54 protein-coding genes and 2 pseudogenes are annotated in these 56673 nt (G+C 68.9%); 36 read left to right on the top strand and 20 right to left on the bottom strand.

Annotation, left to right across the window (positions count from 1 at the left end; genetic code table 11):
- Positions 1–77 precede the first annotated feature (77 nt).
- Complete coding sequence (locus NNI01S_RS28825; protein WP_063024061.1) at positions 78–917, bottom strand: LysR family transcriptional regulator; 840 nt, start codon at positions 915–917, stop codon at positions 78–80.
- A gap of 105 nt (positions 918–1022) precedes the next feature.
- On the opposite strand from NNI01S_RS28825, the gene NNI01S_RS28830 reads away from it, so the two are divergent.
- From NNI01S_RS28830 to NNI01S_RS28840, 3 genes are all read left to right on the top strand, one after another.
- Positions 1023–1760 (top strand): SDR family oxidoreductase, encoded by a 738-nt coding sequence (locus NNI01S_RS28830; protein ID WP_063023933.1) that lies wholly within the window; start codon positions 1023–1025, stop codon positions 1758–1760.
- Positions 1761–1821: 61 nt separating this feature from the next.
- Positions 1822–2745 (top strand): NADP-dependent oxidoreductase, encoded by a 924-nt coding sequence (locus tag NNI01S_RS28835; protein WP_063023934.1) that lies wholly within the window; start codon positions 1822–1824, stop codon positions 2743–2745.
- Positions 2746–3232: 487 nt separating this feature from the next.
- Positions 3233–3721: a hypothetical protein gene (locus NNI01S_RS28840; RefSeq protein ID WP_063023936.1), complete on the top strand. Its 489-nt coding sequence runs from the start codon at positions 3233–3235 to the stop codon at positions 3719–3721.
- Between the two features lie 36 nt (positions 3722–3757).
- Here the strand turns inward: NNI01S_RS28840 and NNI01S_RS28845 are convergent, their stop codons facing one another.
- Positions 3758–4621: an alpha/beta fold hydrolase gene (locus NNI01S_RS28845; RefSeq protein WP_245676407.1), complete on the bottom strand. Its 864-nt coding sequence runs from the start codon at positions 4619–4621 to the stop codon at positions 3758–3760.
- A 161-nt stretch (positions 4622–4782) separates the two neighbouring features.
- On the opposite strand from NNI01S_RS28845, the gene NNI01S_RS28850 reads away from it, so the two are divergent.
- The 3 genes from NNI01S_RS28850 to NNI01S_RS28860 all read left to right on the top strand — a co-directional run bounded on the left by NNI01S_RS28850 (position 4783) and on the right by NNI01S_RS28860 (position 7631).
- Complete coding sequence (locus NNI01S_RS28850; protein ID WP_063023940.1) at positions 4783–5439, top strand: AAA family ATPase; 657 nt, start codon at positions 4783–4785, stop codon at positions 5437–5439.
- Between the two features lie 320 nt (positions 5440–5759).
- Positions 5760–6176, top strand: a complete 417-nt coding sequence (locus NNI01S_RS28855; protein WP_063023942.1) for a hypothetical protein — start codon at positions 5760–5762, stop codon at positions 6174–6176.
- A 249-nt stretch (positions 6177–6425) separates the two neighbouring features.
- Positions 6426–7631 (top strand): glycoside hydrolase family 76 protein, encoded by a 1206-nt coding sequence (locus NNI01S_RS28860; RefSeq protein ID WP_084489376.1) that lies wholly within the window; start codon positions 6426–6428, stop codon positions 7629–7631.
- A 56-nt stretch (positions 7632–7687) separates the two neighbouring features.
- Here the strand turns inward: NNI01S_RS28860 and NNI01S_RS28865 are convergent, their stop codons facing one another.
- Positions 7688–8905: an erythromycin esterase family protein gene (locus NNI01S_RS28865; RefSeq protein ID WP_063023944.1), complete on the bottom strand. Its 1218-nt coding sequence runs from the start codon at positions 8903–8905 to the stop codon at positions 7688–7690.
- Between the two features lie 113 nt (positions 8906–9018).
- On the opposite strand from NNI01S_RS28865, the gene NNI01S_RS28870 reads away from it, so the two are divergent.
- From NNI01S_RS28870 to NNI01S_RS28930, 12 genes and pseudogenes are all read left to right on the top strand, one after another.
- Positions 9019–9711: a TioE family transcriptional regulator gene (locus NNI01S_RS28870; RefSeq protein ID WP_063023946.1), complete on the top strand. Its 693-nt coding sequence runs from the start codon at positions 9019–9021 to the stop codon at positions 9709–9711.
- A gap of 196 nt (positions 9712–9907) precedes the next feature.
- Positions 9908–10951 (top strand): transglycosylase SLT domain-containing protein, encoded by a 1044-nt coding sequence (locus NNI01S_RS36210; RefSeq protein WP_063023949.1) that lies wholly within the window; start codon positions 9908–9910, stop codon positions 10949–10951.
- Positions 10952–11194: 243 nt separating this feature from the next.
- Positions 11195–12838, top strand: a complete 1644-nt coding sequence (locus NNI01S_RS35620) for a hypothetical protein (RefSeq protein ID WP_063917712.1) — start codon at positions 11195–11197, stop codon at positions 12836–12838.
- A 134-nt stretch (positions 12839–12972) separates the two neighbouring features.
- Positions 12973–14367, top strand: a complete 1395-nt coding sequence (locus tag NNI01S_RS28885) for an ATP-binding protein (RefSeq protein WP_063023951.1) — start codon at positions 12973–12975, stop codon at positions 14365–14367.
- Positions 14368–14392: 25 nt separating this feature from the next.
- Positions 14393–16342 carry a vWA domain-containing protein gene (locus tag NNI01S_RS28890; protein WP_218019275.1) on the top strand — a complete coding sequence of 650 codons (1950 nt, stop codon included), beginning with the start codon at positions 14393–14395 and terminating at the stop codon, positions 16340–16342.
- Positions 16343–16395: 53 nt separating this feature from the next.
- Positions 16396–16737, top strand: a complete 342-nt coding sequence (locus NNI01S_RS28895) for a hypothetical protein (RefSeq protein WP_063917715.1) — start codon at positions 16396–16398, stop codon at positions 16735–16737.
- 435 nt (positions 16738–17172) lie between these two features.
- On the top strand, positions 17173–17565 hold the full coding sequence (locus NNI01S_RS28900) for a hypothetical protein (protein ID WP_063023955.1): 393 nt from the start codon (positions 17173–17175) through the stop codon (positions 17563–17565).
- Positions 17555–18385, top strand: coding sequence for a hypothetical protein (locus tag NNI01S_RS28905; protein WP_063023957.1), 831 nt, complete (start codon positions 17555–17557; stop codon positions 18383–18385). Before NNI01S_RS28900 ends, NNI01S_RS28905 begins: the two co-directional genes overlap by 11 nt.
- Positions 18382–18858 carry a roadblock/LC7 domain-containing protein gene (locus NNI01S_RS28910; RefSeq protein ID WP_245676408.1) on the top strand — a complete coding sequence of 159 codons (477 nt, stop codon included), beginning with the start codon at positions 18382–18384 and terminating at the stop codon, positions 18856–18858. The genes NNI01S_RS28905 and NNI01S_RS28910 overlap by 4 nt, the downstream gene beginning before the upstream one ends.
- Positions 18859–18871: 13 nt before the next feature.
- Entirely contained in the window at positions 18872–19243 is a 372-nt protein-coding gene (locus tag NNI01S_RS28915) for a hypothetical protein (protein WP_063023959.1), read from the top strand.
- 41 nt (positions 19244–19284) lie between these two features.
- Positions 19285–19824, top strand: a pseudogene (locus NNI01S_RS28920) (NADPH-dependent FMN reductase); the annotation flags it as partial.
- Positions 19825–20010: 186 nt separating this feature from the next.
- Positions 20011–20229 carry a hypothetical protein gene (locus tag NNI01S_RS28930; RefSeq protein ID WP_157115064.1) on the top strand — a complete coding sequence of 73 codons (219 nt, stop codon included), beginning with the start codon at positions 20011–20013 and terminating at the stop codon, positions 20227–20229.
- 40 nt (positions 20230–20269) lie between these two features.
- On the opposite strand, the gene NNI01S_RS28935 is transcribed toward NNI01S_RS28930, so the two are convergent.
- On the bottom strand, positions 20270–21196 hold the full coding sequence (locus NNI01S_RS28935; RefSeq protein WP_218019276.1) for a DMT family transporter: 927 nt from the start codon (positions 21194–21196) through the stop codon (positions 20270–20272).
- Positions 21197–21261: 65 nt separating this feature from the next.
- Here NNI01S_RS28935 and NNI01S_RS28940 point away from each other — a divergent pair, with 65 nt between their 5' ends.
- The gene (locus NNI01S_RS28940) at positions 21262–22077 is read left to right on the top strand and encodes an AraC family transcriptional regulator (RefSeq protein ID WP_063023967.1); all 816 of its coding nucleotides are present in this window, start codon (positions 21262–21264) and stop codon (positions 22075–22077) included.
- A 7-nt stretch (positions 22078–22084) separates the two neighbouring features.
- Here NNI01S_RS28940 and NNI01S_RS28945 read toward each other — a convergent pair whose 3' ends face one another.
- Positions 22085–22570: a MarR family winged helix-turn-helix transcriptional regulator gene (locus tag NNI01S_RS28945; protein WP_063023969.1), complete on the bottom strand. Its 486-nt coding sequence runs from the start codon at positions 22568–22570 to the stop codon at positions 22085–22087.
- A gap of 72 nt (positions 22571–22642) precedes the next feature.
- Here NNI01S_RS28945 and NNI01S_RS28950 point away from each other — a divergent pair, with 72 nt between their 5' ends.
- Entirely contained in the window at positions 22643–24100 is a 1458-nt protein-coding gene (locus NNI01S_RS28950; protein WP_439956153.1) for an MFS transporter, read from the top strand.
- Between the two features lie 131 nt (positions 24101–24231).
- Here the strand turns inward: NNI01S_RS28950 and NNI01S_RS28955 are convergent, their stop codons facing one another.
- Positions 24232–25203: a helix-turn-helix transcriptional regulator gene (locus tag NNI01S_RS28955; protein ID WP_063023970.1), complete on the bottom strand. Its 972-nt coding sequence runs from the start codon at positions 25201–25203 to the stop codon at positions 24232–24234.
- 89 nt (positions 25204–25292) lie between these two features.
- Here NNI01S_RS28955 and NNI01S_RS28960 point away from each other — a divergent pair, with 89 nt between their 5' ends.
- The gene (locus NNI01S_RS28960; RefSeq protein ID WP_063023973.1) at positions 25293–25934 is read left to right on the top strand and encodes a TIGR03086 family metal-binding protein; all 642 of its coding nucleotides are present in this window, start codon (positions 25293–25295) and stop codon (positions 25932–25934) included.
- 140 nt (positions 25935–26074) lie between these two features.
- Here the strand turns inward: NNI01S_RS28960 and NNI01S_RS28965 are convergent, their stop codons facing one another.
- The 4 genes from NNI01S_RS28965 to NNI01S_RS28980 are packed head-to-tail and all read right to left on the bottom strand — an operon-like array spanning position 26075 to position 29649.
- Complete coding sequence (locus NNI01S_RS28965) at positions 26075–27049, bottom strand: glycine betaine ABC transporter substrate-binding protein (RefSeq protein ID WP_063023975.1); 975 nt, start codon at positions 27047–27049, stop codon at positions 26075–26077.
- Positions 27046–27810, bottom strand: a complete 765-nt coding sequence (locus tag NNI01S_RS28970; RefSeq protein WP_063023977.1) for an ABC transporter permease — start codon at positions 27808–27810, stop codon at positions 27046–27048. The genes NNI01S_RS28965 and NNI01S_RS28970 overlap by 4 nt, the downstream gene beginning before the upstream one ends.
- Entirely contained in the window at positions 27807–29006 is a 1200-nt protein-coding gene (locus NNI01S_RS28975; protein ID WP_063023979.1) for an ABC transporter ATP-binding protein, read from the bottom strand. The genes NNI01S_RS28970 and NNI01S_RS28975 overlap by 4 nt, the downstream gene beginning before the upstream one ends.
- On the bottom strand, positions 28999–29649 hold the full coding sequence (locus NNI01S_RS28980) for an ABC transporter permease (protein ID WP_063024073.1): 651 nt from the start codon (positions 29647–29649) through the stop codon (positions 28999–29001). The genes NNI01S_RS28975 and NNI01S_RS28980 overlap by 8 nt, the downstream gene beginning before the upstream one ends.
- A 197-nt stretch (positions 29650–29846) precedes the next feature.
- Here NNI01S_RS28980 and NNI01S_RS28985 point away from each other — a divergent pair, with 197 nt between their 5' ends.
- From NNI01S_RS28985 to NNI01S_RS28995, 3 genes are all read left to right on the top strand, one after another.
- The gene (locus NNI01S_RS28985; RefSeq protein ID WP_084489377.1) at positions 29847–30452 is read left to right on the top strand and encodes a CHAP domain-containing protein; all 606 of its coding nucleotides are present in this window, start codon (positions 29847–29849) and stop codon (positions 30450–30452) included.
- Between the two features lie 230 nt (positions 30453–30682).
- Positions 30683–31810, top strand: a complete 1128-nt coding sequence (locus NNI01S_RS28990; protein WP_063024077.1) for a hypothetical protein — start codon at positions 30683–30685, stop codon at positions 31808–31810.
- 180 nt (positions 31811–31990) lie between these two features.
- The gene (locus NNI01S_RS28995) at positions 31991–32704 is read left to right on the top strand and encodes a DUF1906 domain-containing protein (protein WP_063023981.1); all 714 of its coding nucleotides are present in this window, start codon (positions 31991–31993) and stop codon (positions 32702–32704) included.
- Between the two features lie 241 nt (positions 32705–32945).
- Here the strand turns inward: NNI01S_RS28995 and NNI01S_RS29000 are convergent, their stop codons facing one another.
- The gene (locus NNI01S_RS29000; protein ID WP_063023983.1) at positions 32946–33305 is read right to left on the bottom strand and encodes a hypothetical protein; all 360 of its coding nucleotides are present in this window, start codon (positions 33303–33305) and stop codon (positions 32946–32948) included.
- A gap of 129 nt (positions 33306–33434) precedes the next feature.
- Entirely contained in the window at positions 33435–34235 is an 801-nt protein-coding gene (locus NNI01S_RS29005; protein WP_063023985.1) for an Rv1157c family protein, read from the bottom strand.
- A 319-nt stretch (positions 34236–34554) separates the two neighbouring features.
- On the opposite strand from NNI01S_RS29005, the gene NNI01S_RS29010 reads away from it, so the two are divergent.
- A complete protein-coding gene (locus NNI01S_RS29010) occupies positions 34555–35784 on the top strand; it encodes a mannosyltransferase (protein WP_063023987.1) in 1230 nt (409 codons plus the stop codon).
- Positions 35785–35904: 120 nt separating this feature from the next.
- On the opposite strand, the gene NNI01S_RS29015 is transcribed toward NNI01S_RS29010, so the two are convergent.
- Positions 35905–36192: a 4a-hydroxytetrahydrobiopterin dehydratase gene (locus tag NNI01S_RS29015; protein WP_063023989.1), complete on the bottom strand. Its 288-nt coding sequence runs from the start codon at positions 36190–36192 to the stop codon at positions 35905–35907.
- Positions 36193–36245: 53 nt separating this feature from the next.
- The gene (locus NNI01S_RS35500; RefSeq protein ID WP_085994939.1) at positions 36246–36422 is read right to left on the bottom strand and encodes a hypothetical protein; all 177 of its coding nucleotides are present in this window, start codon (positions 36420–36422) and stop codon (positions 36246–36248) included.
- A 230-nt stretch (positions 36423–36652) separates the two neighbouring features.
- Between NNI01S_RS35500 and typA the strand changes: the two genes are divergently transcribed.
- The 6 genes from typA to NNI01S_RS29040 all read left to right on the top strand — a co-directional run bounded on the left by typA (position 36653) and on the right by NNI01S_RS29040 (position 44258).
- Positions 36653–38551, top strand: coding sequence for a translational GTPase TypA (gene typA / locus NNI01S_RS29020; protein ID WP_063023991.1), 1899 nt, complete (start codon positions 36653–36655; stop codon positions 38549–38551).
- A gap of 894 nt (positions 38552–39445) precedes the next feature.
- On the top strand, positions 39446–41173 hold the full coding sequence (locus NNI01S_RS29025) for an ABC transporter family substrate-binding protein (protein ID WP_281180699.1): 1728 nt from the start codon (positions 39446–39448) through the stop codon (positions 41171–41173).
- Entirely contained in the window at positions 41170–42054 is an 885-nt protein-coding gene (gene mshB / locus NNI01S_RS29030; protein WP_063024079.1) for an N-acetyl-1-D-myo-inositol-2-amino-2-deoxy-alpha-D-glucopyranoside deacetylase, read from the top strand. The genes NNI01S_RS29025 and mshB overlap by 4 nt, the downstream gene beginning before the upstream one ends.
- A gap of 102 nt (positions 42055–42156) precedes the next feature.
- A complete protein-coding gene (locus NNI01S_RS29035) occupies positions 42157–43629 on the top strand; it encodes an amino acid permease (protein WP_063023996.1) in 1473 nt (490 codons plus the stop codon).
- A 36-nt stretch (positions 43630–43665) separates the two neighbouring features.
- Positions 43666–43824, top strand: a complete 159-nt coding sequence (locus NNI01S_RS35505) for a hypothetical protein (protein WP_169813033.1) — start codon at positions 43666–43668, stop codon at positions 43822–43824.
- The gene (locus tag NNI01S_RS29040) at positions 43821–44258 is read left to right on the top strand and encodes a hypothetical protein (protein WP_063023998.1); all 438 of its coding nucleotides are present in this window, start codon (positions 43821–43823) and stop codon (positions 44256–44258) included. The genes NNI01S_RS35505 and NNI01S_RS29040 overlap by 4 nt, the downstream gene beginning before the upstream one ends.
- A 9-nt stretch (positions 44259–44267) precedes the next feature.
- On the opposite strand, the pseudogene NNI01S_RS36740 reads toward NNI01S_RS29040, so the two are convergent.
- The 3 genes and pseudogenes from NNI01S_RS36740 to NNI01S_RS29055 all read right to left on the bottom strand — a co-directional run bounded on the left by NNI01S_RS36740 (position 44268) and on the right by NNI01S_RS29055 (position 46794).
- Positions 44268–44630, bottom strand: a pseudogene (locus tag NNI01S_RS36740) (hypothetical protein).
- Between the two features lie 62 nt (positions 44631–44692).
- Positions 44693–46300: a PH domain-containing protein gene (locus tag NNI01S_RS29050; RefSeq protein ID WP_063024002.1), complete on the bottom strand. Its 1608-nt coding sequence runs from the start codon at positions 46298–46300 to the stop codon at positions 44693–44695.
- Positions 46297–46794, bottom strand: coding sequence for a PH domain-containing protein (locus tag NNI01S_RS29055; protein ID WP_063024004.1), 498 nt, complete (start codon positions 46792–46794; stop codon positions 46297–46299). The genes NNI01S_RS29050 and NNI01S_RS29055 overlap by 4 nt, the downstream gene beginning before the upstream one ends.
- Before the next feature lie 360 nt (positions 46795–47154).
- Between NNI01S_RS29055 and NNI01S_RS29060 the strand changes: the two genes are divergently transcribed.
- The 4 genes from NNI01S_RS29060 to pruA all read left to right on the top strand — a co-directional run bounded on the left by NNI01S_RS29060 (position 47155) and on the right by pruA (position 53237).
- Entirely contained in the window at positions 47155–49755 is a 2601-nt protein-coding gene (locus NNI01S_RS29060) for a bifunctional FO biosynthesis protein CofGH (protein WP_063024006.1), read from the top strand.
- 297 nt (positions 49756–50052) lie between these two features.
- Positions 50053–50376 (top strand): ferredoxin, encoded by a 324-nt coding sequence (gene fdxA / locus NNI01S_RS29065; RefSeq protein ID WP_014987978.1) that lies wholly within the window; start codon positions 50053–50055, stop codon positions 50374–50376.
- Entirely contained in the window at positions 50373–51494 is a 1122-nt protein-coding gene (dapC, locus tag NNI01S_RS29070; RefSeq protein ID WP_063024008.1) for a succinyldiaminopimelate transaminase, read from the top strand. The genes fdxA and dapC overlap by 4 nt, the downstream gene beginning before the upstream one ends.
- Positions 51495–51605: 111 nt before the next feature.
- Positions 51606–53237: an L-glutamate gamma-semialdehyde dehydrogenase gene (gene pruA / locus NNI01S_RS29075; RefSeq protein ID WP_063024010.1), complete on the top strand. Its 1632-nt coding sequence runs from the start codon at positions 51606–51608 to the stop codon at positions 53235–53237.
- Here pruA and NNI01S_RS29080 read toward each other — a convergent pair whose 3' ends face one another.
- Complete coding sequence (locus NNI01S_RS29080) at positions 53238–54101, bottom strand: oxygenase MpaB family protein (RefSeq protein WP_063024012.1); 864 nt, start codon at positions 54099–54101, stop codon at positions 53238–53240. It lies immediately after the preceding gene.
- Between the two features lie 167 nt (positions 54102–54268).
- Between NNI01S_RS29080 and NNI01S_RS29085 the strand changes: the two genes are divergently transcribed.
- Complete coding sequence (locus NNI01S_RS29085; protein ID WP_063024014.1) at positions 54269–54901, top strand: TetR/AcrR family transcriptional regulator; 633 nt, start codon at positions 54269–54271, stop codon at positions 54899–54901.
- Positions 54902–54906: 5 nt separating this feature from the next.
- Here the strand turns inward: NNI01S_RS29085 and NNI01S_RS29090 are convergent, their stop codons facing one another.
- Together NNI01S_RS29090 and NNI01S_RS29095 are read right to left on the bottom strand one after the other, a co-directional pair.
- Positions 54907–55626, bottom strand: a complete 720-nt coding sequence (locus NNI01S_RS29090; protein WP_063917717.1) for a hypothetical protein — start codon at positions 55624–55626, stop codon at positions 54907–54909.
- 99 nt (positions 55627–55725) lie between these two features.
- Positions 55726–56577, bottom strand: a complete 852-nt coding sequence (locus NNI01S_RS29095) for an oxygenase MpaB family protein (protein ID WP_063024015.1) — start codon at positions 56575–56577, stop codon at positions 55726–55728.
- Between the last annotated feature and the right edge of the window lie 96 nt (positions 56578–56673).

Consider the following 56673-nt stretch of genomic DNA (forward strand, 5'->3'; position numbering starts at 1 on the left):
GGTCGAGTTCCGCTTCAACGTCTGAAAGAAGTAGGTCAGCGCGAGTATCGCTGCTGGTAGGTACTCCACTGCCTCGGCTAGAGGCGTGTCGCGGTGTGGACGAGGTCGGCGACGGCTTTGGATCTGCTGTGTGGTGGCCAAGCGATGACGGTCGTGACGGCGGGTGCGTCCGGCACGGGCACGACGGCATGATCGTCGCGTAGCTGGGTTCGCAGCGATTCGGGCACGACCGCGCAGGCCAGTCCGAGCGCGATCAGTTGGAATAGTTGGGTATGGTCGCGCACCTGCGGGCCGGGGCCGTCCGGATAGCTGCCATCCCGCCCGGGCCAGCGGGGCAGGGGCAGGTTCGTCAGGGTGTTGACCTCGGTCATCGACATGTGGTGCCGGTTGGCGAGGGGATGACCCGCGGGCAGGACCACGACCTGCTGTTCGGTGTGCAGATCCTCGGTGTCGAATCCGGCTGTCGTGTCGTACGGCCGGTGGAGCAGAGCAACGTCGGCACGCCCGTTGCGCAGCAGACTTTCCGGCTGGCCGGGCCCGCACAGCATCACCTCGACCGCCGCGGCGCCCGGTGCGGCGGCGTAGGCGTGCAGCAGCTTCGACAGCAGTTCGCTGGACGCTCCGGCCTTGGTGACCAGCACCACGCCGGGCTGTTCGGCCGCGGCGCGGCGGGTTCGCCGCTCGGCGGCTTCGACCGCTTCGAGCACGGTCTGGGCCTCCCGCAGCAGCACCGACCCGGCCTCGGTCAAGGCGATGGCGCGAGGGGTGCGGTGCAGGAGGGCGACTCCGAGCCGCCGTTCGAGCTGCTGGATGGCTCGCGATAGTGGTGGTTGCGCGATCGCGAGCCGTTGTGCCGCACGCCCGAAGTGCAACTCCTCGGCGACGGCGACGAAGTACCGCATCTCCCGCGTCTCCACCGGGTCATCGTATCGGGCGATGACCACGACCAATACCCGTGCGGTATCGCCGCCCACCCGATCGGTCTTGGACGCCGCACCCGGAACCGCAGCAGGATCGGCGGTGTGAGTGAACAGACCATTGCGCTGGTGACCGGCGCGAACAAGGGAATCGGTTACGAGATCGCCGCCGGCCTCGGCGCGCTCGGCTGGCGAATCGGTGTGGGCGCGCGTGATCGGCAACGCCGCGAGACCGCGGTGGAGAAGCTGCGCGCGGCCGGGATCGATGCGTTCGGTGTGCCGCTCGACGTGACCGACGATGCGGCTGTGACCGAGGCGGCCGGTTTCATCGCCGACCAGGCCGGAGGTCTGGACGTCCTGATCAATAACGCGGCAATCGTCGGCGATCATCCACAGACACCCACCACGGTGGATCCCGCGACCCTGCGGAGCGTCGTGGAAACCAACGTGATCGGGGTCATCCGGGTCACCAACGCGATGTTGCCGATGCTGCGCGATTCCGCGTCTCCGCGCATCGTGAACATGTCCAGTAGCGTCGGTTCGCTCACCCTGCAAACCACGCCCGGTCTGCCCGGTACCGAGATCGGTTCTTTCGCCATCACCGCATACCTGGCATCGAAGACGTTTCTCAACGCCGTCACGATCCAATACGTCAAAGAGCTGAGCGACACCAATATTCTGATCAACAGCGGTTGCCCGGGTTTCACCGCCACCGACCTCAACGGTTTCCGCGGCGTCCGTACACCGCAACAGGGTGCGGCCATCGCGATTCGCCTCGCGACCCTGCCCGACGACGGCCCGACCGGCGGATTCTTCGACGACGCCGGAACGGTGCCCTGGTGACGGGTGCACCGGTGGCGACCATTCCCGTTCGTCAGCCGCGCGTCGGAGGAGAAGCACGACAATGACAAAGGCAGTCAGATACGACGAGTTCGGCGGGATCGAGGTCTTGCGGGTCGACGAGGTCGACCGCCCTGTGCCCGGGGACGAGCAGGTCCTCGTGCGGGTCGAAGCGGCAGGCATCAACCCCGGTGAAGCAGCCATCCGAACCGGCGCGATGGCCGACATCTTTCCCTCGACCTTTCCGTCCGGGCAGGGCAGCGATCTCGCCGGGGTTGTCGCGGAAGTCGGCGTCGGAGCCGACCGATTCTCGGTCGGCGACGAGGTGATCGGGTTCTCCGAGAAGCGGGCCGCCCAGGCCGAGTTGGTCCTGGTCGACGTCGACAACCTCACACCCAAACCGCGCAACGTCTCATGGGAGGTGGCTGGCGGCCTGTATGTCGCCGGGGTGACTGCTTGGGGCACAGTAAATTCCGTGCGACTCGACAAGGGGGAGACCGTTGTCGTCTCCGCGGCAGCCGGAGGAGTCGGCTCGCTCGCTGTTCAGCTCGCGCGCCGTGCCGGAGCCACGGTCATCGGCCTGGCGAGCCGGCACAACCACGAGTGGCTGCGAAGCCACGGCGTGATACCGGTCGAATACGGTGACGGCGTCATCGACCGGATCAAGGCCGCCGCACCGGACGGCATCGACGCCTTCATCGACACTCACGGGGGCGGGTACGTCGAACTGGCCCTTGCTCTCGGCGTCGCGGTCGAGCGGATCGATACCATCGCCGATTTCGCAGCGGCCGCGAAGTACGGAGTCAAGACCGAACCCGGAACCAACGCCAGGCCGGGCGCCGAGGTACTCGCCGAACTGGCCGCCCTGATCGCTGAGGGACACCTCGAAGTCCCGATCGCGAACGTCTACCCGTTGACACAGGTCCGCCAGGCGTACACCGAACTCGAACGCCGACACACCCACGGCAAAATCGTGCTCGTGCCCTAACCTGGGCCCGCACAATGCAACTCGCTCCAAGAGGCAATGCTCAATCGCAGGATGAATCGCGTCGAGACTGTTCAGTCGGCGTAGAGTGCGGTTCCGGGGACAAGCCGGGACCGCCGTCGGGTGCGGCCCCGGACACCGACCTCCTGCCCGCTCCGGAGGCCGTCGGCACGACCGCGTGGTCATGACTGAATCGAGGTCGGCGCCCACGTACAGGCCGCAGCGAACTCCTCTCACGCAGTGACGTCCGGTTCACCTGACGCGGCGACGACCCGCGCCATGGCCCGCCCGGCGCGCCTGCGCGCCCACAGCGCCGTCTCCACGGCTCTGGCGCTGCACAGCGATCACGCGTTGCGCGAATTCGTGGACGCGGCCGCACCGATCGGCGCCGGTATCGGCGGGAAGTCGGTGCTGCTGGAGGTCGCCGGAACCCTGGTCTTGGTGAAGCGAGTGCCTCTTGGGCGACGAGTCCGCCGATCGTGCCTGCGCTATGGTGGAGCGAGAACTGGCCACCGGCACCGCGTTCATGAACAGCCGTGGGCTGCTGCACCTCGACGCGCACTTCGAGAACATCCTCACCGACGGTCAACGCCTCTACTTCGGCGACTACGGCCTCGCGCTCTCCTGCGAGTTCGACCTCTCACCGGCCGAAGCCGCGTTCTTCGACCAGAACCAGAGCTACGACCGCGGCTACACCGCCACCTACCTGGTGAACTGGTTGCTCACCGCTCTGTACCGGCTCCGGCGGGAGGACCGGGAGGTGCGCGCCGCGATGGTGCGCGCCATCGCCGAGGGCAAACCGCCGCAGGGCATCGGCGAGGAGGCCGCCGCACTCCTCGCCCGGCACGCGCCGATCGCCGCGGTGATGTCCGCGTTCACGCGTGCGTTCCAGCAGGAGTGCCGGAGCACCCCGTATCCGGACCAGGAGATCCGCCGCCTGCTGGGCGGTCAGGCCTCCGGGCTCGTTCAGCCCGCGTGACGGACCCGTCGACTCAGGATGCCTTCCCACCGGCGGTTACAGGGCGAGCATTGCGGCAGCGACCTGGTCGGCCGCGGTGTGTCGCAGAGCGGTACCCATGTCGTCGAGGACGAGCAGTCGCGCCCCGGGGATTTCGGCGGCGAGGACCTCGCCGTTGACGACCGGGAAGAACGGGTCGGCGCGACCGTGCACGACGAGCGTGGGTACGTCGAGTTCACCGAGCCGGTCCCGCCAGCGCGGCGCGCAATCGATCCGGGAGAACACCATTCCGAGCTGATTCGCCTGGTGCACCGCGGGATCGCTCGACGGCGTCCGGTCCCAGATTCGCGCCGCCGTCACCCGCGCCTCCTGCGGATCGTTGCCCATCGGCTCGGCCCCCTCGGCGGCGAACGCCGCGACAGCGTCCCGATCGGTCCAGTCCGGCAGCGGGCGGGAGAACAGGGCGCCCATGACCGCGGGGTCGTGGTCGGGCAGGTCCTCGTCGACCGGGCCTGGAGCCACCGGCCGGGTGCCGACGACGGTCACCGCGGAGAACGCGTCCGGGTGGTCCAGCGCGGCGACCTGAGCGACCATCCCACCGACGCCGACTCCACCGAGATGAGCGGTCTCGGCACCGAGCACATCGACCAGCGCGACCGCATCGGCGGCGAGATCCCGCAAGTCGTAGGCTGGATTCTCTGGGTCAAGAGTCGTCGACGCGCCGGAGTCACGCAGGTCGTAGCGGACCACGCGCCGCCCGCCCGCCGCGAGCCGCTCGCACAGCGTGTCGGGCCAGGACAACATCGTTGTGCCGCCGACCAGCAGGACCAGCGGATCGTCCGCGCGGCCGAAGCTCTCGATGCCCAGATCCACACCGTTCGCCCGCACCGCGGCCATGCCCGATCGAAACGGTCTCGTCATTCCTTACTCCTTTCTGCCGGTATCTCAACGGAATTGACGACAGATTCACCCGGAAGTCATCGGTGTAGCCGGGATCAGGTCCACACTCCCGCAATTGCCCCTCGAACTCGGCGGAAGGGGATGTCCTGGGCACAGTCGGCGTCGATGGATAGCTTGGTCGAATGGGTGGCGACGAACCCGAGCAGCCTCGTACCGCAGCCGCGCTGCGCGCACGACTGCGCCATATCTATTGGATCGGTGGGGGCAGCGGTGCCGGCAAATCGACAATCGCGGGCAATCTCGCCGCCCGGCACGGCTTGCGCGTGTACTCGACCGACGACGCCATGCGCGACCACGCTGCGCGCAGCACACGGGAGAACTCACCCTTGCTGAGCAGATTCGCGGCGATGAGTATGGATGAACGCTGGGTCGACCGGTCACCGGAGACGATGCTCGACACCTTCCACTGGTACCGGGGCGAAGGATTCCACTTCATCGTCGACGACCTGTTGTGTTCATCCTCCGAAACCGGTGTCATCGCCGAGGGCTTCCGCCTGTTGCCGCGTCTGGTCGCTCCACTGCTCACCGAGCGCAATCACAGCGTGTGGTTGCTCCCCTCACCCGCGTTCCGCCGGGCAGCGTTCGATAAGCGCGGCTGGGAGATCCCGGGCAAGACCGGTGATCCGGAGCGTGCTGCACGAAATCTGCTCGAACGTGATCGGTTGTTCACCAATCGTCTCCGTGCGGAGACCACCCGTCTCGGGCTTCCCGTCATCGACGTCGACACCGTATCCGAGGAGGATCTGACCAATAGGGTTGGCCAGGTACTCGGACTCTGAGCCGCAAGTGCCCGAGGTACATCCGGAACTCGGCATCACAGGGCGCTGGCCAGCGGGCAGTTTCAGGTATTGGATGTCAAGAGGGTCGAGGCCCGCTTCCACGTCTGAGCAGAGCAGCGCCTGCTGTACCAAGCCCCATTCGGTGTCCGGGTGGGGCTCAGTCGTCTCCGGCTCCGCGCTCCCGTCGGGGCCGTGTCAGAGTCCGTGTCAGGTCGGCGTCAGTGCGCTGTCAGCCGCACCGGACAGAGTATGCCCATCGAACAAAACAGACCCGGAATCCGATCCGGGCAACTGCCACAACGCATTCGAAGGAGCACACCATGTCCGCCACCGCCACCCTCACCCTGACCGACCAGGACAAGGCCACCGTCCGCTCTGCCGCCTACGGTGCGGTCTCCTTGCTCGCCGCAGCCTCCGATAGGCCCCACAAGGCCGCCACAGCCGGCTCTATCGCGTTGACGTCGGCGACGGGCAAGGTCGGGCATCTGCTGAACGCGAAGGCCAAAGACATCCACCTGACCGGCAAGACCGTCGCCGATCTCGCCGACCAGGTGCTGCCCGCCCTGACCGCCGCGGTGGCTCTGCTCGACCGCCAGGATCCCGCCGAGGCCGACAACTTCCGCACCACCGTGCTGGTCGCCCTCGAAGCCGCTGCGGCAACGAGCCGCAACGGTCAGCCCGGTCCCGTCGTCAACGAGATGACCCGCAAGGTGGCCGCGGCGCTGGCTGCCGCGTGAAAGGGCGGAGGCCACACGCTCCCGGCCGCCGAATGAACACCTGAGATCATTCGGCCCGCCGATCTTCGGGCATACCGCGCTGGCCGGTTCGGTCAGCGCGGTATGTTCGGCGCCGCCTGCGCGCGGTCACACTCGGCGGGTGACTCCTGCGGGCGGTCGGCGCCGCGCCGGAGTGGTCGTCGCGAGATAGGATCCAACTGCACGGTTTCCCGCTCGAGTAGTGATGTTCAGTAAAGGGAGTCCGAGCGGATGGATCGCCGGAACAAGGGCATCAGCCGGCGCAGTGTGCTGTTGACGGCTGCGGCCTCGATCGCAGTTACCGCGATGGCGCCGCCGACACAGGCGGTGACCATCACACGGAAAGTCTCCGTCGGCCCGGAGGAGCCCGAGAAGCGGGCCGACCTGGCGGAACAGGCGATCGTGCGGCGGCACCTTCGCACGCTCTGGGGTCAGCCGCGGATGCGTCTGGGCACGCTCGTCTGGCCCGCGTCGGTGCTGGACCAGTCGTTCCTGCGGTGGTGTTACTGGTGGCAAGCCCACCTTCTCGACTGTGCGGTGGACGCCGCGTACCGCGCCCGCACTCCAGACCGCATCGATCGGGTCGTCGCCCTCGCACGCGGTATCCGGACCCGCAACCTCACCGGCTGGACCAATCGGTACTACGACGATATGTCGTGGCTGGTGCTGGCGCTCGAACGCGCCGACCGGCTGCTCGGCGTCCGGTTCGGCGACGCTGTCGGCGAGTTGCGAGCCGACTTGATCGACGGCTGGAACCCGGTCGTCGGTGCGGTGCCCTGGCGGTCCGGCGACGAGTACTTCAACACTCCCGCGATCGGTCCGACCGGTATCGCTCTGGCCCGTCTGGGCGAGCTGTCCCGCGCCGGACAACTGGCCGATTTCCTGAACACCCGATTGCGGGACGCCGACACCGGCCTGATCCTGGACGGCGTCCATGAGCCCGGCGGACGAGTGGACCGGACCGTCCACACCTACTGCCAGGGCGTGGCCATCGGGCTGGAAACCGAGCTGGCGGTGCGCACGGGTGCGGCGAGCCATCACCGCCGCGTGGCATCCCTCGTCGCCGCAGCCGAGGACGGTCTCACGGACGCTGGGGTGATCACCGCGGCTTCCGGAGAAGACTCCGGGCTGTTCATGGGTATTCTCGCCCGGTATCTCGCGGAGGCCGCACTGTCCTTGGGCGATACGACCGCCGCGGATATCGTGCACGCTTCCGCGCGGGCGGCCTGGGAACACCGCGCCGAAGTGGACAGGCTGCCGCTGTTCGGTGTGGACTGGACCCGCCCGGTCACGGTGCCGGCGCATCCCGGAACCTTTCCTCAGCTCACGCACTCGTCCGCGGCCTCACCGGCGAACCTGAGCCGAGATCTGTCGGTCCAACTGAGCGGGTGGATGCTGCTGGAAGCGGATTACCAGCTCACCGCCGCGGGACGCTGAGCCCACGGCGGCCGGCCCTGCGGCGTGGGCCGCAGTCGCAGCCCGGTCGGCCTGCGCTACCAGTACTGATGCTGTTTTCCATCGGTGTCGGCGATGAAGATGACCGCGTCGGCGCCGTTCAGGTCGGCGGGTTCGAGCGGGATGTGGCCGGGCACGATCGGTTTGCCGGCGCCGATCGACGGGGGGAGCGCGGCCCGTAGGGCCTGTGCCGGGAACAGGGTGCGGCGGGTGGTTGCCTCGGCCAGTACGCGCTGGAGGGTGCCCGGATCGCTCTCGGGGCCGGCGTCGGTGGCCAGGAACATGTAGCGCTCGCCGAGAGCGAGCCCGACGAGCGCGCCGGCGCCGCACCAGTTCACCTCCTCCTCGCCGACCGACAGGCCGGACTGCGCATGCCGCAGGAGCGCGTTGTGCGCGAAGACGAGGGTCGGTCCGCGTCGCTGCTCCTGGGCGACGATCGCGAGCAGGTTGTCGGCCATCATCTCGGCACGGAGGCTGAGCAGGGTCGCGATGCGATCAGGTGTGGGAGCGGCCATGGCCGCGTGATAGCGCAGCAAGCCCTGGGCGGTGCGCGCGTGGGCGACGGCATGGTCGTAACCGGTCGGATCCGCGGGACGCAGGCCGGGTGCCGCGCGGCGCAGCGCGCTGGCGACGTCGTCGGCGAGGATGCGCAGGGCGCGAGCGCGATCGGAGTCGCCGATGGACGCTGCCGGGTCGAACATGGCCGCCTGGTTCGTCCAGTACTCGTCCTCGCCGAGCAGTGCGTCGAGTTCGCGGGCCGAGGCGGGCCGGAGCGGCTCGGGGAGGAAGTCGATGGCCGGGGACAGCGTGTATCGCGGACTCGGCGCACCGGAGTACTCCACCGGCGCGTCGAAACCGTGGAAGCGAACCCGATCTCGTGGCGCGCGGCCGGCATTGTGCGCGCGGAGCCATTCGACGAGTTCGCGGTTGCCCGGCACGGTGCCGAACCCGTGGCTGAATCCGGTGGCGAGCACCGTGTCGATCTCCGCCGGTGCCCCGGCCACGTAGTCGTCGACAACCGCCGCGGCGAAGACATCGGTCTCCAGCGCGATCGACCGGTACCCCCGTTCGACGAGATGACAGAGGAGTTCGTTGCGCAGCAACGGAAACGCCCCGATTCCGTGTGTCGGCTCACCGAGGGCGAGCACGGCGGGCGGCTCGGTCCGTGCGGCGAGCAGTTCATCGAGGACGTGGCCCAGGCTCGCCGGGTCGTCGAGTTGGCGGCCGAGGGCACGCGGTGATGCGGCAGTGGACATGAGGACCCCTTCCCGGAAGGCATTGACCTCGACCGTATCGTTGAAGGTTCGGGTGAAACTTTCGCAATGTCCACCTGGAATTCGGAAACCAAAGCCTCAATCGGAGGTGCGAGCTGCGGCCCATCGATCTCGCCCGCGAACACGGGTTGTCCGCACAGGCGATCCGCAATTACGACGACGCGGGCATCCTCCCGCCGACCCGGCGCAGCGAGACCGGCTACCGGCGCTACACGCCCCTGCACGCGCAGGCATTACGCGCTTTCCTCGCGTTACGCGGCGGGCACGGGCACCAGCGGGCGATGGAGATCATGCGCGCGGCCAACCGCGGCGACACCGAGTCCGTCTACCGGATCATCGACGCCGCACACGTCGCGATGCTCGCCGAACGCGACACCCGCGCCGAGGTCGCGGCAGCCTTGGGCGGCCTTTCCGCGATGCCGGTACCGCTTCGGGGCGGACCGCTGACCGTGGGGGAACTCGCGCGCCGGCTCGGCGTGCATCCAGCGACACTGCGCACCTGGGAGACTCAGGGGATCCTGCGCCCCGAACGTGAACGGGTCACGGGCTACCGCCGATACGGGCCGGACTGTGTACGCGACGCCGAGATCGCACGACAGCTGCGCCGGGGTGGCTACCGGCTGTCCCAAGTCGCGCAGTTCATCGCGTCCTTGCGCGAGGCGGGCGGAGGGGAGGCTCTGAGCGCCTTCCTCGATGCCTGGCAGGACCGGCTGACCACCCGCAGCCGCAACCTTCTCGCCGGCGCCGCCCAGCTCGATACCTACCTCGCCATGCTCGATCAGACGTAGCGGCGAGGGCCGACAGGCACGGCCGACCGACGATCTCCTGTCCTCCCAATGCCGGGAATGGGCGATTCTCCGTTGCGCGATACTCGGTGGTGTTGTAGTGGCAGGCCGCGCGTGGCCTGATGAGGGTTGTCAGGCATGAGGTGATGATGGCGGTGACCGCGAATCGGCGGCCGGCCCGGGTCGTACGGGAACTGCGATGAGCCCCGAGCGCTGGGTGGTGAAGCTCGATCCGCCCGCCGGGGTGCGCCCCTGGTTCCCGAAGTTCCTCGAGACGGTGCGAGAGGGCATTCAGACCTCCGCGGATCTGCTGGCGACCGGTACACCTTCGCAGGCTCCGGATGTGGTGAAGCTGTTGCGCGAAGAGAAGATCGTCACCGGGGACGAGGACAAGTCCGTCATGGCCGAAGGCCACGCCGACAGGGTGCGCGAATTCGGCACCATCAAGGACCTGATCCACAAGCAGGACGAGAGCGTCGACCTGTCCGCCTATGGCACCTACGACATCTCCACCGGCGCTTTCGCGACGATCAAGCAGCATGTCGAAGCTCTGCAGGTCGCCCTGCGCGACGCTCCGAAGCCGAGTCCGGGCAAGGAGTTCATCGACGCCGACCTCGAGACCAGGTTGGCGAACACCGTGGTGCAGACAGCCGACAAGGTGAGCGACGAGATCCAGAAGGCGACCGATCGGGTCCAAGTCCACGCCAACGACATCGAAGGCTCCGCTCCGTCGTACACCCCGACGTCCGCGGGCAGCAGTCCCATGCCGAGCAACTACGTGCCGAGCAACTATATGCAGCGCAGTTATTCGCCCGGTCCGGGGTTCGTGCCCGCCGCGACGACCGCCGATTACGCACGCTACCAGGGCAACACCTCGGTCGACGCCGCCATCGAGGGCGCGCTCGACGCGCTCGGCATCACCGATCCCGTGGCCCGCGAATACTGGAAGCGCGGGTACCAGGTCCTGATCGAACGCGAATCCGGCGGAAACCCCAACGCCGTCAACAACTGGGACAGCAACGCCGCCGCGGGGCGGGCGTCCAGGGGACTTACCCAGACCATCCCCAGCACCTTCCAGGGCTATCACGTGGCCGGTACGTCCAACAATATTCACGATCCGGTGGCCAACGTCGCGGCCAGTATGAACTATGTCATGGAACGGTACGACGTCTCCCGCGACGGCCACGACCTGCAAGCGAAGGTTCAGCAAGCGGATCCGAGCCGTTCGCCGAAGGGCTACTGAGCGCCGACCCCGACCGCCGGTTCGCGTTGTGGTCCGAGTTCTGTCCTGGGCGGTTCGTCCCGACGCCCCGCGGTGGCCTCTGTTCGGTCCCGTTTGCTCGTCGGGTCGAACGGATTTCGATGACGGGTTATCTTTTCGGTCTCAGCCGGATCGGTCGTCCGGTTCGGCGGAAGTGGTCGACGGCCGAGGCAGCTATGGCGCGCTGCGTCTGGAACACTCGATCGTCGGAAAGGTTCTTTGCTGATGTTCCGTCGTTTCACGACCCACGCGCCCACGGGTGCGCCGCCGGTGGATGACCTGGTGGCCGGTGCGTTGCCGGACCGGGTGCAGATCGCGCATGAGCGGTTGGCCCACCAGGATGATCCGGCACTGCTCGACGCATTGTCGGAGCGTGAGCTCGCCGCCTCCCGCGAGCTGGCCGAGCTGGTGCGCGATTACGAACGCCACGAGAAGCGGGCGCGGATTCAGGCGGCCGCCGATGCCGCCGAGCGGGTGCGGCGCACCGCCGCCGAGCTGGCCGAACGCGAGGCCGCCGACCTGCTGCGGGCTGCGCAGGCGATCGGCGAACAACGCCACAGCAGCAGCCCGCACGCGAAAGTCGCTCGCCTGCACCAGCGCAAGCCGCGCGTGCTGGGGCTGCTCGCCGGTGTGGTCGCGTTCTCGATGCTGTTCTCCGCGGTCACCGTGCAGCAGAACATCGCGCCGACCGGCGGTGCGACCAATCCCATGTTCTGGTTGTCCTACGGCCTGGAAGCGCTGATCAGCGCGGTCCTCGTCGCGCTGATGCTGTCCACCGGGGATACCGCCGAGTGGGGTGTGATCGATCGGCTGTGGCAGGTCTACACCGTCGAGGGCGTCCTGTTGACGGCCAGTATCGCTCTGAACACGTTCCCCTATTTCCGGACCGGAGATCTCGCCGGCATCGGTATCCACGCGATCGCACCGATCATGATCGGCGTCGCGCTCGTCACCCACCGGCTCGTCGCCGAGCGATACGGACGCGCGATCGAGCAAGCGACCGCCGCCGTGCCCGACCACGAAGATCTTCAGGAACGACTGGCGGCGCTCACACAGGTCGGCGGGGCCGGGAATCAGATCCTGCCGAGCATTCTCATGGAGCCGACGGCGACCGCCCGCCCCACCGACGAACCGGTGGCGACCGAACCGCCCGCACCGGCGGCGCAGGGCGCGGTCGTCCCGGGGCAAGCCGCTGCGCGGCACGAACACGGCGCCGTGGGGACGGAGCCGCAGCCCGCCGAAGCCGAGAACGTCCCGCCCGCTCCGGCGCCCGAATTCACGGAGTTGTGGTTGGCGACGACGCCGCTGCCTGCGATCGAGCGGCCCTCCGCGGTCGCCGGGAATGGTGCGGGAACCCCTGCGGGAGGCGGTGCGGACGAGGCCGTTCTCGACGCGCGGTTGGCGGCGGCGGTGCGGCAGACGCTCGACCGGATTCGGTTCAGCAAGCAGCCGGAGCCGCGCGAGCAGCCGCTGGAGCCGCCCGCCGCAGCCGCGCCCGAACCCGATGCTCCCGAAGTCGCCGAGGCGGCCGCCGAGCACGGCGCACGGGAGGCCGACGTGGCGCTTTCCGAGACGAACGCGCACGACGCGATGGCGTCGGTTATCGAGCAGGCGGTCGAGGGGCCGCAGGTCGCGGGCTCGGAGAACGCCGCGGCGCACCACGAACCGGATGTTCGCGCGCTGGAACCGATCGATGCGGGCATGGCCCAGCACTACGCACCCGGCGCGGGCGGCGACGAGCGCCCGGCACGGATGCAACAGGTCGCACCGGTCGGTGCCGCGGGCATGTCGCCGATCGGGCACGAACCCGGCGACACCGACGCGACCACATCGCGTGCGGTGGCCCAACCGCAGCTCACCATTCGCTGATCCGAGCGCCTCCCTGTTGTCGGCGCTGCCCTCGACCGCGTCGGCTCCGGGAAGGCGGTCCGGCTACCGCACTTCGCTTTCGGCGTAGGGCTTCCCGGTCGACCCGATGGCGGAATGGACGTAGCGTCGAATTCGTGAAAGTTCCCGCACACCTGCCCACCACCGCGGGCGACCTGCGTTCGGCCGGTTACCTGCCGCGTGGCGTGAAGACCGAGATCCGCGAGAACCTGCTCGCGCTGCTGAGTTCCGGCGGCGACCCGTGGCCCGGCATCGTCGGGTTCGACCGGACGGTCGTGCCGCAGCTGGAGCGCGCGCTGCTCGCTGGGCACGACGTCGTGCTGCTCGGCGAACGCGGTCAGGGCAAGACCCGGCTGCTGCGTTCCCTGGTCGGCCTGCTGGACGAATGGACGCCCGTGATCGCGGGCGCCGAACTGGGCGAACATCCGCTCGACCCGATCAGCCCGGCCGGCAGGCGACTGGCCGCGGAACTCGGCGACGACCTGCCCGTCGCATGGCGGCATCGGTCGGAGCGGTACGCCGAGAAGCTCGCCACGCCCGACACCTCCGTCGGCGACCTGATCGGTGACGTCGACCCGGTCAAGGTGGCCGAAGGGCGCAGCCTCGGCGACCCCGAGACCATCCACTTCGGGCTCGTCCCTCGCGCTCATCGCGGCATCGTGGCGATCAACGAACTGCCCGACCTGGCCGAACGCATCCAGGTCGCGCTGTTGAACGTGATGGAGGAACGCGACATCCAGGTCCGCGGCTACACTCTGCGCCTGCCGCTGGACGTGTTGCTCGTCGCCACCGCGAACCCGGAGGACTACACCAACCGCGGCCGGATCATCACGCCACTGAAGGACCGGTTCGGCGCGGAGATCCGCACCCACTACCCGCTCAGCGTGGAGGCCGAGGTGGCGCTGGTGCGTCAGGAAGCCGAGCTGGTGGCCGAGGTGGGTGATCCGCTGATCGAGGTGCTCGCTCGGTTCGTGCGGCAACTGCGCGAGTCGTCCGCGATCGACCAGCGCTCGGGGGTGTCGGCGCGCTTCGCCGTCGCCGCGGCCGAGACGGTAGCGGCGGCGGCCTTGCGCAGATCCGCGGTCACCGGGGAGAGTCCTGCCGTGGCGCGGCCCGTCGATCTGGAATCCGTGCCCGCGGTGTTGCGCGGCAAGCTGGAGTTCGAGTCCGGCGAGGAGGGGCGTGAGCAGGAACATCTCACCCATCTGCTGCGCCGCTCGTTCTCCGAGACCGCGCGGGGGCTGCTCGGCGGCCTGAACCTGCGTCCGCTGGCCGAGGCGGTCGGCGACGGCCATCTGGTCACCACCGGCGAACGAGTTCCCGGCGAGGACGTCCTCTCGGCGCTGCCGGAACTGCCCGTGCTGCACGAAGTGGCCGGACGGCTCGGCGTGGACGCGGCCGACCCGGCGCCCCGGATCGCCGCTGCCGTCGAGTTCGCTTTGGAAGCGCTCTACCTGGCCCGGCAGATCGCGAAGGATTCCGACGACGGTCTGGCGGTGTACGGCCGATGACCTCCGCTGTTCCCGGCAGGGCATCGTGACGACCCCCGATCGCTACTCCTACGGTCCCTATCACGACGGTCCCGATCCGTTGGCGCCCCCACTCGACCTGCGGGAAGCGCTGGACAGCATCGGCCGTGACGTGATGGAGGGCAGTTCGCCGCGCAACGCTCTGCAGGAGCTGTTGCGGCGTGGCACCCGAGCCATGCCGGGGCTGGAGGAGTTGACTCGCCGCTTGTGGCAGCGCCGCGCGGAGATCGCCCGCAACCACCGGCTCGACGGCACGTTGCAGCAGGTCCGGGAATTGCTGGAAGAGGCATTGGAGGCCGAGCGCGGCGCCCTGTTCCCCGACCCCTCCGACGACGCCAGGTTCGCCGAAGCGCAGCTGGACGCATTGCCGTCGAGCACGGCCGCCGCCGTCACCGAACTCGCCGAGTACGCCTGGCGATCGCAGACCGGCCGCGAGAACTACCAGAAGATCCGTGACCTGCTCGGCCGCGAGCTGCTGGAATCGCGCTTCCAAGGCATGAAAGAGGCCTTGCGGAACACCACTCCCCAGGACGTCGAGCGGGTCCGGCGGATGATGTCCGACCTGAACGACCTGCTGGACGCCCACGCCAGGGGCGAGAACACCGAGCGGCGTTTCGCCGAGTTCATGGCCGAGCACGGCGAATTCTTTCCGGAGAACCCGCGCGACACCGAGGAATTGATCGACGCCCTGGCCGCCCGCGCCGCCGCCGCGCAACGCATGATGAATTCGATGTCCGAGCAGCAGCGCGCGGAGCTGTCGGAGTTGATCGGCCAGGCGTTCGGCGATCCGGGCATCGCCCAGCAGGTCGCCGCGCTGGATGCGAATCTGCGCGCGCTGCGTCCCGGCGAGGACTGGAACTCCCGGCAGCGGTTCCGCGGCGAGGATCCGCTCGGGCTCGGCGAAGGCGCGCAGGCCCTGCAGGACCTCGCCGAACTCGACGCGCTCGCGGAACAACTCGGCCAGTCCTATGCGGGCGCCCGGCTGGAGGACATCGATCTGGACGCGCTGGCCCGCCAGCTCGGCGCGGACGCGAGCGTGGACGCGGCTCGTCTGGCCGAACTGGAGCGCGAATTGCGCAGGCAGGGCATCTTCGAACGGGCCGAGGACGGCGCACTGCGGTTGACGCCCAAGGCTTTGCGGCGGCTCGGCGAGGCGGCGTTGCGAGATGTGGTCGGGCGCTTGCGGTCCCGGCGTGGTGAACGGGACACGGCCTTGGCCGGTGCGGCGGGCGAGCCGACCGGCGGTTCCCGGCCCTGGCGATTCGGCGATACGGAGCCGTGGGATGTGTCGCGCACCGTGCGCAACGCCGTCCTGCGCTCGGCGTCGGCAGGCGCTCGCCGGGTGCGGCTGGACGTCGCCGATGTCGAGATCATGGAGACCGAGCAGCGGTCCAGGGCCGCGGTGGCGCTGTGCGTGGACACATCCTGGTCCATGGTGCAGGACGGCAGGTGGGTGCCGATGAAGCGCACCGCCCTCGCGCTGCACCACTTGATCGGCACGAGATTCCGCTCCGACGCGCTGAGCGTGATCACTTTCGGCAGGCACGCGAAGACCGTCGACATCGGTGAACTGACCGGGCTGGAAGGCGTCTGGGAACAGGGCACCAATCTGCACCACGCGCTGCTGCTGGCGGCCGCGCACCTGCGCAGGCATCCGGACGCGGTGCCGGTCGTGCTCGTCGTCACCGACGGTGAGCCGACCGCCCACTTGGAGCCGGACGGGGAGACGTACTTCAACTGGCCGCCCGCGCAGCGCACGCTGGCCGTGACGATGGCCCAGGTGGACGCCTTGGCCAAGCTGGGCGCGTCGGTGACGGTGTTCATGCTCGGCGAGGACCCGCGGCTGGCCGCGTTCGTCGACCTGATAGCCCGCCGCAGCGGCGGCCGCGTGGTGGCGCCCGATCTGGACGGTCTCGGCGTCGCCGTGGTGAGCGACTACCTGCGCGGCAGGGGCTGAACGCCGGGGCCGTGAAGGCGCCCGGCCGACGTTGCGGGCCCTACACTGAGCGGGTGGTTTTTCGTCGGCTCGTCGCAGTGTCCCTGTTCGCCTTGGTGACTCCGCTGGGGGTGGCTGCCTGCACGGCGGAGGGTCCCGGTTCGAAGACCGATTGCGCCGTGAGCGGCTGCACCGTGACGTTCGCCCGGGGTGTGGACGCCAAAGCGAGCATTCTGGGCATCGAAGCGAAACTGCTTTCCGTGAACGGCAATCTGGTCACGCTGTCGGTGGGTGGTCAGGAAGTCACGGTCCCGGTGGGGGAGACGCAGTCCGCCGAGGGGAGCACCGTCACGGTGCAGGAGGTGACCGGCGACAAGGTCGTGGTGAAGATCGCCACCGGCCTCACCGGCGGCTGAGTTTCGTCATCCGGTGCCGCGCCCACCGAAGCGGCATATCTCCGATCTTGTAATTGCTGCGGGATCACTACTGAGCGCGCGAATCTCGCGAACACCGTCTGTCGCCGTGCGCAGTGCACGGCGGGTATGTCCCTGCGGCCGTGCCGTTTGCGCGGTGCACGGTCGTGCGTGTGCCGTCGCACGCGTGTCGGGTAAGTGGCACGCGAGCAGTCGACCGGCCGTATCGAGGATTTATTGTGGCCGGCTCAGCGTGTCGAAAACGGAAACCGAAAGGTATTGAATACCAACAGGTATTGAATACCGAAAGGTATTTACTTCGTCCTGCCAGGGAAGATGCTTTTTACCGGAAATTTCTCCACGATTTGCTGTACAGCGCACCGTGCCCGTGTGTAGCGTCTGGAACCCGTAAACCCCTCACATGACAAGTGGTGGCGCGTGATCGGTATCGACGGCTGTCTGCAACGCATCATGGATATTCCCGGTGCGCGCAGTGTGACGCTGGTGGACGGCGCGAGCGGTCTGGCGATCGCCGCGGACGGCAGGCACGACCTGGTGGATGAGCACGAAGATGCCGCTGCCACAACGGATGTCGTGCGCACGGTGCTGGCCTGCCCGGCCTTGTCCAGCGGCGGCGACGGTGACGACGTCACCGAGATCATCGTCTGCGGGACCCGCGGATATCACCTGCTGAACCTGGTGAACGGCGACTTCGACGGGCGGCTTTTCGTGCACGTGCTGTTCGACGAGGACGCGGGAAATCTCGCGATGGCGCGATTCCGGCTGCGCGGAATTCTCGACGAATTGGCCGAGGACGCGCATGAGTCCTGAACTCGCGATCGAATTGCGACGGCTGGAGAAGGAAGGAAGCACAGGCGTGCTGCACGCCGGCGACGGTGCGTTTCATCTCGCCGAAGGCGCGATAGTTTCCGCGGACTGCCGTCGCACTACGGGGCTGGACCGGTTGGTCGTCGAGGCGGGCGTGGCGACCGCCGAGGACTGGCGGCGCGCCGATGCGGGGGATCCCGGCCGGGTGCTGGGGCGGCCACGGCTGGAAACCCTGGCGATGCTGTCGGTTTTCGATGCCGCCTACTTCCTGCTGGCCTCGCCCGCCGTCCCGGAGTTCCGCCCGGCCCCGCCGCACTGGCTGGCCCCGGTCTGCCACATCACGCCCCGGGCTCTCGTGCAGGAGTGCGCGCGGCGCGGCGATCCCGAGTCCGGGCCATGGCCCGCCGACCTGGTCGATCGCGTCCCCGTGGTGCCGGTGCGCCGGGTGCGGCGCCGGCGCCTGGTGCTCACCGGCGGACAGGCCGAGGTGCTGGCCGCCGCCGACGCCCATCGCAGCGTGGCGGGGATCGGCCGTGAACTCGGCCGCACCACCTACGGATGTCTGGTGGCGGTGCGGGATCTGACCGCGGCGGGGCTGATCCAGCCACCCGCCGGGGTGGCGATCCCCGTGGCGGCTGGGCCGCCCGCGCTCGTGTCTGCGGTCGCCGAACCCCCGGCGGTCGCTCCTGTGGCCGCCGCACCGGGCCGGCTCCCCCGGCGCCGGGGCAGGCATTCGGCCCCGCCTGCCCCGGCCGAACGTTTGGAGCCGCCGGACCGGGACCTGCTCGTCCGCCTGCAAGCGGCTTTGGAGGAGCTCGCGTGACCGCGCGGAAGAAACTGCTCGGCGATTTGATGGGAAGGTTGACCAAGGTGGGGATGTCCGGACCCGAACCGAACGCGGCGGTGCTCACCGAGCTGAAAGCGCTGCGCGATCGCGTCCCGCGGCTGACCGGCGCGCTCGTGGCCTCCAACGACGGGCTGCTCGTCGCTCATGATCTACCCCCGCAGATCGAGCCCAACGGGATGGCCGCCATGGCGGCCTCGCAACTGTCGCTGTCCCACCGGCTGGCCACCACCGCGCATGGCGGCGGATTCAGCGAGGTGGTGGTGCGCGGCACCGGAGGGCACGTGGTCATCTACGCGGCCGGCTGGACCTCGCTGACCGTCCTGGCCGCCCCCGAGGTGAACATCGGCCGGCTGCACCTGGAATCCCGTCCGGCGGCCCGTGCGATCGCCGACTTGCTGACGCCGGTGGCAACCGACGCGGAAAGCCGACAGGCAACGAAAACCCACTGAAAGGAACAGGTATATGTCCAATATGGATCTGGCGCTCAAAGACATGATGGTGATCGACGGCGCGATCGGCGCCGCCGTGGTCGATTACAACAGCGGCATGGCGCTGGGCATGCTCGGCAGTTCCAAGTCGCTGGATCTCCAGGTCGCGGGCGCGGGCAACACCGAGGTGGTGCGCGCCAAACTGCGGACGATGGACCAGTTGGGACTCAAGGAGGACATCGAGGACATCCTCATCACGTTGTCCGGGCAGTACCACATCATCCGGCCGATGACAGGTCGCAAGTCCAAGGGCCTGTTCCTGTATCTCGCGCTGGACCGGGGGCGGGCGAATCTGGCGATGGCCCGGCACCGCCTGCGGGGGATCGAAGAGGATCTGGAGGTCTGATCGGCGCGAGCCGATTTGACCTGAACTAGGTTCAGGTTCGACGGCCCGTCCGCTTCGCCCCCACCGTCGCCGAGTGGTTCGCCACACACGCCGACCGGCGCGACGACGTCACCGTCGACATCGTCGATCTGGCTGAAACGCCCCTGCTGGAACATCTTTCTCACCATCCCGCGCCGGAGGCGGCGCAGGCGCTGGCAGCCGTCGGTCCCCGGCCGGCCGCGGCGGACGCCTTCGTCGTGGTGACACCCGAGTACAACCACAGCCATCCGGCGTCGGTCAAGAACGCCATCGACTGGCACTACACCGAATGGCGGGCCGAGCCGGTCGGATTCGTCTCCTCCGGCGGGATATCCGGCGGTTTGCGTGCTGTGGAGCACCTCAGGCACGTCTTCGCCGAACTGCACGCGGTGAGCGTGCGCGACACGGTGAGCTTCCACGACGCGGGCAGGCAGTTCGACGCGGCGGGACAGCCGGCGGATCCCGAGATGCCGGCCGTCGCGGCCGATAAACTGCTCGGCCAATTGGTCTGGTGGGGCCGGGCCCTCCGCTCGGCCCGCGCCGAGCATCCCTATCCCGCATAGCGCTTCCCGGTCCGCTGTGCTGCCAGCGTGCCGGATACCTCGGCGCGACGGCGCCGGTCGGCCGAGTCGATGACCCGGCCGACCGGCGGGCCCGATCTGCGCACCGGAGCGCGACCGTGAGGGTTGAATTCGGCGGTTTCATCGTGGCATCCGGCGTACGCTGTGCGGCGACGAAAGGACTCCACGATGCGAAAAATGCTCGCGGCGTTGGTGATCGCCGGTTCGTTCATGGCAGCGGGAACGACAATCGCGCAAGCGAATCCGCCGTCGCAGCCGCCTACTCCGCTGTGCCTGGTGGTCGGCGGAGCCATCTGGGTGGTGCGCAACAGCATCGACCCGTACGGCCTGTCGCAGGATCCGCTAGCGGTCGCGTTGCGGAACGCGCATCGGCAGATCTGCGGCTAGCTTCCGTCGCCCGATGCGGCTCTCGCATGGCAGCAGCAGCCTAACGCCGTGATCCCGGGGAGAGAGGCAAATCCCGGGCATCAGGTTCGATCGGTGCAGGCGTGACCGCCCTGGGCTTGCCGTCGCGAGTGTTGAGCCACGCTCCGGCGAACATCAGTGCGGCGCCGAGGGCTTGGACCGGGGCGATGGATTCGCCGAGCAGCAGCCACGCGCAGGCGAGACCGAAAGCGGGGACCAGGAACATGGCGGAGGCGGCGGTCGCCGGGCCCACCTCGCCGACCGCGCGATAGTAGAGAACGTACGCGAGCGCGGTCGGCAGGACGCCGAGATATGCCTGGTTGAGCCAGAATTCGGCGCCGAGCTCGGACCAGGCCACGTCGGTCAGGCGTGGCGCCGCGACAACGCCGAGCGCCAAAGCGCCGATGGCCGTGGCGTATACCGTCACCGTAGGCGCCGCCAGCCGGGCGAGCACGGGAGCGCCGAGCATGGTGTAGCACGCCCAGCACGCCGCCGCGCCCAGGAAGACGAGGTCGCCCAGCAGGCGATCTCCGCCGCCGGAGGGGATGCCGAGGAAGAAGACCGCACCGCCGCCGACTGCCAGAGCGAGCCCGAGGGCTCGAGCAGCGGAAAGGCGGGCACGGGTCAGCACCGTCGTGACGGCGACGGTGATGACCGGGGCCGCCATCGGCACGATCACGCTGCCGTCCGCCGCGGGCGCCAGGGCGAGAGCGAGGAAGAACAGGACGTTGTAGCCGAAGACGCCGATCAGTCCGAGCGCCGCCACCCGCCCGGAATCCCGCACCGCGAGCCTGGGCAGGCGCAGCACGGCGAGCAGGACGGCGGCGCCGAGGAAGAAGCGGAGAAACCCGGCCACCTCGTGCGGCACTTCCCGGATCGCGAGTTTGGAGGACGCGAACGCGCTACCCCACAACGCCATGACGACAACGAGCAACAATCGGATACGCACGAACCCGATCCTGCTGCGGAGCGGCCCCGAGGTCTTGAACGCTGGTGCGGGCGCACAATGGGGTGATGGCCGACGGTGAGTGGGTGCGGTACCGGCGAATGCCGAACCGCCCGGTGGAGTTGATGCACGCGCACTTCGAACGGCACGTCTACCACGCGCACAGTCACGAGACGTATTCGTTCGGCTGCACCGAGTTCGGGGCGCAGAGCTTCGATTGCCGCGGCGCCGCGCGGACCAGCGCGGCGGGCATGGTGATGGCCTTCAACCCGGACGAGCCGCACAACGGCCACAGCAGCACCGAGGCGGGTTTCACCTACTCCATCGTGCACATCGGCACCGAGCTGGTCACCGATCTGCTGTCCGACCAGGCCGGTCGTCCGGCCGGGTTGCCGCTGTTCACCGAGCCGGTGCTACGCGACCCGGTGCTCACCGCGGCGCTGCGCCGGCTCAGCGCCGCCCTGACCGGCCCGGCCACCGAACTGGCCGCCGACGAGGCGCTGGCCGCTTCCGTCGCGGCGTTGGCGCGGCGTGCGGCGCGCCGTTCCCTCGTGCGCTCGACGGCCGAGCCGGGCGCCGCGATCGCCCACCGTGTCCGCGCCGTGCTCGACGACCGCTATCTCGGTCCGCTCTCGATGGACGATTTGGTCGAGGCCAGCGGCGCCAGCCGCTTCGCCTTGTACCGAGCTTTCCGCGCGAACTACGGTCTCGCGCCGAGCGACTATCAGCGTCTGCTGCGGCTGCGCGCGGCTCGCCGGTTGATCGCGGCGGGCCGGCCGGTCGCGGAGGCGGCTTCGGCGGCCGGTTTCGCCGACCAAGCGCATCTCACCCGCTGGTTCCGCCGGTGCTACGGCATCACTCCCGGCGTCTACTCCGCCGCGTGACCGTTCGTCACGCCGGTTCCGGCGGGCGCGGCCAAGGATTCTGCTCCTTGTCTTCGACCGACTGATTGAAGCGCTCGATGAGCTTGCCTAGTAGGTCGACGTCGGCCTCGGTCCAGTCGGCCACCACCGCGCCGATGCCCTGCCTGCTCTGCATACGGTCGGCGGCCAGTGATTCCAGGCCTTTCGCGCTGGCGCGGACCTTGCGGGCGATGCCACCGTCGGGATCGGGCACCCGGTCGACCAACCCTTGCTTGAGCATGGCTCCGACTTGGCGGTTGATGGTGGAAATGTCCAGTTGGAATGCTTCGGACAACTCGCGCAGGCTCAGCGGGTAGTCCAGTTCCAGCCTGGTCAAGATCAGGTACGCCGAGCGGTCGAGCCGGAAACCGGGACGCCGCAGCAATGCGGCGGGGAAGTGCCTGGACAGCAGTGACAGTTCGAAGGTGAGGCGCTGCAGCGCCGCGCTGTCGTCGCCGGGGCCGGAATCGGACATACCTCACTATGTCGCGCGGATCACGTCGATACCAAATTGTGCAGCATACACACCATATGTACCGTGCACATGGTGACTGTAGCTGCCGACGCGTCCTCGAGCGTCTCTGATACCGGCGACCGGCGGCGGCCCACGCCGGCCCTGCTCATCGCGACGCTCGGCATGGTCGGTGTCGTCGTCTCGCTCATGCAGACGCTGGTCATTCCGATCATTCCGTCGCTGCCCGTCCTGTTGCACACCTCCGCGTCCAACGCCTCCTGGGTCGTGACGGCCACGCTGCTGGCGGGCGCGGTGGCGACCCCCATCAGCGGCCGCCTGGGCGACATGTTCGGCAAGCGCCGCATCTTGTTCGCGAATCTGCTGCTGCTGGTGGCCGGTTCGGTGGTCTGCGCGTCGTTCTCCACGCTGCTGCCGGAGATCGTCGGCCGCTCGCTGCAGGGCGCGGCGGTCGGCGCGATCCCGCTGGGCATCAGCATCATGCGGGACGAGCTGCCCGCCGAGCGGGTGGGTTCGGCGATGGCGATCATGAGCGCCACGCTCGGCGTCGGCGGCGCGATCGGCCTGCCGGTGGCGGCGGCCATCGCGCAGAACGCGAACTGGCACATGTTGTTCTGGACTTCCGCCGTGCTCGGCGTCGTCTGCGCCGCCCTGGTGTTCGTCTTCGTGCCGGAATCACCGGTGCGTACGCCCGCCCGCTTCGACTTCGGCGGTGCGATCGGGTTGTCGGTGGCGCTGCTGGCGCTGCTCGTCGCGATCACCAAGGGCGCGGACTGGGGCTGGACCAGCGCCCCGATCCTGAGTCTGTTCGCGGTGTCGGCGGTGGTGTTCGTCGGGTGGGGCGCCTTCGAAATGCGGCAGCGTTCGCCGCTGGTGGACCTACGGGTTTCGGCGCGGCCGAGGGTGCTGTTCACCAACGCGGCCTCGATCGCCGTCGGTTTCGCGCTCTACGGCATGTCGCTGACCTTCCCGCAGCTGCTGATGGCGCCGGAGCAGACCGGATACGGCTTCGGGCTGTCCATGATCAGCGCGGGGCTGGCGCTGGCGCCGACCGGTTTCGTGATGATGCTGCTGTCGCCGGTGTCGGCCCGGCTCTCGGCGAGCCGTGGCCCCAAGGTCACCCTCGCGCTCGGATCGGCGGTGATCGCCGTCGGTTACCTGTGCGCGGTGGTGTTGATGAACAGCGTCTGGGAGATCATGCTCGCCGCGGTGATCGTCGCGGGTGGTGTCGGCCTGGCCTACGCGGCGATGCCCGCGCTGATCATGGGCGCCGTGCCGATCACCGAGACCGCCGCGGCCAACGGCTTGAACTCGTTGATGCGCTCGATCGGCACCTCGACCTCGGCGGCGGTGATGAGCGTGGTGCTGGCGCACATGACCATCCAGTTCGGCCCGCACCTGCTGCCCTCGCGCGACGGGTTCCACACCACCTTCCTCATCGCGATGGCGGCCGCGCTGGTCGCGATCGGCCTGACCATGTTGATCCCGATGCGCAAGACCGCCGACGCGGCGACCACCACCGGGCATTCCTGACGGCTGCCGTCCTCGGCGCCGGTTGCCGTGGTCCGCGACGGCCTGCCGGGTGCCGAATCCGCGCGAGGTGTGGTGCGCCTGCCCGTGCACCGCGTCGGTAATCGGCGACTCACATTCGATCGCTCTCTGAGTCAGGTGTCGGCGACGGCCTCGGTGTACCGGCGGCCGAGGGTCCGGATGTGGGCGACCAGCTCCGGCGGGCCGTCGACGCGGAAGTCCATCATCAGCATGGACAGGTAGATGGCGATCGTCTCCAGCGCGTCCGCGCCGGTGTACAGCACACAGCTGTCCGCGTCCACCGCCTCGACCACGCCGACGGCGGGATTGATCCGGGCGATGACCGTTTCGGCGGGCGCGAGCACGGTGACCCGGGCCTGCACCCGCCACCCGGTCGTGGCGATGTGGCGCATGACGAAGGCGACCAGATCGTCGTCGGGCAGCGCGCGGGCGGCGAAACGGCGGGAAGTCGTCTCCGCGCGCACGACGCGGGCGACCGGAATCGCCCGCCAGGAGTGGTCTTCCAGGCTGTAGACGACCAGGTACCAGCGGCGCTGCCAGTTGATCAGCCGGTACGGCTCGATCTCGATCGAAGACTCGGCTCCGGGTTCCGCGATGCGGACCGTCGCGCCGTCACGGATGGCACCGGCCAGGGTGGTGAGCACGGCGGCGGGCACCGGCGCGTCCGGTTCGCGCGACCCGGTGGTGGCCGGACCGATCGCCGTCGCCTCACGCAGTGCGGACACCTTGCGCTGCAATCGTTTCGGCAGGATCTGATCCAGCTTGCCCAGCGCTTTGGTGACGTGCTCGGCGATGTCCGCGATACCGGTTGAGCCGTCCTCGGCCAGCCCGACCGCGACGGCCACGGCCACCGCTTCGTCGTCGTCCAGCAGCAAGGGCGGCATGGTCGCGCCGCGGCCGAGCCGGTAGCCGCCGATCGCGCCGCGTCCGGCGTGCACGGGATAGCCCAGCTCGCGCAGGCGCTGAATGTCGTTGCGCAGGGTGCGATCGGTGACGCCGAGCCGCTGCGCCAGCTCGCGGCCGGTGTGCGCACGGTCTTGGAGCAATGCGAGCAACCGCAGCAGACGCGGTGTGGTCGACGCCACTTTTCTTCTCCTCACCAATTAGGAAGAAAATCAGCCTAATGCGCGAATAGGCTTGTGTCATCAGCAAGAACGACCGAAAGGCTCCTGACATGAACGCCACCACCACCGCCGCCGCGACCCTGCGCCCCGTGTGGCGCGACGTGCTCGCCGACTCCCACCGGGCGCTCGAGAGCGTCGTCGCCGGTGTGCGCGCGGATCAGTGGCACCTGCCCACCCCGTGCTCGGAATGGGATGTGACGCAGGTCGTGCAGCACGCCGCCGGTGACCAGCTGGCGTACGCCAAGTCGCTCGGCATCGGCGACGGTCCGGCCTACAACCCGTTCGCGCCCTCCGGCACGATCGACGGCACCCCTGCGGACCTGGTGCGCGCGGCGATCGAGCAGACCGCCTTCGCCTGGACCACGGTCGCCGACGACACCGATACCGTGCCGACGCCGCTGCCGCACGGTGCGCTCGCCACCCCGGTGGCCGCGGTCCTGTGCGCGCTGGACGCCGCGGTCCACGCCTGGGACATCGCGATCGCGACCGGCCAGTCGTCCCCGTTGTCCGACGAACTCGCCGCTCACCTGCTCACCGCCGCCCGGGCCACTCATCCCGCGCCCGGCACCGGCGAGACGGCGGAGATCACCGAACCGCTGCGTCAGTGGGGCGCCTACGCCGCGATCGTCGACGGCCCGGCCGACGGCGCCCTCGGAGAACTGCTGCGGTACCTGGGCCGCGATCCGCGCTGAACAGGGTCGGGCCGCCGCGGGGCGCATCGAGCGGGCCCCGCGGCGGGTGTGACCGGCGCCCCGCCGGTCCGGCGGTGCGAACCGCCTCGGGCTTATCTCTTGAAACCAGTGGGTGTGGGGCGTCTCTCCGCAACGGGGGATCAGAGCGCGGTGACGAACCCTTGGGCGACCATCCAGTCCCGCGCCACCTCCGCGGGTTCGCGTCCGTCCACATCGACCTGACGGTTGAGTTCGGTGATGACCTCGTTGGTGAGGCGCTGCGAAATCGGCGTCAGAACCGTGATCACCTCCGGGTGCTCCTCGGCAAAACTCTTGCGCAGCACCAGCGCCGCGTTGTATTTCGGGAAGAACCCGCGATCGTCTTGCAGCAGGACCAGATTCAGCGCCGGGATGCGGCCGTCGGTGGCGGCCACCGAGCCGAAGCGGCACTGCTTGCCGTCGGCGGTCGCCTGGTAGACCACCGGGTCCTGCACGATCTGCTTGCGCACCCTGCCCGCATCGATCTCGTATTTGCGGGCCAGGCCGGGGAAGCCGTCCTGCCGGACATTGAATTCGGTGCCCACACAGATGGCCGCGGCAGCGGGATCGGTGGCGACCAGCCCGGCGTAGTCCGACAGTGTGCGCACGCCGGTCTCCTGGGCGGTTCGCGCGCTCATGACCAGCGCGTAGGTGTTGTTCATCGGCGCCATCGCCGCCCACACCATGCCGTGCTGGGCGAGGTCGGCGTCGCGCACCGCCTCGAACTGCCCCATCTCATCCGGCACCGGCGTCTCGTTGCCGAGGTAGTTGATCCAGCCGGTGCCGGTGTAGTCGTAGGCGAGGTCGATCTGCCCGTGCAACTGGGCGTCGCGCACGCTGTTGGAGCCCTGGATGTTGGTCAGGTCGCGCACCTGGGCTCCGGCCGCCGTCAAGGCGAACTCGATGAGATACCCGAGGATGTTCTGCTCGGTGAAATCCTTGGAGCCCACCGTGATGCGCACGCCGTCGAGTTCGGGAACGGGGCGGATGCTGCCCGGCCCGACCCGCAGCGGCACCGCGCTGCCGGATTGCAGCCCGCAGGCGGCCAGCAACGCCATCCCCAGTCCGAGGGCGAGCGCGCGCCACACCCTGGTCATTTCAGCCCCCTCGGCCCGAGGAAGGCTTCGGCGACCGCGCCGAGCCAGTCCACCAGCAGGGCCAGTGCCACCGCGAGCACGGCGCCGACCACCAGCGTGACGTTGTCGCGCAGCTTGTAGCCGGTGTCGATCAGGATGCCGAGCCCGCCCGCGCTCACCAGGAACGACAGCGTCGCGGTGCCGACCGCGAGCACCAGTGAGGTGCGCAGCCCAGCCAGGATGTAAGGCACCGCGAGCGGAAACTCGATGCGGCGCAAGACGGTCAGGGCCGACATGCCCTGGCCCCGGCCCGCGTCGACGAGCGTGGGGTCCACCTGCTGGTAGCCGAGGATGGTGTTGCGCAGCACCGGAAGCAGCGAGTAGAACGCGATCGGCGCCACGCCGATCCAGAAGCCGGTGGTCCGGGTGGCCAGGTAGAACAGCACGATCAGGCCGATGGCGGGCGCGGCCGCGCCGATGTTCGCGATGCCGACGAAAACAGGTGTGAGACGCCGGAATCGCGGTCTGGTGAGCAGGGTGCCCAGCGGGACGGCCACCGCGACAACGATCAGCACCACGGTCCCGGTGATCAGCACGTGCTGCCAGGTGACGGTCGCGACGTTGCCCGCGTTCAGGCTCGCTCGCTGCGTGGCGGTGAGGTCGCGGGTGAACGCCCACACCAGCACGCCCGCGGTGAGCACGAGGACGACCAGGGGTTGCACCACCAACCGGAGGCGTTCGGCCCGGCGCTGGGCGGGGGGAGCCGCCGTGGCGGTGGTCATGGCGCGCCGTCCGTCCCGGACCGGCCGACGCCGTGCTCGGCGCGCAAGGCCGACAAGTGAGCGACCAGGGTGTCGATGGTGATCAACCCGACGTATTCGCCGCGCGCCCCGGTCACCACCGCGGTCGCGCTCTGATGTGTCAGCAGGGCGTCCAGCGCGTCCTGCAGCGTCGACTTCAGCGACAACGTCTCCGGCACCGGCGAGCCGAGGTCGTGCAGCGAGCCGGCGTGCGCCAGTTGTTCGGCCGACACCCAGCGGCGCGGGCGGCTCTGACCGTCCAGCACCAGCGCCCAAGGCCAGTCCCGGTCCGCGAGCGTGGCGCGCAGGTCGTCGACCTGGTCCTGCTCGGTCACGGTGGGGCAGTCGCCGAGTTCGACATCCCCGACGCGGGTGAGGGTGAGCTGTTTGAGCGAGGCGTCCGCGCCGACGAAACCGGCGACCGTCTCGTCGGCCGGGTCGGCCAGGATCGCCGCGGGCGTGTCGTACTGCAGGATCCGGGATCGGTCACCGAGCACGGCGATGCGATCACCGAGCTTGACCGCCTCGGTGAAATCGTGGGTGACGAAGACGATCGTCTTGCCGAGCTCGCCCTGCAGGCGGAGCAACTCGTCCTGCAGCAGCCCCCGGGTGATCGGATCGACCGCGCCGAACGGCTCGTCCATCAGCAGCACGGGCGGGTCGGCCGCCAGCGCCCTGGCCACGCCGACGCGCTGCTGCTGGCCACCGGACAGCTGCCGGGGATAGCGGTCGCGGAAGGTATCGGGGTCCAGTCCGACCAGCTCCAGCATCTCGTCGACCCGGGCCGCGATGCGCCGCCGGTCCCAGCCGATCAAGCCCGGCACGGTCGCGACGTTCTTCGCGACGGTCAGGTGCGGGAACAGTCCGGCCTGCTGGATTGAGTAGCCGATGCCGCGGCGCAGCCGGTCGGGATGGATCGTGGCCGCGTCGCGCCCGTCGATGGTGATGGTGCCGGAGGTGGGCTCGATCAGCCGGTTGACCATCCGCATGGTGGTGGTCTTGCCGCAGCCCGACGGACCGACCAGCACCACGATCTCACCGGCCGGGATGGTCAGCGAAACGCTGTCCACAGCCGGATCACGCTGCCCCGGATAGTGTTTGGTCACCGAGTGCAGCACGATCTCGACGCCGGAGACGACGGACCCCACTGTCCCGTCCGGTGTTTCGGTCTCAGTCACGGATTCCCCTCGAGGTGGTGAGCCGTCCGATCAGCACGTAGATCCCGTCGAGTACGAGTGCGAGCACGACGACGAGGATCGTGCCGACCAGAGCCTGTGGCAGTGCGTTCGGACTGCCCAGACGCGCGAGCCCGGAGAAGATGAGGTTGCCGAGCCCGGGGCCTTTGGCATACGCGGCGAGCGCGAGGATACCCATGATCAACTGGGTGCTCACCCGCATGCCCGCCAGGATCGCGGGCCAGGCCAGCGGCAGTTCGATGCGGGCGAGCACCCGCAGGCGATTCATCCCCACGCCGCGCGCCGCATCGGTCACGGCCGGGTCCACCGAGTCGAGTCCGATGATGGTGTTGCGCAGGATCGGCAGCAGTGCGTACACCACGAGCGCGGTGATCGTGGGCGCGACGCCGAGGCCGAGGACCGGGATCAGCAGGCCGAGCAGCGCGAAGGACGGCACGGTGAGCACCGCGCCCGCCAGCGCGGAGGCGACCGAGGAACCGAACGGGCTGCGGTAGACCAGGACTCCGATGAGCACCGAGACCACCGTCGCCAGCAGCACCGATTGCACCACGGCCGAGACGTGCAGGTAGGAGTCGACCAGCAACTGGTGCCGCCGGTGCACGATGAATGTCCACAGCGTGTCCAGGGCCGTACCTCCCCATCGGCTGGTCTCTCCGGAGACTAGCGCGGTTTTCCCGGTGCCGTACGCGATTTCGGCTCGTACGGGTTGCCCGCAGCACGATCGGCGAAACCGATCGGACGGCCTCGGGAACCGTTCGGCGTGCTCGCGCGTCGAAATCCATAAGCTCGACAACAGCATCACACGAAGGGATCGGGGGAGCGATGGCACAACAGCTGGGATCGCGAGCGGGGCGGTGGATCGCGCTCGCGGTGGTGGTGCTCGGCGTAGCCGCGGCGGTGCTCGCCACGGGCTTGTGGTGGCAGGACCGAGCGGATCGCGGAGCGGTCGTGGGCGAGCGTCTCACCGAGTTTCCCGCACTGGACCGCTCGGCGCTCGACGCGTCTCGAGCCGGAATCGTCGCGGTCGCCGAGCGTGAGTTCGCCGAGCCGGGCGCAGGCACGAAATACGCGGAAGGCGCCGAGGAGGCGTGGTGCGCCGATTTCGTCAGCTGGGTGCTGCGCGAGGCCGGGGTGCCGCTGGCCAACCCGAATTCGGGCTCTTGGCGGATTCCCGGCGTCTACACCTTGCAGGAGTACTACGAGAGCGTCGGCCGGTTCGTCCCTGGCGGCTCCGGCTACCACCCGCGGACCGGTGATGTACTGCTATATGGGGAATCCAGCCCGTTCGGACAGCACACGAACATCGTCCTGCGGGCCGACGCCGGCCAGGTGACCACCATCGGTGGCAACGAATACGGCGAGATCCGAATTCATCGCTTCGCGCTGGACGAGGTGCCCGGCGTGGTCGGTGTCGGGCGATTGGAATGAGAACCCTCCCCGGTGAGTGGAATCTGTCCGATATGCGGGTGAAACGGCGTGCCGGATGGTCCTACGATGGAGACGGCGGCGCCCGGCAGCGCCGCCGCCGGTCCCCGCCCTGCTTCCCCCTCATCGGCAGGACGGGGATCTCTGGCTGACCAGTGCGTTCCGGGGCGGTGCAAGATCGGTCGCGTACCGTGTCGGGTGTCCATCGAGAGGTGAGGGTTCCGGAACTCCTGATGCATCCGACCGACGAATCGAGTAGTGCGCCCGCCTGGATCGACTACGCCGAGTTCGGCGAGCGTTTCGTCACGCACGCGGTGAACGCAGCCCGCATCGAATCCGCCATCTCCGGCATGACGGGCCGTGGCTTGACCATCGGCCCCGTCTCGATCGGCCCGGCCGGACTCGCCGGTTTCGTCGCCGAGGGCAAGGTCGGCGCGCCGCGCGTGCTGCACAGCGGCCCACGGGTGACGTTCGTGGTGACCGTCCCGGTGTCGCTCACACTGAAAGTGCTGCTCGGCGGCCGGAAACTGCGCTTGGAGGCCAGGGTCGAGATCGATCTGACCCTGCACGCCCGCACCGCCGAACCCGTGCTCATCATCATCGACATCCCGCCGATCACCCAGCGCGACATCAGCTTCGTCCTGCGCGCCCAAGCGGTCGAGTCGGCTTGGGAATGGCTGCTGGATCCGATCGCGGGGGTGGTGCAGCGGGAGGTCGCCTCCCGGGTGAACGCCATGCTGGCCGATCCGCAGACCCGCCGTGGGCTGGTCTTCGACGTGGAGGCGATGGTCGCGGGCAAAAGATCGGCATATCGGGACAGGCGCGCGTTCGATTGGATCGGCTACGACGAGTTCGGGCATCGGTTCTTCACCCGCATCGTGACGCGCGACCGGGTGCACGACGTGGTGGAACGCCTGGCGGGCAGGCAGATCGAAGTCGGGCCGCTGCGGACGGGCCCGCGCGCCAGCGCCGTCGTCACTGTTCGCGGAGCGGTCCGGATGCCACGACTGACGGACCGATCGGCGGATCCGGTCGCCTTCGACCTGAGGCTGCCGGTGAGCCTGGACATCACGGTGGACGTGCTGAAAGCCAATCGTTATCGCGCCGACGTGGAGGTGCCGTTGGTGCTCACCGCCCGCGCCGCGGACCCTTTGCGCGTGGTGATCGACGTACCACCGCCCGATCCGGCCGACATCCGGATGGAGTTCACCGCCCACGGCGCGCGCGCAGCCGCCCTCGGTGCGCTCGCCGGGATAAAGAAGCAGGTCATCGCCCAGGTGGCGGCGGTGATACGCAAAGAGCTGGCCGACCCGTCGATGCGCACCATCGACGTCGCCGCGCGCATCGACGGCGTCGCCTGACCACTCGTCACCAGCCGCGCACGGTGTGGCGAATGTGAAACATGTTTCTCCTGGGTCTGGCGGTTCCCATGTGAATGTGGTGAAATGAGTTCACGTTCGAGGCTCCCGGCGCGCGTGAGGTTTGGGGAAGGTGCGCCGGGCACGCTGCTATCCATGTCGGGTTGCGCGAAGGAGTCGACGATGCGTTCCATTTCGGTATCCCGGCGTGATCTGTTCGCCTACGCGGCCGCGGCGGCCGTAGCCGGCGTCACCGCCGCCGCAGCTCCCGCCGCCGCGCGGCCCGCGCTCGGCACCTTGGTCGATTACGCGGGCGGCGTCCCTTCGGCCGCGGCGATCCGCGACGCGGGCCATATCGGCGTCATCCGTTACGTGTCGGATCGCAGGCCGGGCGCCGAGTGGATGGCGGGAAAACCGCTGCGCTCGCCGGAAGTCCGCGACCTCGAGGCGGCGGATCTGCGGATCGTCTCGTGCTATCAGTTCGGCAAGGGGCCCACCGCGGACTGGCGCGGCGGGCTCGAGGCGGGCAAGCGGCACGCCGAGCGCGGCCTGGCGTTGCATCGCGCCGCCGGCGGCCCGGACAACGCCCCCATCTACGCGTCCATCGACGACAATCCGTCCCCGGTCGACTTCGCCACCATGATCGCGCCGTACCTACTGGGCTGGCAGGCCGTGCTCGGCAAGGAGCGCACCGGCATCTACGCGAACACCCCGACCATCGAGCTGGCCCACACCGCGGGATTGTGTTCCTGGTACTGGCAGCACAACTGGGGAACACCGAAGGGCTTCGTGCACCCCGTCGCCAACCTGCACCAGTTCGAGATAGACAAGCGCTCGATCGACGGGGTGGGGATCGATGTGAACAACGTGCTCACACCCGAGTACGGGCAATGGTGAAGAAGCCACATTCGTCCACGTTTCGGTGCCGAATCGCTTGATCGGCCCGTACGTCCGACGTCCGTAGCCGGGTCGACGCCGGGAATTGCCGCTGCGTCGGTGAAAGGTCGCCCGGGTGGTCATGCCCTTATCACCGCGGGGCAGCATGATCCCATCGACGCGCTGATCGGCTACCCGCACTACGGCGATGCGGTCCGACTTGTGCGCCGCCGTCGTCGGCCAACACAGTCGCGGCCGGATATTACGTCTGGCAGTGGCTGATCGGGGTCGCGCGGAGGTCGGGTTCGTCGTCCGGGACGACCCGCAGGGAGGGGCGGCTGTCCGGGGCTTCGTGGTCGCCGAGCCAGCAGAACAGCGACCACCGGGACAGGCCGGAGAACGCGGAACCGAGGCTGGCGAACGAGAACGACGAGATCGCAGAACCGAAGGATCCCACCGACCCGATCGACAGCACGGAGCCCACACTGCCGATGGACAGGACCGAATAGGCCGACCCGATGGACAGGATCGACCCCTCCGAGCGGATGGACAGGATCGAGCGGTGCGAGCGTCTGCTGCGGATCGAATGAGTCGTGCGTATCGAGTGATCGATGGTCGCCATAGTTAGCGGTCTACCACAGTCCGGACGATTCGTGGGGCGTCGCGGCGGATCCGTTCGAGGTTGTCGCGGAGTACCCGGGAACGACCGAGGGCGGCGACCCCGATGGAGTCGCCGCCCTCGGACGGAAGCTCAGCCTACGGTGAAGAACCCGAGCGTCGGCAGGAACGAGCAGGTCCGCGCCTCGCCGTCGCCGGACTGGGTGGTCAGCGAGCCGGAGACGACCGCGACGACGCGGCCGAAGCCCGTGTCGGCGATCGCCGACAGCGTGGCGGGGCCATCCGGGTTGATCTTGGCCTCGTCGGTCAGCGGCAGGACGCCGGACTGACGCGTGTCCAGGTTCAGCCACTGCACCGTCATCGGCGGGTTCTGCACCGGCGTCGGCGACTTGGTGCCGAGCGCGGTGAAGACGAACCCGGTCTGACCAGCCTTCGGTCCGGGCGGCGGCAGCGTGGCCGGACCGGGGACGGCCAGAGCGGTGCCCACCGAGTCGGCGCTCGGGCCGATGCAGCCCTTGCCGATGGTCGGGTAGAGGAACTGCGCGATCGCCGGACCGTCCTGCGGCACCTCGGGACCACCGCCGCCGCTGCCGTCGAGGAAGGTGATGATCCGTTCCAGTGTCGACTTGATCTGCGGCGGGAGGTTCAGGGTGGCCAGCAGCCTGCGTGCCTGATCCAGAATGGCCGACTGCGGGCCCGCGACGCCTGCGGGGCTCGCGATATCCGCCGGTCCCGCGACGGCGCCGACGATGGCTGGGGCGAGTGCGGCCAGCGCGTCCACCGGAACACCTTCGGGAACCATGGGAACGCTGTTCGTAAGCGCCGCGGGGGCGGGCGCAGGGGCCGCGATTGCTGTCGTCGGCGCGGCAAGCGTGGCACTCGCCGCGATGGCGAGTGCGGACAATGCGATCCGCGATCCTCGGGTGCGAAGCACTGGTCTGGCCGTCCTTACCTCGGGTACATCAGGGTTCGATTGCTAAAAGCCATCGTTTCGGGGTCACTCTAGGGACATTGCGGCTATGTGTACAGCCGCGGCGACCGGAAGGCGCCGTGGACGATCAGTGTGAGCCGAATTTACCGCGCCCCGATGTTACTGGTGTGAAAGTTGATGCAAATGTTACCGGTGGTTCGAGGGTTCCACCGACCGCATTCGCGCTGCGGTTAATCTAATCGTTGCCGTCCGCGCTGTTACCAGAACATCGAAGTCCGGGCGCGCCCGCCGACGCACCGCACCCGAGCCGAAAGCCAGCGATTTGAATCGTCACCTCCGATGGGCTTTGTCGGTGCTGGTGCTGTCCGTGCTGGCCCGGTTGCTCTGGATGCTGCTGTCCCGGAACGGGATGAACCTGGTCGACCTGCACGTCTACGTCGGTGGGTCGGCCGCGCTGCTGACCGATCAGCTCTACGACTTCACCTATGCGGAGAAGACGCCCGACTTCCCACTGCCGTTCACTTATCCGCCGTTCGCGGCGTTGGTGTTCTTCCCCTTGCACTACCTGCCGTTCACCGTGGTCGCGGTGGCCTGGCTGCTGGCTATCGCCGCGGCGCTGTACGCGGTGGTGCACATCAGTCTGGAGTTGATCTTCGGGGCGGAGCGGCTGCGCACGCCGCAGTGGCGGGCCGCCACCGTCGGCTGGACCGCGCTGGGCCTGTGGCTGGAACCGGTACGAACCACGATGGATTACGGCCAGGTCAACGTCTTCCTGGTGCTCGGCGGAATGCTCGCCGTGCGCAGTTCGCGGTGGTGGATCTCCGGCGGACTGGTCGGAATCGTCGCGGGCATCAAGCTGACGCCGGCGATCACCGGCCTGTATTTCGTCGCGCGCAGGCGCTGGGCGACCGTGGCCTGGTCGGCGGTGGTCTTCGGCGCGACGGTTGGGGTGAGTTTCCTGATCGCGCCGGTGGAGGCGCGCCGGTACTTCGGCACCCTGCTCGGGGACGCCGACCGGATCGGCCCGGTGGGGTCGGTGTGGAACCAGTCGCTGCGCGGCACGCTGAGCCGGATCCTCGGCTACGACGTGGAATCCGGGCCGTGGTGGATCGCGGCCGTGCTCGTGGTCGCGCTGCTGGCATTCCTGGCTTGGCGCGCGCTCGGCCCGGACGACCGGCTCGGCACGCTGATCGTGGTGCAGCTGTTCGGGCTGATGGTCTCGCCCATCTCGTGGTCGCATCACTGGGTGTGGCTGCTGCCGACGGTGCTGTGGCTGGTCTACGGGCCGCTGCGCCGGGCGCCCGGCGCGCGCGTCGTGGCCGGTTACTGGCTGGTGACCATGCTCGTCGGCGTGCCGTGGGTGCTGTCGTTCTTCCAGGATTCGATCTGGACCATCTCGCGCCCCGGCGTGCTGTCCTGGCTCGGCGCCGTCGACGTGCTCGGCGTCGTGGTGTTCTACGTCTGGGTGATCCGCTTCGGGCCCCGGTTCGCGAGCTCGAACCCCGCCGAGGGAACGAGAGAGAGCGCCGAGGGCCGCGCGCGCACGGCGTAGTCACCTCGCAATCGAAGCGGCTCGGATCCGATCCGACCGCCACAACCGGGCTCGGCGACCGGTCGCACACACGCGAGCCATGAGGGGCTGCGAACACTCAGCGCCGCAGGCGCTGAAAATTCAACACAACCGATCTATCCGGTGTGCCAGCGCGACGTCGAGTGCGGTGAGCCCGCCCGCGGAGTGGGTGGACAGGCTGAAGGTGACTTTGCGCCAGCGAATGTCGATGTCCGGATGGTGATCGGCTTCTTCCGCGACTTCGGCGACCCGGCGCACGAGTTCGATGCCCGCGGGGAAGGTGGGCGCCTCGACGGTGCGGACCAGGGCGTCGCCTGATCTCGTCCAGTCCGGCAGTTCGGTGAGGGCCTCGGCGATCTCGGTATCGGAGAGCAGTGTCTGCTGGGCCATAACACTCCTTACTACTCGCCTCGGGCCGCCCCGGAAAGGGGGGGCGGCGGGGGTCAGGCGGCGCGTGCCTGCTTGAGTGCCTTCTTCAGATCCTTGCCGGTGACTCCGGCCGCTTCGCACTTCTTCATCCGCATGATGACCACGGGGCACTTCAGGCAGCGCGTCTTCTTCCGACAGCACTTCTTCTTGGGTTTCAGGCTGGAAACCTTCTTCGCTTTGACCTTGCCCACGGCAGTTAGCGTACCCTAAGTACAAAGCCTGAAACGTTGCGCGAACGGACTGCCGGTAGGGTGTAGCTGGCCGCGATGCCCGGTGAGTTTCGATTCTCCACCTGTCTGCAAGGAGCCCGGCGTGAGCGTCAGGACCCGGAGGCGGCAGCCTGCGTAACCGCGCAGGGTCCCGTCCAGGCCGGACACCGAGCACCGTCGGCTCCCACACCGAACAGCAGGAGGATTCAGGCGTGTCGTCTGCACGCGATTTTCGCAACGTCGCCATCGTGGCCCACGTCGACCACGGCAAGACGACCCTGGTCGACGCCATGCTGCGCCAGTCGGGCGCTTTCGCCGAGCGGGCCGAGCCCGTCGACCGCGTGATGGACTCCGGCGACCTGGAGCGCGAGAAGGGCATCACCATTCTCGCCAAGAACACGGCGGTGCACCGCCACCACCCGGACGGCTCGGTCACCGTCATCAATGTCATCGACACCCCCGGCCACGCCGACTTCGGTGGCGAGGTCGAGCGCGGCCTGTCCATGGTGGACGGTGTGGTGCTGTTGGTGGACGCGTCCGAGGGGCCGCTGCCGCAGACCCGGTTCGTGCTGCGCAAGGCGCTGGCCGCCTCGCTGCCGGTGATCCTGGTCGTGAACAAGACCGACCGCCCCGACGCCCGCATCGAGGAGGTCGTCGAGGAGAGCCACGACCTGCTGCTCGATCTGGCCTCGGATCTGGACGACGCCGCGGCCGAGGCCGCCGAGCTCGCCTTGGATCTGCCGGTGCTGTACGCCTCCGGGCGTGAGGGCAAGGCGTCCAAGGAACGTCCGGAGAACGGCAACGCCCCGAACGCGGAGAACCTCGACGCGCTGTTCGACGTGCTGCTGGAATACATCCCCGCGCCGAAGGGCGATCCGGCCGCGCCGTTGCAGGCGCACGTCACGAACCTGGACGCCTCGGCGTTCCTCGGGCGTCTCGCGCTGGTCCGCATCCACAACGGGGAACTGCGCAAGGGACAGAACGTCGCGTGGATGCACGCCGACGGCGTCAAGCAGGTGAAGATCACCGAGTTGCTGCAGACGATCGGCGTGGAGCGGCAGCCGGGCGAGGTCGCCGTGGCGGGCGACATCGTCGCCATCGCGGGTATTCCGGAGATCATGATCGGCGACACCCTCGCCGACATCGACGATCCGGTCGCGCTGCCGCGCATCACCGTCGACGAGCCCGCCATCTCGGTCACCATCGGCACCAACACCTCGCCGCTGGTCGGCCGGGTGCAGGGCCACAAGCTGACCGCCCGCATGGTGAAGGCGCGCCTAGACCAGGAGCTGGTCGGCAACGTGTCGCTGCGCGTGCTCGACATCGGCCGCCCGGACGCCTGGGAGGTGCAGGGCCGTGGTGAGCTGGCGCTGGCCATCCTGGTCGAGACCATGCGCCGCGAAGGCTTCGAGCTGACCGTAGGCAAGCCGCAGGTGGTCACCAAGCAGGTCGACGGCAAGGTGCACGAGCCGTACGAGGAGCTGACCATCGACTGCCCCGACGAGTACCTCGGCGCGATCACCCAGCTGCTTGCCGCGCGCAAGGGCAAGATGGTGCAGATGAGCAACCACGCCGCGGGCTGGGTGCGGATGGAGTTCATCGTTCCCTCGCGTGGCCTGATCGGCTTCCGCACCGACTTCCTCACCGAGACCAGGGGCACCGGCATCGCCAACGCCGTGTCGCACGGCTACGCGCCGTGGGCGGGTGAGATCCGGGCCCGGCACACCGGCTCGCTGGTCTCCGACCGGTCGGGAACGGTGACCCCGTTCGCCATGATCCAGCTGGCCGACCGCGGTCAGTTCTTCGTGGAGCCCGGCGCGGATACCTACGAGGGGCACGTCGTCGGCGTCAACCCGCGCGCGGAGGATCTCGACATCAACGTCACGCGCGAGAAGAAGCTGACCAACATGCGCAGCTCGACCGCCGACGTGATCGAGACGCTGGCCAAGCCGTTGCAGCTGGATCTGGAAGGCGCCATGGAGTTCTGCGCTGCCGACGAGTGCGTCGAGGTCACCCCGGAAGTGGTCCGGGTGCGCAAGGTGATCCTGGGCCAGAACGAGCGGGCCCGGGAACTGTCCCGGCGCAAGGCGAGGGACCGCGCGGCGCTGTAACCGCAGGCCGCGAACGGGATTCGACGTCGCTGCGGTGAGGTCGAATCCCGTTCGCCGGTCGGCAGAGGGCTCGCACGCTGTCGCGTGCGCCAGGACCCTCCGGTATGCCTCGAATGTCGTCGGCATTTTATCCCGGAGATATTAGCGGTCGGTGAGGCGGTCCGAGATTTTCGACACTGCTTCGTGATGTGAATTCGGCGGCGTCCGGTGCGGAATCGTCTCTCCGAACTCGGCCGAGCTGTCGGTGCTATTTCCGGCAGCCCATTGTGTGGCGGTGAAATGGGAAACGCGCGGAATTCGACCCGGCCGCCTCTGGCGTGTGCTCCGGTTCGGGGACCTGGGGAAATTCGGAAAGACACCGCGCTACGGAAGTTGCGCACAGTGCGGTGAAGCTCGACCCGCTTTATGGCGTAGCGTCCTGGACGGCCCGCGCGGTCGGCCCGAATGAGCCTCCGCGGTGGCTGGACAACTTGCGATGCAGCTGTTCTGCGGCTGTGGGGTCGGCCGTGGCACCTATGGATAGGTCCCCGACGCAGACAGTTCACTTCTTGTTCGGTAGGCCGGCGCAATAATTCACTTTCGTGCGCGAGTGCATTCCACTCGTGGTCGGGCGAACGCCGGAGAGGTGCATCCGGATTGCCGGACAACTCCGCGTATATTCGCCGCAGCCATGCGGGTACGCCGATTATTTGCGGATCTTCCGGCGGGTATGAACGTGTGGTGTCCGAGGCCGTGCGGCGAGCTCGTCTTTGTGCGCCGCAGATATCCGCGCGATCCTGTCGTTTTCCCGCTCGTCAGCAGGAATCTGGGAACGGACTCGACCGTGCGGTAGAGTTCCCGAGCGTGAAAGTGGGCGCAGGAAAACGCGCAGCGTGGCGCACGTTGTTGCCGGCCGTGGCAGTGCTGACCTTGATCAGCAGCTGTGCCGCGAATCCGCCGCCGCCCATCGAGAGCACCGACAGCCCGAAGACCACACCGGTCAAGCCCGCGGAGACGACCGTGGTGGTCGCCTTGGACACCATCGGGACCGCCTTCAATCCGCATCTGCGCTCGGACCAGTCCGCCGCCACCTCCGCGATCGCGTCACTGGTGTTGCCGAGCCCGTTCCGGCCGGTGCTCGATCCGGCGCGGCCCGGGGCGACGGCCTGGGTGCCGGATTCGTCGTTGCTGGTCTCCGCCGAGGTGACCGCGCAGGAGCCGTTCACGATCACCTACAAGCTTCGCAACGAAGCGTCCTGGTCGGACGGAGCGCCGATCGCGGCCGAGGACTTCCGCTACTTGTGGCAGGAGATGGTTTCGGAACCGGGGGTCGTGGATCCGGCCGGGTATCGGATGATCTCGGACGTGAATTCGTCGGCCGGTGGCAAGACGGTCACCGTCGTGATGTCGCAGCCCTATCCGGGCTGGCGCGAATTGTTCACCGATCTGCTTCCTTCCCACCTGCTGAAGGACGCGCCCGGCGGGTTCGCCCGGGGGATGAACGGCCAGGTCAACGGCGTGCGGGTGTCCGGAGGACCGTTCGGGATCCGCTCGGCGGACCCCGGCCGCGACGAGATGCTGCTGGAACGCAACGACCGCTTCTGGGGTACACCGGCGATGCCGGGCCAGATCCTGCTGCGCCGCGGCGGCACGCCCGCGCAACTGGCCGGCTCGCTGCGCACCGGCGACGTCCAGATGGCGCTGGTCCACGGAGGCGTCGCGACCCAGGCGCAACTGGGAGCGATTCCCTCCGTGCGGACCGCGATCATGCCGCAGTCGCGGGTGCTGCAGATGGTGCTGAACGGGCGCAAAGGTGAACTGAGCGATCCGCGGGTCCGCTCGGGTGTGCTGGCCCTGCTGGATCCCGCCTTGCTGGCGACCGTCGGTGCGCAGACCGGCAATTGGGTGGAGCCGGTCCGGGCGCAGGTGCTCGCGCCGTCCGACCCCGGTTACGCCCCGACCGCCCCGCCGCGACCGTCGGCGGAGGAGGCGTTCGGGTTGCTGGCCGCCGCGGGGTACGGCCGCGCGCCGGAACCGCCGCACGCGATCTCTCCAACCTCTCCGGCGCCGCAGCCGCGCACCGTGGGTAAGGACGGCAAGCCGCTGGTCGTGCGCATCGGCGCCGTCGACCGGGACGCCACCGCCTTGGCCGTGGCCAATACCGCCGCCGACCAGCTGCGCAGCGCGGGCATCGACGCGACGGTGCGCAGCGTCGCCGCCGACGAGCTGTACGGCAAGGAACTGCTCGAGGGCACGGTGGACGCGATCGTCGGCTGGGAGGTGGCCGGTTCCGATCCCGCGACCGTGCTGGCATCCCGCTACGGCTGTCCGCCGCCCGCGCCGCCCGGAATCACCGGCCCGGCGCAGGCCATCGCGGAGGCGGCGCAGCGAGCTCCGAGCAATCTGTCCGGGATATGTGATCCGGCTCTGCAACCGGCGATCGAGGAAGCCCTGCGCGGCGGCGACGTGGGGCGCGTGCTCGCCGAAGCGGAGCCGAAACTGTGGGCCATGGCGACGGTGCTGCCGATCGTGCAGGACAACGCCGTCGCCGCGGCCGGTCCCCGGCTGGACGGCGCCTCGCTCAGCGGCGCGATCCAGGTCGGCATCTTCGGTGATGCGTCCATGTGGCGCAGGATCCCGTGACGGCGGCGACGGGCGGGTTGCTGCTGGTCCACGCCCACCCGGACGACGAATCCATCACCACCGGAGGCACGATCGCGCACTATCGCGCGCGCGGTGTGCCGGTGACGGTGCTGACCTGCACCCTCGGCGAGGAGGGTGAGGTGATCGGCGAGGAATGGGCGCTGCTCACCGCGGAGCACGCCGACCAGCTCGGCGGCTACCGGGTTCGCGAGCTGGCTCGTGCGCTGGAAGCGCTGGACGCGGGCCCGCCCCGTTTCCTCGGTGGCGCGGGGCGCTGGCGCGACTCCGGCATGGCGGGCACGCCCGCCGCGCACAAGCCGCGGGTCTTCGTGCGCTCCGGGCACGAGGCGGTGCGGGCGCTCACGGAGGTACTGCTCCAACTGCGGCCGCGCGTCGTGGTCGGCTACGACCCGAACGGCGGCTACGGCCACCCGGACCACATCCGGGTCCACGAGATCACCACTGCCGCGGTAGCGGCCGCAGCGGACCGGGGATGGGACACGCCGAAGTTCTATTGGACCGTCACCGACGCCGACATGCTGCGCCTGCACACCGCCGCGCTGGCCCGGCGCACGGCCGCGGGCCTGCCCGGCGCGCTGCCGCCCGGGTGGCGGTTGCCCGCCGAAGGCGAGCTGGCCAGCGTGCCCAGCGACGCGGTGACCACAACGATCGACGTCTCCGAGGTGCTGAGCGCCAAGCGCGCCGCGTTGCGGGCGCACGCCACCCAGGTCACCGTCGCGCCTTCGGGCCGGGAATTCGCGCTGTCGAACAACGTCGCGCAGCCCGTGCTGCCCGAAGAGCACTTCATCCTGGTGCGCGGCCTGCGCGGCCCGCTCGGCCCGGACGGGCGCGAGCACGATCTGTTCGCCGGCCTGGACTGACGCGGATTCTCCTCTGCCTGAGGGTTGCCCTCGAGCGGTTTCGGCGCGGCGGGTACCGTTCGGCGAGATCTCGCGACATCGAAAGGGAGGGTCCGGCGTTTCATGACGGCGCGCGGCGACACAGACCACCACCTCAGCATCGAGGACCACGGGTACCACAAGAGTCTGAAGCCGCGGCAGCTGCAGATGATCGCGATCGGCGGGGCCATCGGCACCGGCCTCTTCCTCGGCGCGGGCGGGCGGCTGGCCAGTGCCGGACCCGGATTGTTCCTGGTCTACGGCGTGTGCGGATTCTTCGCTTTCCTCATCCTGCGCGCGCTCGGTGAACTCGTGCTGCACCGGCCCTCCTCCGGGTCGTTCGTCTCCTACGCGCGCGAGTTCTTCGGGGAGAAGGCAGCCTTCGTCGCAGGCTGGATGTACTTCCTGAACTGGTCGATGACCGGCATCGCCGACACCACCGCCATAGCGCAGTACTTCCACTACTGGTCCGGGTTCTCCTCCGTTCCGCAGTGGGTCCTCGCCCTGATCGCCCTGGTCCTCGTGCTGAGCGTCAACCTGATCTCGGTGAAGTGGTTCGGCGAGATGGAGTTCTGGGCCGCGCTGGTGAAGGTGTTCGCGCTCAGCGCCTTCCTCATCGTCGGCACGATCTTCCTGCTCGGCCGTTTCACCGTGCACGGGGAGGCGACCGGACCGAGCGTGATCACCGAGCACGGCGGGTTGTTCCCGACCGGCCTGATGCCGCTGGTCGTCGTGGTGTCCGGTGTCGTGTTCGCCTATGCCGCCGTCGAATTGGTCGGCACCGCAGCGGGCGAGACGGAGCAGCCGGAGAAGATCATGCCGCGGGCGATCAATTCGGTGATCGCCCGGATCGCCGTCTTCTACGTCGGTTCGCTGGTCCTGCTCGGGTTGTTGCTGCCGTACACGCACTACACGGCCGACGAGAGCCCGTTCGTCACCTTCTTCACCATGCTCGGCGTTCCCGGTATCGGCAGCGTGATGAACCTCGTGGTGCTCACCGCGGCGTTCTCCAGCTTGAACGCGGGGCTGTACTCGACCGGTCGCATCCTGCGCTCGATGTCGATGAACGGCAGCGCACCGAAGTTCACCGGGGTGATGGGCAGCAACGGCGTTCCCTACGGCGGCATCCTGCTCACCAGTCTGATCGCGCTGGTCGGCATCGCGCTCAACGGCATCGTCCCGGACCGGGCGTTCGAGATCGTGCTGAACATGGCGTCGCTGGGCATCGTCGCCTCCTGGGCCACCATCGTGTTGTGCCAGCTGCAGTTGTGGCGCTGGTCCGTCCAGGGACGCGTCCAGCGGCCCGCGTTCCGAATGTTCGGCGCGCCCTACACCGGGCTGCTCACGCTGGTGTTCCTGTTCTTCGTGGTCGCCCTGACCGGGTTCGACTATCCGGTGGGGACCTGGACCGTCGCGACCATAGCCCTGATCGTCCCCGCGCTGATCATCGGTTGGTTCGCCGCGCGGAAGCGGGTCCTGGCCATCGCCGCGGAGCGCGGCGGCCCGACCGGGGAATTCCCGGTGGTCGCCAGCCTGCCCGCCGACCGGAAGAATTGATCATGCGGCTGACAGCGCCGGAATAGACTCGGCAGTATGTACAACTGGGAGCTCCAGAACGCGATCGCCGCGTTCGTCGACAGCATGCGACCGCACTGGCAGGAGCAGCACGACTTGTATTCGACGGTGTTGTACGCGTTCGCCGATATGCAGAGTCATCTGTTGACCCTCCTCGGCTACCCGCCGGTGCCGTGACGACGAAAATCGACGACCACGCAGGCGACCGCGCTCCCGTGGCAGCCGAAGCCACCCACCGCCCGATGGGCGTCGCGGGCCTGGCGATCCTGGTGCTGCTGATTCTGAACGCCCTGCTCACTTTGGCGCTCGAGGTGCTGTACCTGCCGACCTACCTGGGCTCCGTCGCCTTCCCGATATCCGCCGTGGTGGCGGGCGTGGTCAACGTGCTGCTCGTCGCGGGCGCGCGCTCGGTCTCCCGCCGGCCCGCCGTCCTGGGCCTTCCGCTGGTGGTCTGGACGTTCGGCTTCCTGGTGTGCGCGAGCACCGGGCCGGGCGGGGACGTCCTGCTGGGCAGTGATTGGCGTACGGCACTGCTGTTGTTCGCCGGGTTGCTGCCGCCGCTCGCGTACCTCTACATCCAGGCGAACGCGAGCGTCTTCGGTCGCCGCTGAACTCGGCGGTCACGCGAGCCGGACCGCCAGCGTGGCGATCACGGCGTCGGTGCGGGCGCGCAGCGCGGCGGTCAGCACCGGTCCGCGCGGATTGTGCAGCGGGCGTTGCCGCCAGTGCCGGGCTTCGACATGCGCGAGCAGCACGGTGACGCCGCGCCCGGCGGCGGTCTGCTTCCGGACCTAGCCGACGAGGGTGGACACCAGACTGCGGTGCGGGCACGGCAGCACCGCGAGCGGAATGCCTGGATCCCACTCTTTCCATTGCGCGCTGAGCCTTTTGGTCGTGGCCGGATCGATGTCCGCGGCCACCGCGACGATCTCGCCCCGCATACGCAGGGCGGCTTGCAAGGCGCGATAGGTCACTTCGCTCATGGTCACCACCGGGACATTGAACTCCGCCGTCGCGCGGCAACCGATCAGCGACACCGGGCGGGTCAGCGGGTGCCCGGCAGCCCCGGTGTGACGGCTTCGATGATGTGCCACGCCTCGTCGACGGGCAGGTCGACCACCGCGTAGCGCTTCTTGCCCGCCGCGGTGGCCGCCACCACCGTGGCGACCCCGGCGCGCCGCTGGAAGAAGGTCCGGCGCACCGTCCAGCCGATCAGGCCGGGAGCCTCCAGACAGTCGCGTTCCCGGTCGAGCGATCCCGCGCGCGTGATCAGCCAAGTCGGGCTGGTGGCTGTGCGGGGCAGGACCGCGTGCCCGAGGCCACGGTAACGGTCCTCCGCGAGCGCGAGCGCCACCGGCAGTAGGAGACCGGGAACCAGCCACCACCACAGCGAATAGTGTTCTCCCGCAAGGTGGAAGCAGGCAGGCACCGCGGCGATGAGGACGACCGGGGCGAGTGTGCGGGTGTATCTGCGGCGCCGCGCGGCGGGGCCGTGTGCGACCAGCGGGGCGCTGCCCGGCTCGGGCGCGGCGTGCGGGTCCGATGCTCCAGCGCCGGTGGGTCTCGCATCCGGCCGGACGGGAAGGGCGTCGTCGCGCACCTCGTCCGGGGCGAGCAGATGGCCGAGGGTGTGTTCGACGGCGCTGCGCGGCGCTTGGGGGAGGATCTTCTGCCGGGGCTTCTCCCCGGTCATGATCGCTTCCAGTTCGGCGCCGCCGGCCAGGCGCAGCAGCAGCGGTTCGTTGACCGTCGCTCCGCGCAACCGGGCCCGGTCGAGGGTGATCTGGCGGGTGGTGAACAGGCCGTGGCGCAGCTGCAATGTCTTGCCGTCATCGCGAACGCGCAGCCCGAAATAGGTGGTCAGGTAGTGCGCGCACGCCGCGGCGCTGACCACGAAAACGATGGTGCACAACAGCGCGAACCCCGCCAGCGTCAGGGCGAGTACGCCGCCGTCTTCGACATCGTGCACCGCGTCCGACCGGAACACGATCTCGCCGAGTCCGTACTGCAGCGCGAAGCCGGCGATCGGCGCGACGATCGCGAACCCGGTCAGCGACAGCGGGGCGTAGCGCACCCAAGCCGAACTCCAGTGCCCGATCTCGCGCGCCTGGGTACGTGGGGCGGAAATTTCGCCGGATGGTTTCTCCCGCAATCGGTCTCGATCATCGGCTCGCTCCACCGGATCCGCCGTATGAGCGAGCAGCGCGGTGCGCAAGGGCGGTACCACTCGTGCGTCCAAGGCGTCGAGCTTGAACTGCTCACCCGAATCGGCCTGCTGGCCGGTGCCGATCGCCAGCACCGCGAGTCCGAGCGCGCGGTGTAACAGGTCCGCTTCGATGTCCACCGAGCGAATCCGCGACCGCGGCACCGACAGTTTCTTGCGTTGCAGCAACCCGGTCCGCAGCTCGACGTGGGTGGACCCGACCCGGTAGGTCGTGGTGAACCAGCGGGTCAGCGCGAACCCGACGATCAGCACGATCGGGATGACACTCCATACGTGGTTGCCGCTGCTGGTGCCGAGGATCACCGAGCCGACCAGCACCGGGATGAACTTCACCACCTCGGTGATCGGATGCACCAGCAGCATTCGCTTGTCCAGCCGCTGCCACGGCTGTTCGGCGCGCGGAGCGTCCGCCGCGGCTTCGGCGCTCATGTCGCGTCGCCGCGGTGCTGGGCGGCGATCCTGGTCAGCCGCGTGACGGTCTCCTCGGCGACCGGGAGGTCGAGCGCGGTGATCTCGACAGCGCCCGCGGAGGACGCGGTGGTGACGGTGACCGTCGCCAGGCCGAGCAGGCGTTCGAGCGGCCCGCGTTCGGTGTCGACGGTCTGCACCCGGGATATCGGCGCCACCCGGCTCTCCTGGGTGAGCCAGCCGACCCGGGTGTAGACCGCGTCGTCGGTGACCTCCCAGCGGTGCACGGCGTAGCGCCACCACGGCGCCACCCCGATGTTCAGCACGGCAGGCGCGAGCGCGACCAGGAAGAAGCCGAGCTGCCAGCCCCGATGCGCGGAGTCGAGTACCGCCCACACCAGCAGCGCCGCGAACGGAATCACCCAGGCCAGGGCGGCCTGCGCGCTCCACAGGAGCTTGGCCTTCGGGCTGGGGCGCCAGGCCGGATCGGCCATGATGGTGCGCGGCTGCGGCATGCTGCCAATCGTTGCACGACCGAGTGGCCGCTGTCCCCGTCGATCGTCGGCGGCGCCGCGTACCGGCCGCCGGGTTCGCGGCGCATCAGCCACGGCACGATCACCGGACGCATCACTCCGCACGGCGCGACGGACCTCACCTCTCCACTGCGTGGGAACGGTGGATTCGGCTGCGCTCACCGAGGCTGCCAGCGAGAGCTCGGTGTGGGCGTCGCCCCCGGAATAGCCTCGGCCACCGCACAGTTGTCAACGCTCAACGGCGCTCCACGTCCCCGCGTGGGCTCCGTGGCAAGCGGAGCAGTGGCTCGTCCGCTTCGCCGCAACCAGCACTGGAGGGAGACAGTTCCGGATGTGTAGCGCATGATCGAGGGCGTGACCGACCTACCGAACCCGAGCGTCCCGTCCGCGCCGCCCAGTCCATCGGCCATGCGCCGGGCGCTGCGCAGGGCCCGCGACGGTGTCACGTTGAACGTGGACGAGGCCGCGGTGCTGTTGCACGCGACCGGCGACGATCTCGCCGACCTCTGTCGCAGCGCCGCGCGCGTGCGTGATGCCGGGCTGGCGTCCGCCGGACGCCCCGACACGATCAGTTATTCCCGCAACGTCTTCATCCCGCTGACCCGGCTGTGCCGGGACAAGTGCCACTACTGCACATTCGTCACGGTGCCGGGCAAGCTGCGCGCCGAGGGCAAGGGCATGTTCCTCGAACCCGACGAGGTGCTCGACATCGCTCGCCGCGGCGCCGCGCTCGGCTGCAAGGAGGCGCTGTTCACGCTGGGTGACCGGCCCGAGGACCGCTGGCCGGAGGCCGCGCAGTGGCTCGACGAGCGCGGCTACGACTCGACGCTGGACTACCTGCGCGCCGTGTCGATCATGGTGCTGGAGGAGACCGGCCTGCTGCCGCACCTCAACCCCGGTGTGCTGTCCTGGGAGGAGATCGCGCGGCTCAAGCCGGTGGCGCAGTCCATGGGCATGATGCTGGAGACCACCTCCACCCGGCTGTTCGCCGAGAAGGGCAACTGCCATTACGGCAGCCCTGACAAGGACCCGGCCGTGCGGTTGCGGGCCATCACCGACGCGGGCAGGCTCTCGGTGCCCTACACCACGGGCATCCTGGTCGGCATCGGTGAGACGATGGCCGAGCGGGCCGAGTCGATCATGGCTATTCGCAAGCAGCACAAGGCTTTCGGACATATCCAGGAAGTCATCGTGCAGAACTTCCGCGCCAAGGACGACACCGCCATGCGGGACGTGCCGGACGCGGGCCTGGAGGAATTCCTCGCCACCATCGCCGTCACCCGGGTCCTGCTCGGGCCGGACGTGCCGGTGCAGGCGCCGCCCAACCTGGTCTCGCATGCCGAGTGCCGCGCGCTGATCGAGGCGGGCATCGATGACTGGGGCGGCGTCTCGCCGGTGACGCCCGACCACGTGAACCCGGAGCGGCCGTGGCCGAACCTGGACACCTTGCGGGAGATCACCGAGGCGGCGGGCTATCAGCTGGTCGAGCGGACCTCCGCACACCCGAAGTATGTGCGGGCGGGCAACCCGTGGGTCGACCCGCGGATCGGCGCGCACGTCGCGGCTCTCACCGACCCGGCGACGGGGCTGGCGAAGGAGGACGCGATCCCGGTCGGCCTGCCCTGGCAGGAGCCGGAGGAGTCCTGGGAGTCGGCCGGGCGCGTCGACCTGAACACCGCCATCGACACCGAGGGCCGCAACACCGAGGCCCGCAGTGACGCGGCGCTGGGACAGGACATCGTCGGCGCGTTCGGCGACTGGGACACCATTCGCGAACAGGCGCGCGACCTCGCCGTCACGGCGACGCGGCGGCTGGACGCCGACGTGCTCGCCGCGCTGCGCGCCGCCGAACGCGACCCGGCAGGGCTCAGCGACGCCGAGTACCTCGCGCTGGCCACGGCGGACGGTGCGGAGCTGGACGCGGTGGCCGCGCTGGCCGATCGACTGCGCCGCGACACCGTCGGCGACGACGTCACCTACGTGGTGAACCGAAACATCAACTTCACCAACGTCTGCTACACCGGGTGCCGGTTCTGCGCGTTCGCCCAGCGCAAGGGGGACGCGGACGCGTTCACCCTGAGCACGGAGGAGGTCGCCGACCGGGCCTGGGAGGCCCACGTCGACGGCGCCACCGAGGTGTGCATGCAGGGGGGCATCGACCCCGACCTGCCGGTGACCGGCTATGCGGATCTGGTGCGGGCGGTCAAGCAGCGGGTGCCGTCGATGCATGTGCACGCGTTCAGCCCGATGGAGATCGTGAACGGCGCCTCGCGCGGCGGCCAGAGCGTGCGGGACTGGCTGGTCGCGCTGAAGGAAGCGGGCCTGGACACCATTCCCGGCACCGCCGCGGAGATCCTGGACGACGAGGTGCGCTGGGTGCTCACCAAGGGCAAATTGCCCACCTCGGCGTGGATCGAGGTGATCACCACGGCGCACCAGGTGGGCATCCGGTCCAGCTCGACCATGATGTACGGCCACGTGGACAATCCGAAGCACTGGGTCGGGCATCTGCGCGTGCTGCGCGGCATCCAGGACGAGACCGGCGGGTTCACCGAATTCGTGCTGCTGCCGTTCGTGCACCAGAGCGCGCCGCTGTACCTGGCGGGCGCCGCCCGTCCTGGGCCGACGAACCGGGACAACCGCGCCGCGCACGCGCTGGCCAGGATCATGCTGCACGGCCGGATCCGCAACATCCAGACCAGCTGGGTGAAGCTCGGCACCACCGGGACCCGGGTGATGCTCGACAGCGGGGCCAACGATCTCGGCGGCACGTTGATGGAGGAGACCATCTCCCGGATGGCGGGCTCGCAGCACGGTTCGGCGAAGACCGTCGCCGAACTCGTGGAGATCGCCGCGGGCATCGGGCGACCGGCCCGGGAGCGGACGACCACCTACGGGGTGCCGGAGCACAAGGTGTCGGCGTTGCCGCTGACGGTCGGGTAGCGGTCGAGTTACCAGCGCGACGGGGATCGATTCCGGCCCGCGGTGCGATCGGGTTCTCGATCCGCCGCGGGCGGCCGGACCGGCGTAATGTCCGAACGGGTCACCGGTCCTCCCGTGCTACCTCGCACAACGCGGTCCGCACAGCGTACGGCCGGTGGCGGAGTCGAATTCCCGCCTCGCGTCGGCGTGCGCCATGGCCGAAGTTAGGGCAGGCTGACCAGTAGTAACGTGGGGTGCCGGGATAGGGTTTCGCCGGGCGGACTATCCCGCAGGCGAGGACAGACTAGGAGAGCGGCAGTGCCGTACATCATCGCTGAACCGTGCGTTGACGTGAAGGACAAGGCATGCATCGAGGAATGCCCCGTGGACTGCATCTACGAGGGCGGCCGCATGCTGTACATCCATCCCGACGAGTGCGTGGACTGTGGTGCATGTGAGCCGGTGTGCCCGGTGGAGGCGATCTTCTACGAAGACGACACCCCGGACCAGTGGAGCGGATACGTGAACGCCAACGTCGATTTCTTCGACGAGCTGGGTTCGCCCGGCGGCGCCACCAAGGTCGGCAAGGTCGACTACGACCCGCCGTTCATCAAGGAACTGCCCCCGATGGCGAGTGAATGAGACCTGACGTGTCACCCCGTGGCCGGGTGAGCAGTCTGCTGCCCGATTTTCCCTGGGACACCATTTCTTCGGTGAAGGTTCGAGCGGCCGCCCACCCCGGCGGGATCGTCGATCTGTCCGTCGGCACTCCGGTCGACCCGGTCGACCCGCTGATCCGGACGGCGCTGAACTCCGTCGCCGAGGTGCCGGGTTACCCGACCACGCACGGCACCCCCGAACTCCGCGCGGCCGCGGTCGACGCGCTGAAGCGGCGTTACGGGATCACCGGACTCCAGCCCGCGGCCGTGCTGCCCGCGATCGGCACCAAAGAACTGATCGCGGGTCTGCCCCGGCTGCTCGGACTCGGCGCGGGCGACCTCGTCGTCATCCCCGAGGTCGCCTATCCCACCTACGAGGTCGGTGCGCTGCTGGCGGGCGCCCAGGTGCTGCGCGCCGACGGGCTCACCCGGCTCGGCCCGCAGAACCCGGGGTTGATCTACGTCAACTCGCCGTCCAACCCGACCGGCCGGGTCCTCGGCGTCGATCATCTGCGCAAGGTGGTCGCCTTCGCCCGCGAGCGCGGCGCGATCGTCGCCTCCGACGAGTGCTACCTGGGACTTGCGTGGGAGGGCCGAGCGGTCTCCTTGCTCGATCCCGAAGTATGCGAGGGCGACCACACCAACCTGCTGGCCGTGCACTCGCTGTCCAAGACCTCCAATCTGGCCAGCTACCGCGCGGGCTTCGTGACGGGCGACCCGGCGCTGATCGCCGAGCTGCTCGAAGTGCGCAAGCACGCGGGCATGATGGTGCCGTTCCCGATCCAGGCCGCGATGACGGCCGCGCTCAGCGACGACGCGCACGAGGCGCGCCAGCGCGAGCGGTACCGCGCCCGCCGCGACGTGCTGCGGAAGGCGCTGGAGGGCGCGGGTTTCCGGATCGATCACTCCGAGGCGGGCCTGTATCTGTGGTCCACGCGCGGAGAGTCCTGCCGGACCACTTTGGACTGGCTGGCCGAACGCGGCATCCTCGCCGCCCCGGGCGACTTCTACGGTCCCGGCGCGAGCGAGCACGTGCGGATCGCGCTCACCGCGACCGACGAGCGGATCGCGGCGGCGGCCGAACGCCTGGCCGCGGGCTGACCAGGAACCTTCCGGTCGCTGCCGGTCCAGCGGCCTCGCTCGATCGGTGGTCTCCCTGATCCGGGTGTGTCGGCGCCCGCGCGCGCCCGGTCTGGCGAGCTAGCCTGAGGTATGGACGCTGTCACGGTTGTCCCCACGCCCGGCAACGAGCCGGTGCACTCCTACGCGCCGGGAAGCCCGGAACGAGAGCTATTGCTCGGCAAACTCACCGAGCTGTCCGCCGAGCCGGTCGAGGTACCGCTGGTGATCGGGGGCAAGCACCGCCCCGGCATCGGTGAACGGCACGAGATCGTCACACCGCACCGGCATCGGCACGTCCTGGGGACCTACACCGACACCACGCATTCGGAAGCGCACGCGGCCATCGACGCCGCGATGACGGCCGCCCCGGGATGGCGGGCCCTGCCGTTCGAGGAACGCGCCGCGGTGCTGCTGCGAGCCGCCGACCTGCTGGCCGGGCCGTGGCGGGAGACGGTCGCGGCGGCCACCATGCTCGGGCAGTCGAAAACGGTCCAGCAGGCCGAGATCGACGCGCCGTGCGAGCTGGTCGACTTCTGGCGCTTCAACGTCGCGTTCGCGCGGGGAATATTGGAGCAGCAGCCGCAGTCCAGCGCCGGAGTGTGGAACCGGATGGACTATCGGCCGCTGGAAGGATTCGTCTACGCCATCACGCCGTTCAACTTCACCGCGATCGCCGGGAATCTGCCGACCGCGCCCGCGCTGATGGGCAATACGGTGGTGTGGAAACCCGCACCGACGCAGACGCTGTCGGCTTTCTACACGATGCGGCTGCTGGAGGCGGCCGGCCTGCCGCCCGGGGTGATCAACATGGTCACCGGTGACGGGGTGCAGCTGTCGGAGGTGGCGTTGGCCGATCCGCGGCTGGCCGGTATTCACTTCACCGGTTCCACCACGACGTTCCAGTATCTCTGGCAGCGGGTCGGCGCGAATGTCAGCCGCTATCACGGCTATCCGCGCCTGGTGGGGGAGACCGGCGGCAAGGACTTCATCGTCGCGCACTCCTCGGCCGACCCTGCCGCGCTGCGCACCGCCCTGATTCGCGGAGCCTACGAGTATCAGGGCCAGAAGTGCTCGGCGGCCTCGCGCGCCTATATCGCGCGGTCGGTCTGGCGCGCGATGGGCGACGAGTTCCTGCACGACGCAGGCGAACTGAGTTACGGCGATGTCGCTGATCTGACGAATTTCGGTGGGGCGCTGATCGATCAGCGCGCGTACGACAAAAACGTGGCGGCCATCCGGCGCGCCGTCGACGCGGGTGTCACCATCCCGGTCGGCGGGACCTATGACGACCGCGAAGGCTGGTTCGTCCGGCCCACCGTTTTCCTGGCCGACAACCCGCACGACGAATCTTTCTGCACCGAATACTTCGGGCCGATCCTGTCGGTGTATGTCTACGACGACACCCAACCGGGCTCCTACAGCGCGATATTGGCCGAAGTCGAGGCGGCGGCGCCTTACGCGCTGACCGGCGCGGTGTTCGCGCAGGACCGGTACGCGATCGAAGAGGCCGACGCCGCATTGCGATTCGCGGCAGGCAACTTCTACGTCAACGACAAGCCCACGGGTGCGGTGGTGGGGCAGCAGCCGTTCGGCGGGGCGCGCGCCTCCGGCACCGACGACAAGGCGGGCTCGCCGTTGAACCTCTTGCGCTGGGTCGCGCCGCGGACGATCAAGGAGACCTTCGTGCCTCCGGTCGAGTACCGCTACCCGCACCAGGGGTGACTACACCAGCGGCTTGCCGGACCGCAGCCGCCTGCGCAGGTCGACGTGATAGGCGTTGAGCGGAAACATCCGGGCCGACTGCGGCAGGCGCCGGTGCACGGCACCGATGGCCCGCAGCAGCCGGTCCAGACGGCGCTGATCGCGATCGGTCCAGGTCATGCCCATCTCGTCGCGCAGGTGCTGCGGAAGCAGGCCGGTGACGATGAAGCGCTGCAACCCGGCGAAGACCACCTGCACCGGGCGCGGCATCATCTTCAGGTCGATCAGGCCGTTGAAGTAGTCCCGCAGCTCCGGTTCGATGCCGCGCAGCTTCAGGTTCTCGTCCCAGTACCGCTGGAACGCAGCGCGGTCGGCCGGCCACATCTCCGGCCGCATCTGCAGGGTGGTGCCCAACCGCGCGGCGTAGGTGTAGAAGGCATCGGCGGTGGCGGGATCCATCGGGCCGTGCATCCGGGTGTAGAGGTCGTCGATGCCCCAGTACAGGCAGGCTGCGACCCACAGCTGCAGGTTCGGGTCGAAGGCGTTGTACTTCACCGGGCTCGCCGCCGTGGAGCGCACCGACCGGTGCGACACGTTGACGGCCTCGCGGTAGGCCTCGCGCTCGGTGTCCGACCCGAGCAGCGCGACGGCGATATAGGTCAGGGTGGTGCGCAGCCGCTTGATCGGATGCAGGGTGACCTTGCCGCTGTCGACGGTGCTCTCCAGGACGCCGCGGCCGACCGGGCGCAGGCTCAGCTGCATGATGACGTTGGCGGCGCCGCCGAGGAAGGCGGCGATGCCGTCCACGTACTCCGTGACGGTCTCCGGGGTGAGGGTCTGGCTCGGGTCCGGCTCGTGTTCGGCGGTGCGCAGCGGCGCGGTCATCGTCGACCTCGTCTTTCCTGTCCGCCCGATCCCGGAGAATCGGTCGATGAGAAGATTATGCCCTAACGTTCTCATCGACTCCCGGCACTGTCAATGCAGGCGTTCGGTAGTGAAGGTATGCAATGCTGAAAGTGTCATCGTTTCGCTATCGCGGATAGGGTTGAGCTATGGCCAGGCTGACCAGACTGCTGCCGCTGGTGCGCAGCGCTGCCCCGGAAGATCGCAACCAGGCGCGGGTATTGGACGCGGCGCTGCTGGCGTTTCTCGACTTCGGTATCAAGCGCACCAGCATGGTGGAGGTCGCGCGCCGCGGCGGATTGTCCCTGGCCACGCTCTACCGCCGCTTCGCGAGCAAATCCGATCTGATCCGGGCCGTGGGGCTACGGCAGACTCGCGATTTCATCGAGGAGGTCGACGCCGCGCTCCAGCGCCAAGTGGACCGGAACGCGAGCGCCGAGGACCAGATCGTCGAGCTGTTCGCCGCGTTCATCAACGGGTTGCGCGGAAACCGGCTGATCCACCGGCTGCTGGCCACCGAGCCCGAATTGGTGCTGCCCTACCTCACCACCCAGGGAGCCCCGGTCATCGAACTCGGCCGGGACTACCTCGCCGAATTCATCACCCGCTTGCAGCGGGAAGGCAAACTGCCGGAATACGATCCGGAGCCGTTGGCCGAGATGATCGCCCGCACCGCGCTGTCCCTGGCGCTGACGCCGCAGACCGTCATCCCGCTCGGCGACGACGCGTCGATACGGCAGTTCGCGCGCGACCACGTCGTAGTGTCGTTCCGGGTGCGCTGACCGGCTCAGCGGTACCGGCCTCGTCCGAGGATCATCGCCCCCAGCGCGGCCATGACGTCCGCGGTCTGGTCGGCCGCGGTGCCGCGGGTTTGCGCGGTGACCGCGAAACCGGGACCGTAGGACGCCGAGGCGACCTCCGGCTCGCCGAAATCCGACCAGCCCCACTTGGTGCCCTGCACGAACGGCCACCTGGCGGTGCCCCAGTCCTGTTCGGTGCCGTCTCGGGCCGTCGATCCCGCCGCGGCCATCCATTCGAAGATCGGTGATCCCGGGTCCGTGCGGAGTTTGGCGGCGAGGAAGTCCGACACGTCCGCGGTGCTGGTGGCCCCGGCGCCCCAGCTCGGCCCGGGCACCGTCTCGTGCAGGCCGTACTCGGCGGCGATGGCGGCGATAGCCTCGGGATACTTGGCCTCCATCTCGGTCGCCGCTCCGTCATCGGAGTAGCGAATCATTTGCTCACCCAGGATGCGGTCCTCGGGTGAGCCGTCGCCGTGGCGCAAGGCGTAATCGGCCAAGAAGAGTTTGGACAGCGACAGGCTCGCGCGCGACTCGTGTTCGTTCGCCGTGCCCCAGCCGATGCCGATCGACGTGCGCACCGAGATCGCTGTGCGCGGCGGAACGGCGGCCACCTCGGTCTCTGCCGTCGGCTCGGCGCAGGCGACCGGCGGGGACAGTGCCAGGAACGCCCCCGCGACGAGCGCGGTCGTCGTCATTCGAAAGCGCATCTTCTCCTCCTGGCTCGCGACGGCGGCGGTCCGTCGATCGGGCGGATGCTCTGCGATTGCCCAGTGTTTGCTGTACGAAACGGCGTGCGTCGCGTTCGCTTACACCAGGCGCAGGCCGAGCAACCGCCGGACGCGCATGTCGAGGAGGTAGGCGTTCAACGGGAAGGCGCGGACCGGCCGCGGCAGCCGGGACTGCGTGGCCCCGACCGCGCGCAGGATGTGGCCGAGCACGCGCTCGTCGCGCTCGGTCCAGGTCATGCCCATCTCCTCGCGCAGATGCCGGGGCAGCAGGCCGGTCACGAAGAAGCGGTGCAGGCGCCCCAATGCCAGCTGTGCCGGTCGCGGGAACATGCGCAGATCGATGAGGCCGTCGAAATAGGCGCGGATCGCCGGATCGATGCTGGTCTTCGCGAGGTGCGCGGCCCAGTACTCGTCGAAGGCTCGACGGTCGGCAGGCCACATCGCCTCCGGCATCTGGAGGGTGGTGCCGAGCCGGGCGCTCAGGTGGTAGAAGGCATCGGCCGTGGCCTCGTCCATCGGGCCGTGCATGCGCTCGTACAGATCCCGCGCGCCCCAGTGCAGGCAGGCCGCGACCCAGAGTTGCAGCTCGGGGTCGAAGGCGTTGTAGCGCACCGGACTCGACGAGGTCGAGTGGACCGGACGATGCGAGACGTTCACCGCCTCGCGGTAGACGGCGCGCTCCTCGTCGGTGCCGAGCATCGCCACGGAGAGGTAGGTCAGGGTGGTGCGCAGTCGTTTGACCGGATGGAGCATGACGTTTCCGCTGTGGACCGTGCTCTCCAGCACGCCGTAGCCGACGGGCGGAGTGCTCAGCTGCATGATGACGTTGGCGACCCCTCCGAACAGGCCGGCCACGCCGTCGATGTACTGCCCGATGTCGAAGGAGTCCGGCGGTTCGGGGCGATGCGTCGCGGGAAGTGGCCTGGTCATCGTCGACCTCGCAGTGCTGAGAGAGCTGTGCGATAACGGTCTCACCACGTCAGCGGGGGTGTCAACCGTCACATGCCCGCCCGGTTCGGGCGGGAC

Origin of the sequence: Nocardia niwae NBRC 108934 = DSM 45340 (genome assembly GCF_001613465.1) — a bacterium.
In the GTDB taxonomy this organism is placed as follows: Bacteria; Actinomycetota; Actinomycetes; order Mycobacteriales; family Mycobacteriaceae; genus Nocardia; species Nocardia niwae.

What these genes read in the sequence shown, in the direction of transcription:
- NNI01S_RS28835 (WP_063023934.1), top strand. Translation starts at nt 1,822, where the DNA reads ATGACAAAGGCAGTCAGATACGACGAGTTCGGCGGGATCGAGGTCTTG.
- NNI01S_RS28840 (WP_063023936.1), top strand. Translation starts at nt 3,233, where the DNA reads ATGGTGGAGCGAGAACTGGCCACCGGCACCGCGTTCATGAACAGCCGT.
- NNI01S_RS28845 (WP_245676407.1), bottom strand. Translation starts at nt 4,621, where the DNA reads ATGACGAGACCGTTTCGATCGGGCATGGCCGCGGTGCGGGCGAACGGT.
- NNI01S_RS28850 (WP_063023940.1), top strand. Translation starts at nt 4,783, where the DNA reads ATGGGTGGCGACGAACCCGAGCAGCCTCGTACCGCAGCCGCGCTGCGC.
- NNI01S_RS28855 (WP_063023942.1), top strand. Translation starts at nt 5,760, where the DNA reads ATGTCCGCCACCGCCACCCTCACCCTGACCGACCAGGACAAGGCCACC.
- NNI01S_RS28860 (WP_084489376.1), top strand. Translation starts at nt 6,426, where the DNA reads ATGGATCGCCGGAACAAGGGCATCAGCCGGCGCAGTGTGCTGTTGACG.
- NNI01S_RS28865 (WP_063023944.1), bottom strand. Translation starts at nt 8,905, where the DNA reads ATGTCCACTGCCGCATCACCGCGTGCCCTCGGCCGCCAACTCGACGAC.
- NNI01S_RS36210 (WP_063023949.1), top strand. Translation starts at nt 9,908, where the DNA reads ATGAGCCCCGAGCGCTGGGTGGTGAAGCTCGATCCGCCCGCCGGGGTG.
- NNI01S_RS35620 (WP_063917712.1), top strand. Translation starts at nt 11,195, where the DNA reads ATGTTCCGTCGTTTCACGACCCACGCGCCCACGGGTGCGCCGCCGGTG.
- NNI01S_RS28905 (WP_063023957.1), top strand. Translation starts at nt 17,555, where the DNA reads ATGAGTCCTGAACTCGCGATCGAATTGCGACGGCTGGAGAAGGAAGGA.
- NNI01S_RS28915 (WP_063023959.1), top strand. Translation starts at nt 18,872, where the DNA reads ATGTCCAATATGGATCTGGCGCTCAAAGACATGATGGTGATCGACGGC.
- NNI01S_RS28930 (WP_157115064.1), top strand. Translation starts at nt 20,011, where the DNA reads ATGCGAAAAATGCTCGCGGCGTTGGTGATCGCCGGTTCGTTCATGGCA.
- NNI01S_RS28940 (WP_063023967.1), top strand. Translation starts at nt 21,262, where the DNA reads ATGGCCGACGGTGAGTGGGTGCGGTACCGGCGAATGCCGAACCGCCCG.
- NNI01S_RS28945 (WP_063023969.1), bottom strand. Translation starts at nt 22,570, where the DNA reads ATGTCCGATTCCGGCCCCGGCGACGACAGCGCGGCGCTGCAGCGCCTC.
- NNI01S_RS28960 (WP_063023973.1), top strand. Translation starts at nt 25,293, where the DNA reads ATGAACGCCACCACCACCGCCGCCGCGACCCTGCGCCCCGTGTGGCGC.
- NNI01S_RS28965 (WP_063023975.1), bottom strand. Translation starts at nt 27,049, where the DNA reads ATGACCAGGGTGTGGCGCGCGCTCGCCCTCGGACTGGGGATGGCGTTG.
- NNI01S_RS28970 (WP_063023977.1), bottom strand. Translation starts at nt 27,810, where the DNA reads ATGACCACCGCCACGGCGGCTCCCCCCGCCCAGCGCCGGGCCGAACGC.
- NNI01S_RS28985 (WP_084489377.1), top strand. Translation starts at nt 29,847, where the DNA reads ATGGCACAACAGCTGGGATCGCGAGCGGGGCGGTGGATCGCGCTCGCG.
- NNI01S_RS28990 (WP_063024077.1), top strand. Translation starts at nt 30,683, where the DNA reads ATGCATCCGACCGACGAATCGAGTAGTGCGCCCGCCTGGATCGACTAC.
- NNI01S_RS28995 (WP_063023981.1), top strand. Translation starts at nt 31,991, where the DNA reads ATGCGTTCCATTTCGGTATCCCGGCGTGATCTGTTCGCCTACGCGGCC.
- NNI01S_RS29000 (WP_063023983.1), bottom strand. Translation starts at nt 33,305, where the DNA reads ATGGCGACCATCGATCACTCGATACGCACGACTCATTCGATCCGCAGC.
- NNI01S_RS29015 (WP_063023989.1), bottom strand. Translation starts at nt 36,192, where the DNA reads ATGGCCCAGCAGACACTGCTCTCCGATACCGAGATCGCCGAGGCCCTC.
- NNI01S_RS29035 (WP_063023996.1), top strand. Translation starts at nt 42,157, where the DNA reads ATGACGGCGCGCGGCGACACAGACCACCACCTCAGCATCGAGGACCAC.
- NNI01S_RS35505 (WP_169813033.1), top strand. Translation starts at nt 43,666, where the DNA reads ATGTACAACTGGGAGCTCCAGAACGCGATCGCCGCGTTCGTCGACAGC.
- NNI01S_RS29050 (WP_063024002.1), bottom strand. Translation starts at nt 46,300, where the DNA reads ATGAGCGCCGAAGCCGCGGCGGACGCTCCGCGCGCCGAACAGCCGTGG.
- NNI01S_RS29055 (WP_063024004.1), bottom strand. Translation starts at nt 46,794, where the DNA reads ATGCCGCAGCCGCGCACCATCATGGCCGATCCGGCCTGGCGCCCCAGC.
- NNI01S_RS29060 (WP_063024006.1), top strand. Translation starts at nt 47,155, where the DNA reads ATGATCGAGGGCGTGACCGACCTACCGAACCCGAGCGTCCCGTCCGCG.
- dapC (WP_063024008.1), top strand. Translation starts at nt 50,373, where the DNA reads ATGAGACCTGACGTGTCACCCCGTGGCCGGGTGAGCAGTCTGCTGCCC.
- pruA (WP_063024010.1), top strand. Translation starts at nt 51,606, where the DNA reads ATGGACGCTGTCACGGTTGTCCCCACGCCCGGCAACGAGCCGGTGCAC.
- NNI01S_RS29080 (WP_063024012.1), bottom strand. Translation starts at nt 54,101, where the DNA reads ATGACCGCGCCGCTGCGCACCGCCGAACACGAGCCGGACCCGAGCCAG.
- NNI01S_RS29085 (WP_063024014.1), top strand. Translation starts at nt 54,269, where the DNA reads ATGGCCAGGCTGACCAGACTGCTGCCGCTGGTGCGCAGCGCTGCCCCG.
- NNI01S_RS29090 (WP_063917717.1), bottom strand. Translation starts at nt 55,626, where the DNA reads ATGCGCTTTCGAATGACGACGACCGCGCTCGTCGCGGGGGCGTTCCTG.
- NNI01S_RS29095 (WP_063024015.1), bottom strand. Translation starts at nt 56,577, where the DNA reads ATGACCAGGCCACTTCCCGCGACGCATCGCCCCGAACCGCCGGACTCC.